This is a genomic window from Bartonella ancashensis (assembly GCF_001281405.1).
Classification (GTDB): domain Bacteria; phylum Pseudomonadota; class Alphaproteobacteria; order Rhizobiales; family Rhizobiaceae; genus Bartonella; species Bartonella ancashensis.
The window spans coordinates 1-57,671 of the sequence record NZ_CP010401.1; the positions used below are offsets into that span (position 1 = coordinate 1).

Annotated in this window: 50 protein-coding genes, 5 tRNA genes and 1 pseudogene (1 of these 56 running past the window's edge); 16 read left to right on the forward strand and 40 right to left on the reverse strand. The window is 39.5% G+C overall.

Features of this window, described 5'->3' with window-relative positions; translation table 11 throughout:
- Positions 1-174: 174 nt before the first annotated feature.
- Positions 175-540, forward strand: a pseudogene (locus PU02_RS00005) (tyrosine-type recombinase/integrase); the annotation flags it as partial.
- A 77-nt stretch (positions 541-617) separates the two neighbouring features.
- Here PU02_RS00005 and PU02_RS00010 read toward each other — a convergent pair.
- The 4 genes from PU02_RS00010 to rplU all read right to left on the reverse strand — a co-directional run bounded on the left by PU02_RS00010 (position 618) and on the right by rplU (position 5,610).
- Positions 618-707, reverse strand: a tRNA-Ser gene (locus PU02_RS00010).
- A 334-nt stretch (positions 708-1,041) separates the two neighbouring features.
- Positions 1,042-3,558, reverse strand: a complete 2,517-nt coding sequence (gene ptsP / locus PU02_RS00015) for a phosphoenolpyruvate--protein phosphotransferase (protein ID WP_236824004.1) — start codon at positions 3,556-3,558, stop codon at positions 1,042-1,044.
- 1,311 nt (positions 3,559-4,869) lie between these two features.
- Positions 4,870-5,124, reverse strand: a complete 255-nt coding sequence (gene rpmA / locus PU02_RS00020) for a 50S ribosomal protein L27 (protein WP_053943544.1) — start codon at positions 5,122-5,124, stop codon at positions 4,870-4,872.
- Between the two features lie 12 nt (positions 5,125-5,136).
- The gene (gene rplU / locus PU02_RS00025; RefSeq protein WP_053943545.1) at positions 5,137-5,610 is read right to left on the reverse strand and encodes a 50S ribosomal protein L21; all 474 of its coding nucleotides are present in this window, start codon (positions 5,608-5,610) and stop codon (positions 5,137-5,139) included.
- A gap of 283 nt (positions 5,611-5,893) precedes the next feature.
- Between rplU and PU02_RS00030 the strand changes: the two genes are divergently transcribed.
- Positions 5,894-5,983: transfer RNA gene (locus PU02_RS00030), tRNA-Ser, on the forward strand.
- A gap of 24 nt (positions 5,984-6,007) precedes the next feature.
- Here the strand turns inward: PU02_RS00030 and pgi are convergent.
- The 3 genes from pgi to PU02_RS00045 all read right to left on the reverse strand — a co-directional run bounded on the left by pgi (position 6,008) and on the right by PU02_RS00045 (position 12,078).
- Positions 6,008-7,666 (reverse strand): glucose-6-phosphate isomerase, encoded by a 1,659-nt coding sequence (gene pgi / locus PU02_RS00035; RefSeq protein WP_053943546.1) that lies wholly within the window; start codon positions 7,664-7,666, stop codon positions 6,008-6,010.
- Between the two features lie 138 nt (positions 7,667-7,804).
- On the reverse strand, positions 7,805-10,939 hold the full coding sequence (locus PU02_RS00040; protein WP_053943547.1) for an efflux RND transporter permease subunit: 3,135 nt from the start codon (positions 10,937-10,939) through the stop codon (positions 7,805-7,807).
- The gene (locus PU02_RS00045) at positions 10,936-12,078 is read right to left on the reverse strand and encodes an efflux RND transporter periplasmic adaptor subunit (RefSeq protein ID WP_053943548.1); all 1,143 of its coding nucleotides are present in this window, start codon (positions 12,076-12,078) and stop codon (positions 10,936-10,938) included. Before PU02_RS00045 ends, PU02_RS00040 begins: the two co-directional genes overlap by 4 nt.
- Positions 12,079-12,440: 362 nt before the next feature.
- Here PU02_RS00045 and PU02_RS00050 point away from each other — a divergent pair.
- Positions 12,441-12,517, forward strand: a tRNA-Arg gene (locus tag PU02_RS00050).
- A 403-nt stretch (positions 12,518-12,920) separates the two neighbouring features.
- Entirely contained in the window at positions 12,921-13,154 is a 234-nt protein-coding gene (gene rpsU / locus PU02_RS00055) for a 30S ribosomal protein S21 (RefSeq protein ID WP_053943549.1), read from the forward strand.
- A 473-nt stretch (positions 13,155-13,627) separates the two neighbouring features.
- Here rpsU and PU02_RS00060 read toward each other — a convergent pair whose 3' ends face one another.
- Together PU02_RS00060 and PU02_RS00065 are read right to left on the reverse strand one after the other, a co-directional pair.
- Positions 13,628-15,001 (reverse strand): glutamate--cysteine ligase, encoded by a 1,374-nt coding sequence (locus PU02_RS00060; protein WP_053943550.1) that lies wholly within the window; start codon positions 14,999-15,001, stop codon positions 13,628-13,630.
- A gap of 68 nt (positions 15,002-15,069) precedes the next feature.
- Positions 15,070-15,813, reverse strand: coding sequence for a 16S rRNA (uracil(1498)-N(3))-methyltransferase (locus tag PU02_RS00065; RefSeq protein WP_053944583.1), 744 nt, complete (start codon positions 15,811-15,813; stop codon positions 15,070-15,072).
- A 225-nt stretch (positions 15,814-16,038) separates the two neighbouring features.
- On the opposite strand from PU02_RS00065, the gene PU02_RS06870 reads away from it, so the two are divergent.
- On the forward strand, positions 16,039-16,182 hold the full coding sequence (locus tag PU02_RS06870; protein WP_200903952.1) for a hypothetical protein: 144 nt from the start codon (positions 16,039-16,041) through the stop codon (positions 16,180-16,182).
- A 96-nt stretch (positions 16,183-16,278) separates the two neighbouring features.
- On the opposite strand, the gene PU02_RS00070 is transcribed toward PU02_RS06870, so the two are convergent.
- On the reverse strand, positions 16,279-18,138 hold the full coding sequence (locus tag PU02_RS00070) for an AsmA family protein (RefSeq protein ID WP_335337475.1): 1,860 nt from the start codon (positions 18,136-18,138) through the stop codon (positions 16,279-16,281).
- A 327-nt stretch (positions 18,139-18,465) separates the two neighbouring features.
- On the opposite strand from PU02_RS00070, the gene folD reads away from it, so the two are divergent.
- Positions 18,466-19,365: a bifunctional methylenetetrahydrofolate dehydrogenase/methenyltetrahydrofolate cyclohydrolase FolD gene (gene folD, locus PU02_RS00075; protein WP_053943551.1), complete on the forward strand. Its 900-nt coding sequence runs from the start codon at positions 18,466-18,468 to the stop codon at positions 19,363-19,365.
- 228 nt (positions 19,366-19,593) lie between these two features.
- Here the strand turns inward: folD and PU02_RS00080 are convergent, their stop codons facing one another.
- From PU02_RS00080 to PU02_RS00095, 4 genes are all read right to left on the reverse strand, one after another.
- Positions 19,594-20,877, reverse strand: a complete 1,284-nt coding sequence (locus PU02_RS00080; RefSeq protein WP_053943552.1) for an NAD(P)/FAD-dependent oxidoreductase — start codon at positions 20,875-20,877, stop codon at positions 19,594-19,596.
- 11 nt (positions 20,878-20,888) lie between these two features.
- A complete protein-coding gene (locus PU02_RS00085) occupies positions 20,889-22,316 on the reverse strand; it encodes a glutamine synthetase family protein (RefSeq protein ID WP_053943553.1) in 1,428 nt (475 codons plus the stop codon).
- A 158-nt stretch (positions 22,317-22,474) separates the two neighbouring features.
- Positions 22,475-22,551: transfer RNA gene (locus tag PU02_RS00090), tRNA-His, on the reverse strand.
- A 106-nt stretch (positions 22,552-22,657) separates the two neighbouring features.
- Positions 22,658-23,746, reverse strand: coding sequence for a quinone-dependent dihydroorotate dehydrogenase (locus PU02_RS00095; RefSeq protein WP_053943554.1), 1,089 nt, complete (start codon positions 23,744-23,746; stop codon positions 22,658-22,660).
- 401 nt (positions 23,747-24,147) lie between these two features.
- Here PU02_RS00095 and mscL point away from each other — a divergent pair, with 401 nt between their 5' ends.
- The gene (gene mscL / locus PU02_RS00100) at positions 24,148-24,564 is read left to right on the forward strand and encodes a large conductance mechanosensitive channel protein MscL (RefSeq protein WP_053943555.1); all 417 of its coding nucleotides are present in this window, start codon (positions 24,148-24,150) and stop codon (positions 24,562-24,564) included.
- A gap of 284 nt (positions 24,565-24,848) precedes the next feature.
- On the opposite strand, the gene PU02_RS00105 is transcribed toward mscL, so the two are convergent.
- A complete protein-coding gene (locus PU02_RS00105) occupies positions 24,849-27,386 on the reverse strand; it encodes a DNA translocase FtsK (protein WP_053944584.1) in 2,538 nt (845 codons plus the stop codon).
- A 428-nt stretch (positions 27,387-27,814) separates the two neighbouring features.
- Here PU02_RS00105 and PU02_RS00110 point away from each other — a divergent pair, with 428 nt between their 5' ends.
- From PU02_RS00110 to rpoH, 3 genes are all read left to right on the forward strand, one after another.
- Complete coding sequence (locus PU02_RS00110) at positions 27,815-29,245, forward strand: aldehyde dehydrogenase family protein (protein WP_053943556.1); 1,431 nt, start codon at positions 27,815-27,817, stop codon at positions 29,243-29,245.
- A gap of 37 nt (positions 29,246-29,282) precedes the next feature.
- Positions 29,283-30,296: an RluA family pseudouridine synthase gene (locus PU02_RS00115; RefSeq protein WP_053943557.1), complete on the forward strand. Its 1,014-nt coding sequence runs from the start codon at positions 29,283-29,285 to the stop codon at positions 30,294-30,296.
- A gap of 129 nt (positions 30,297-30,425) precedes the next feature.
- Entirely contained in the window at positions 30,426-31,352 is a 927-nt protein-coding gene (rpoH, locus tag PU02_RS00120; RefSeq protein WP_053943558.1) for an RNA polymerase sigma factor RpoH, read from the forward strand.
- Between the two features lie 33 nt (positions 31,353-31,385).
- Here the strand turns inward: rpoH and PU02_RS00125 are convergent, their stop codons facing one another.
- From PU02_RS00125 to PU02_RS00135, 3 genes are all read right to left on the reverse strand, one after another.
- Positions 31,386-32,891, reverse strand: a complete 1,506-nt coding sequence (locus tag PU02_RS00125; protein WP_053943559.1) for a hypothetical protein — start codon at positions 32,889-32,891, stop codon at positions 31,386-31,388.
- Between the two features lie 240 nt (positions 32,892-33,131).
- Positions 33,132-34,421, reverse strand: a complete 1,290-nt coding sequence (locus tag PU02_RS00130) for an adenylosuccinate synthase (protein WP_053943560.1) — start codon at positions 34,419-34,421, stop codon at positions 33,132-33,134.
- Positions 34,422-34,585: 164 nt separating this feature from the next.
- Positions 34,586-35,746, reverse strand: coding sequence for a phosphoserine transaminase (locus PU02_RS00135; protein WP_414947455.1), 1,161 nt, complete (start codon positions 35,744-35,746; stop codon positions 34,586-34,588).
- A 403-nt stretch (positions 35,747-36,149) separates the two neighbouring features.
- On the opposite strand from PU02_RS00135, the gene PU02_RS00140 reads away from it, so the two are divergent.
- Positions 36,150-36,225 (forward strand) — tRNA-Phe (locus tag PU02_RS00140).
- 193 nt (positions 36,226-36,418) lie between these two features.
- Positions 36,419-38,344, forward strand: coding sequence for a DUF1561 family protein (locus PU02_RS00145; RefSeq protein ID WP_053943562.1), 1,926 nt, complete (start codon positions 36,419-36,421; stop codon positions 38,342-38,344).
- A gap of 61 nt (positions 38,345-38,405) precedes the next feature.
- Here PU02_RS00145 and PU02_RS06860 read toward each other — a convergent pair whose 3' ends face one another.
- The 3 genes from PU02_RS06860 to PU02_RS00160 form a co-directional block, all read right to left on the reverse strand.
- Complete coding sequence (locus PU02_RS06860) at positions 38,406-38,624, reverse strand: hypothetical protein (protein ID WP_071628343.1); 219 nt, start codon at positions 38,622-38,624, stop codon at positions 38,406-38,408.
- 128 nt (positions 38,625-38,752) lie between these two features.
- Positions 38,753-38,977: a hypothetical protein gene (locus PU02_RS00155; protein ID WP_053943564.1), complete on the reverse strand. Its 225-nt coding sequence runs from the start codon at positions 38,975-38,977 to the stop codon at positions 38,753-38,755.
- A complete protein-coding gene (locus PU02_RS00160; protein ID WP_053943565.1) occupies positions 38,974-39,636 on the reverse strand; it encodes a lysozyme in 663 nt (220 codons plus the stop codon). The genes PU02_RS00155 and PU02_RS00160 overlap by 4 nt, the downstream gene beginning before the upstream one ends.
- A 167-nt stretch (positions 39,637-39,803) precedes the next feature.
- On the opposite strand from PU02_RS00160, the gene PU02_RS00165 reads away from it, so the two are divergent.
- Positions 39,804-40,079: a type II toxin-antitoxin system RelE/ParE family toxin gene (locus PU02_RS00165; RefSeq protein ID WP_053944585.1), complete on the forward strand. Its 276-nt coding sequence runs from the start codon at positions 39,804-39,806 to the stop codon at positions 40,077-40,079.
- Positions 40,080-40,103: 24 nt separating this feature from the next.
- A complete protein-coding gene (locus PU02_RS00170) occupies positions 40,104-40,430 on the forward strand; it encodes a HigA family addiction module antitoxin (RefSeq protein WP_053943566.1) in 327 nt (108 codons plus the stop codon).
- A 95-nt stretch (positions 40,431-40,525) separates the two neighbouring features.
- Here the strand turns inward: PU02_RS00170 and PU02_RS00175 are convergent, their stop codons facing one another.
- From PU02_RS00175 to PU02_RS00190, 4 genes are all read right to left on the reverse strand, one after another.
- Positions 40,526-40,798 (reverse strand): hypothetical protein, encoded by a 273-nt coding sequence (locus PU02_RS00175; RefSeq protein WP_053943567.1) that lies wholly within the window; start codon positions 40,796-40,798, stop codon positions 40,526-40,528.
- Positions 40,795-41,535 (reverse strand): antA/AntB antirepressor family protein, encoded by a 741-nt coding sequence (locus tag PU02_RS00180; protein WP_053943568.1) that lies wholly within the window; start codon positions 41,533-41,535, stop codon positions 40,795-40,797. The genes PU02_RS00175 and PU02_RS00180 overlap by 4 nt, the downstream gene beginning before the upstream one ends.
- Before the next feature lie 536 nt (positions 41,536-42,071).
- Entirely contained in the window at positions 42,072-42,344 is a 273-nt protein-coding gene (locus PU02_RS00185) for a hypothetical protein (RefSeq protein WP_053943569.1), read from the reverse strand.
- A 278-nt stretch (positions 42,345-42,622) separates the two neighbouring features.
- The gene (locus PU02_RS00190) at positions 42,623-42,808 is read right to left on the reverse strand and encodes a Rha family transcriptional regulator (RefSeq protein WP_053943570.1); all 186 of its coding nucleotides are present in this window, start codon (positions 42,806-42,808) and stop codon (positions 42,623-42,625) included.
- 176 nt (positions 42,809-42,984) lie between these two features.
- Between PU02_RS00190 and PU02_RS00195 the strand changes: the two genes are divergently transcribed.
- Together PU02_RS00195 and PU02_RS00200 are read left to right on the forward strand one after the other, a co-directional pair.
- Positions 42,985-43,251 carry a type II toxin-antitoxin system RelE/ParE family toxin gene (locus PU02_RS00195; RefSeq protein WP_462677172.1) on the forward strand — a complete coding sequence of 89 codons (267 nt, stop codon included), beginning with the start codon at positions 42,985-42,987 and terminating at the stop codon, positions 43,249-43,251.
- A gap of 48 nt (positions 43,252-43,299) precedes the next feature.
- Entirely contained in the window at positions 43,300-43,635 is a 336-nt protein-coding gene (locus PU02_RS00200; RefSeq protein WP_053943572.1) for a helix-turn-helix domain-containing transcriptional regulator, read from the forward strand.
- Between the two features lie 49 nt (positions 43,636-43,684).
- Here the strand turns inward: PU02_RS00200 and PU02_RS00205 are convergent, their stop codons facing one another.
- The 15 genes from PU02_RS00205 to PU02_RS00270 all read right to left on the reverse strand — a co-directional run.
- A complete protein-coding gene (locus PU02_RS00205; RefSeq protein WP_082311380.1) occupies positions 43,685-44,914 on the reverse strand; it encodes a contractile injection system protein, VgrG/Pvc8 family in 1,230 nt (409 codons plus the stop codon).
- Positions 44,911-45,135: a tail protein X gene (locus tag PU02_RS00210; RefSeq protein WP_053943573.1), complete on the reverse strand. Its 225-nt coding sequence runs from the start codon at positions 45,133-45,135 to the stop codon at positions 44,911-44,913. Before PU02_RS00210 ends, PU02_RS00205 begins: the two co-directional genes overlap by 4 nt.
- The gene (locus tag PU02_RS00215) at positions 45,128-45,520 is read right to left on the reverse strand and encodes a phage tail protein (protein ID WP_053943574.1); all 393 of its coding nucleotides are present in this window, start codon (positions 45,518-45,520) and stop codon (positions 45,128-45,130) included. Before PU02_RS00215 ends, PU02_RS00210 begins: the two co-directional genes overlap by 8 nt.
- 5 nt (positions 45,521-45,525) lie before the next feature.
- A complete protein-coding gene (locus PU02_RS00220) occupies positions 45,526-47,325 on the reverse strand; it encodes a phage tail tape measure protein (protein ID WP_053943575.1) in 1,800 nt (599 codons plus the stop codon).
- A complete protein-coding gene (locus PU02_RS06975; RefSeq protein ID WP_335337476.1) occupies positions 47,322-47,486 on the reverse strand; it encodes a GpE family phage tail protein in 165 nt (54 codons plus the stop codon). The genes PU02_RS00220 and PU02_RS06975 overlap by 4 nt, the downstream gene beginning before the upstream one ends.
- A complete protein-coding gene (locus tag PU02_RS00225) occupies positions 47,459-47,719 on the reverse strand; it encodes a phage tail assembly protein (protein ID WP_053943576.1) in 261 nt (86 codons plus the stop codon). Before PU02_RS00225 ends, PU02_RS06975 begins: the two co-directional genes overlap by 28 nt.
- Before the next feature lie 2 nt (positions 47,720-47,721).
- Positions 47,722-48,222, reverse strand: coding sequence for a phage major tail tube protein (locus PU02_RS00230; RefSeq protein WP_053943577.1), 501 nt, complete (start codon positions 48,220-48,222; stop codon positions 47,722-47,724).
- Entirely contained in the window at positions 48,222-49,613 is a 1,392-nt protein-coding gene (locus PU02_RS00235; RefSeq protein WP_053943578.1) for a phage tail sheath subtilisin-like domain-containing protein, read from the reverse strand. Before PU02_RS00235 ends, PU02_RS00230 begins: the two co-directional genes overlap by 1 nt.
- A gap of 140 nt (positions 49,614-49,753) precedes the next feature.
- On the reverse strand, positions 49,754-51,196 hold the full coding sequence (locus PU02_RS00240; RefSeq protein ID WP_071628345.1) for a Bgr_08870 family protein: 1,443 nt from the start codon (positions 51,194-51,196) through the stop codon (positions 49,754-49,756).
- A 13-nt stretch (positions 51,197-51,209) separates the two neighbouring features.
- Positions 51,210-54,353 (reverse strand): DUF4815 domain-containing protein, encoded by a 3,144-nt coding sequence (locus PU02_RS00245; protein ID WP_053943579.1) that lies wholly within the window; start codon positions 54,351-54,353, stop codon positions 51,210-51,212.
- Between the two features lies 1 nt (position 54,354).
- Positions 54,355-55,461: a phage tail protein gene (locus PU02_RS00250; protein ID WP_053943580.1), complete on the reverse strand. Its 1,107-nt coding sequence runs from the start codon at positions 55,459-55,461 to the stop codon at positions 54,355-54,357.
- The gene (locus tag PU02_RS00255) at positions 55,461-56,288 is read right to left on the reverse strand and encodes a baseplate J/gp47 family protein (protein WP_053943581.1); all 828 of its coding nucleotides are present in this window, start codon (positions 56,286-56,288) and stop codon (positions 55,461-55,463) included. Before PU02_RS00255 ends, PU02_RS00250 begins: the two co-directional genes overlap by 1 nt.
- On the reverse strand, positions 56,285-56,614 hold the full coding sequence (locus PU02_RS00260; protein ID WP_053943582.1) for a GPW/gp25 family protein: 330 nt from the start codon (positions 56,612-56,614) through the stop codon (positions 56,285-56,287). The genes PU02_RS00255 and PU02_RS00260 overlap by 4 nt, the downstream gene beginning before the upstream one ends.
- A gap of 8 nt (positions 56,615-56,622) precedes the next feature.
- Entirely contained in the window at positions 56,623-57,264 is a 642-nt protein-coding gene (locus PU02_RS00265; RefSeq protein WP_053943583.1) for a phage baseplate assembly protein V, read from the reverse strand.
- Positions 57,257-57,671, reverse strand: the 3' portion of a protein-coding gene (locus PU02_RS00270) for a hypothetical protein (protein ID WP_053943584.1). It continues 116 nt past the right edge of the window; only the last 415 of its 531 coding nucleotides appear in the window; the start codon falls outside the window, past its right edge; the stop codon is at positions 57,257-57,259. The genes PU02_RS00265 and PU02_RS00270 overlap by 8 nt, the downstream gene beginning before the upstream one ends.

Below are 57,671 nucleotides of genomic sequence, written 5' to 3' on the forward strand. Positions count from 1 at the left end.
ACCCTTCTCACAACTGTTTCTAACTATGCGCCTTTCACGCCACAAGTGAGTTGCGCCCAAAAATTAAAAGGATATTCAACATGGCTCATAGACTACCGACCATAACACAGCCTGCTATTGCTCGTGCCTTACGAGAAGCTAAAAAACAAGGCTGTGAATTGATGGAAATTAAGCCAAACGGAAAAAAGTAAATTTCAAATGGATGTCTTTCTTCCCATTTTACCTGAATTAGCTAAAACATTTGAAATTGGCCCGATTGGTGATGAAACATTTATTTGTGGCAAAAACGGTGAGAAACTACCCAAAGAAAGTTTTGGTAACGTACTCAGAGAAGCTTGTAACGTAGCAAACGTTAAAAAAATCAGCTCATGGATTAAGAAATTAGCAGCAACAAGAGCAGCTAATGCAGGAGCAACAGTTCTACAAATGAAAGCACTTTTTGGGTGGACTGAAGACAAAATGGCATCTCCTTACACCAAGAGCGCAAATCACAAAAGACTGGCTCTAGAAGCCATAAAAAACTACAAAAATGCGGAATAAGCTCTAAAAAAAGTCAATAAAATCAAATGGCTTGAAATTTTCTAACCTTGATCTAAGCTATTGATATTATTGATAAATGGCGGAGAGAGAGGGATTCGAACCCTCGATACAGTTTCCCGTATACACGCGTTCCAGGCGTGCGCCTTCAACCACTCGGCCACCTCTCCAAAGGACTACATTTATACTGAGAAAAAAATAACACGCAAGCCTAAACTCTACACTTGAAAATTAAAAAACCTTTTTATACATTGAAATTGGTACGTACTCTTTCTTCATTGAACCTTTTTCATTATGCATAATTTGAAATGCTGCTTTCTTACAATAAAGTATCCAAAATAGTTGAATATATCCCTTTTTATACGAAAAAAGAGAAATGGCACTTGCTCTTAAGGCGGATAAAGACCACAAACTATACAAAACATATTTAAACGAAAGTTCTTGGCAAAGCTTCTTTCTCTTTCGCCCAATCAGCTCTCACCATAACTTCCTGCTAAAATCAAACTATTTTAGCGATTTGCGAAGAGCCCGTACCGCTTGCGCAGTCTCACACTGCAATGCTTGTCTTGCCAGTATTTTCATATCTTCAAAACGATGAGCCCGCAGATATTCCTTAACGATAGGAATATCGCATAATGCCATAGAAAGTTCACTAATTCCCAATCCAATCAAGATCATCGCTGCAAATGGATCAGCAGCAATATTCCCACATACGCTAACTCGACATGCATTTTTAAGTGCACCCTTAACAACCCCATGAACCATACGAAGAACTGCGGGGTCTAGATCATCATACTCTGAAGTGAGATGTGAACTTTTTCTATCAATAGCCATCGTATACTGAGTCAAATCATTTGTTCCAATCGAAAAAAAGTCAACGTAAGAGCTTAACACATCTGCCATTATCGCTGCTGCCGGAACTTCAATCATGATGCCAAGTTTCAATTTTGGTGCACCGATGTCATTACGAATTCCCTCCATAATTTTCTGCATAACCAAAATTTCTGAAACAGATATCACCATTGGAAACATAATGCATGGCTTTCCACCTTCTCTTGCTACCCTATACAAAGCACGCAACTGAGGAATTAAGAGATCACGCCTACGCAATAAAAATCGTATGCCTCGAACTCCTAAAAAAGAATTTTCTCCTTTAAGTAAATCCGAATTCTCAATCCGCTTATCTCCACCAACATCAAATGCACGAATAACCAATGGTTTGTCACCTACAGCAGCAACCAACGCACGATAAATATCAAATTGAACATCCTCATCGGGAATATCAGAACCTCCTAAAAATGAAAATTCTGTACGCATAAGTCCAACACCTTCAGCACCTGAATTTATTGCTAAAGAAACCTGATTTGCATCACTAATATTAGCCAAAATATGAATCCTATGCCCATCTGTCGTTTGCACAGGCAATTCACACGCAACTTTTTCATCATCGCGTTTTTTTGCCAAAAACTTTATATGCTTCTTAGCATGTTTGATATCCGAAGATGATAAATCAAGATAAACAAAACCATTCTCACCATCAATCACGGCTTGTACATCGTTCTTAAATTCTAAAATATCATTACCCACAGAAACAACCATCGGTATTCCCAATGTACGGATCAAAATAGCTGCATGAGATATAGGGCTTCCTAGTGCAGTTACTACTCCAGATACCTTTTTACAGTCGAGCTGAACTACGTCAGAAGGGGACAAATCATCTGTAAAAAGGATTATATCACGTGGAATATTATGTAAAAAAAATGACCTATAAAACGGATTAATCTCACCCAAAACACGACGCCCAACATCAATTAAATCAACAGAACGTGTAACCAGTAAAGGATCATTAGCCTTAGAAAGCGTACTAGCAAACTGCTGTACAGACTTATCCCAAGACCAAGAGACACCATGACCTTCTGCCATAAAATGGCAGGCCTGAGCAATCAATGCTTCATCTTCAAGAAAAACAGCCTGCGCAGCAAAAATTGCAGCAGAATCCAACCCCATACGATTTGTAGTATCATCAATGATTGAAGCCATTTTTTTCTTTGTTCTTTTCAGGGCGTTTTCAAGACATGCAACACCTGTTGTAAAATCAACCGGCTTATCCACTACCAAAACATCATCTCGTCTCATAACACAAGCTTTGCTAATCGCTAGCCCCGGACTTGCTTGAATACCAGAAATAGTTCTGTACTTTGAAGATGGACACCAATCACGAAAAATCTTAGTTTGAGCTTGCATTTTCTCACCATATGATTTTTCACTCATGCTCACTTTCTCAGCAACAGAAATTACATCTTTGAGGAGTGCCTCGCCTCCCGATGCATCTGTTGAAAAGACCAAAACACTGCCTTTTGTCACTCTTAATTGCAACAAACCAACAAAATCCTTCATTTCAACAACACACCCACCGTACCGAACTCTGATAGGACTCTGATTTTTTTTTGCAAAATTAACCCAAATAGAAGCCGGGCGAGCATGAAGACCATTCGGATAATCTAAAACCCACTTCTTCGCCACTGAAAGATCGCTAACTAAATCAACCTTTTCTCCTATAGATCTACCCAACAAAGCTGTAATAATTTTCTGTTTATCTTCAATCACTGAAAGCTCTTTCAGCTTCTGTTCATCAAACAGAATAGGCGCGATTTTCTTTAAAATTTTTATATGCAGATCTGCGCAAGTTATAACCGCAATAACCAAATAAACCCTACGCTCATCTTGCCATTCAACACCTGCAGGAATCTGCACAACAGAAACTGCATCTCTCATAACTAATTGATAACTTTCAGTTATTCCATAAATGACAGCCACACCGCTCCTAAACCAAATACTTGCCACATTGGTTATCAATTTGCTTCCTATTATACCCCCTAAATGATGCTGCTTAATTACATCGCTTCCCATCAATAACTTAACAGCTGCATAAATCGCATCATTTTTATGACTAAAAACAGCCGAAAGTTGTATAGACTTAAGAGACAAAATATCTGTTTCACTGCAATTTACTAAGCTCACTTCTTCTCCCTTCTTACGTCCCACAACGAATTATAAGGAATTTTCAAACACACTTTTTGAAACAATCTCTCGAAAACAAGAATTTTATAAAACTCTCGCTTAACTTAGACACATCCCAATACACTTAAGCGGATGATCGAACATAACTACGAGACTCACTACTCAAAATCCCCCCCCCTACAACAAAGAAAACTCCTCTTTGTTGTGGCCCTCTCACGGCTTTCCTCATAATTTTCAGAGCAAATACTCAAAAAACACAGATCCACTCGAATGCACAATTGCAATCAGACCCACATCAAAGACACAATGCCACGATCAACTGCACTAAATACCCGGCACTCTCCTGTAATCCCCTCAAAACTAATTTAATTCTCAGTTAAAACCAGCCCGATCATTCATTTTCATAAAAATCCAACGAAAAGGCCTACAGATCAAGATAGCAACAGCCATCTGAAAAAAACTTCCACTCACTTTTCTGCACCAACATCGACAACTACACCCCCCCAGGCTATATGCTCACCAAACCAGTGATATCACCTTTAAAAGCACCCCCTACATCCCCTACTTACTCCTCTACAATAATTCACTTGCTCCAACGCACGCACCCCAGTAACTAACAACACGACCACGAGCCACTTCAAATCTTTGAAAAGCTATGATGACAAAATTGCCAAACACAATACAAATCAACTTATTAGCTCACTTTTCACAAACACCCTACTAACACTACTTCTACTTAGTCTCTTCATGAAGAACTCCTACCCAAAATGCCATTTCCAATCACTGAAGCTCACCCCGCATTCTTCAGAAACCTTTGTACTGCATAACCCTAACAAACAAGATAAATGAGGCCATAGAATGAAGAAAATAAGACAACATTAAACTGCTTTGTCCTATCATGAGCACAATCCATAATTTAAAATTACAAATAAATTGTAGAATGGAATTCTTGCAAGAATCACACATTGTCGCTTCACATAGCCACTATGTGGACACTACCACAATTCGTAATTCTCTAATTTAATACGGAAAGAAATTGCACAGCATCGCTTCCTACATCAAAGGAAGCAAACTACCAAAAAGCCTTGCTCACTAAGCAACATCCCCCCAAAAGAAAGTAGAACAGCAAATCCCATTCAATAAGAAACAATCTAGAAATCATGCCCACATCGGCCCGCACACCTGCTAGATTACCCTAAAAAAAGAAGCACCACCCCTCCCCTCTGTACCCCGCAATAAAAAATCGACGCCCTACAACCCGATAAAATCACAAGATAATCTAAGGAAAAACCTGATTCAATTTTTCGAAATTTACTCAGGAACAACAGAAACATAGGAGCGGCTATTAGCCTTTGTACGAAAAGACACCCTACCATTTGAAAGCGCAAACAAAGTATGATCCTTCCCCATACCAACATTCTCACCTGGGTGCCAGCGCGTACCCCTCTGACGAATAATTATATTACCGGGACAAACAATCTGACCACCAAACTTCTTAACACCGAGTCTCTTCGACTCTGAATCGCGACCATTGCGTGAGGAACCACCAGCCTTTTTATGTGCCATGGATATTCTCCTTTAATCTTCTTTACTCTCCGAGATCACAGCTGTCACCTTCTGCGATACACTCTTCCCTTCAACGGTTTTTGCAGACTTCTTCTTAGAAGAAGACCCCATCTCTTCTGATTCAGCCTTCCCCTTATTAGCTGACTTCGTACTCCTCGTTTTGGGTTTAGCCCCCCCAGTCAAAATCTCTATCACACGAAGCGTCGTCACCTCCTGGCGATGGCCACGAGTACGCTTTGAATTCTGGCGGCGGCGTTTCTTAAACGAAATAACCTTGCGCGCACGCCCCTGCTCTATGATTTCAACCATAACCACGGCATCAGCAACGACAGGTGAACCAACAACAGCCCCATCCCCTTCGCCCACCATCAACACACTGCCTAACTGAACAATATCACCAGCATCGCCAACAACCTTTTCAACTTTTAGTATCTGATTGGCAACAACACGATACTGCTTACCACCCGTCTTAATGACTGCGAACATTATTTATCCTTTCGTTCGATCCAGATCTTACCTCTCACCTTTCCTTGATGAAAAGGCAGTCTGCTTTTTATCAGTCGCCATAAATCCAAAGGAATAAAAGACTTTTCCTAAAACACAAATGCGCGCGGACCACTCCATGCCTACTTACTATATATGATAGAATTTACATTCTCTGTCAAGAAAGCTTTAAAATAAAGGAAAGGGGGTTGTACTTCACATGATTGCAGATTATCTAGCAACCATATACACTTATAGCCGCGCAATAATTTTTTTCTTTTACAACGGAGAGATGGCTGAGTGGTTGAAAGCACCGCACTCGAAATGCGGCATAGGGGAAACTCTATCGGGGGTTCAAATCCCTCTCTCTCCGCCAAGACCCTCCTTTATAATGGTTGCTTCATACACACTTTTTGGTACGTCTTTTCTGAATATGCTCTAATAACCCTAATGTGGAACCGTCATGGCTACCATTTTTTTTCTCTCCTCGCACTTCTGGAAGTAATTTATCTGCAAATTCTTTGCCAAGCTCAACACCCCATTGATCAAACGAATTAATACCCATTAAAATACCTTCAACAAAAACACGATGTTCATAAAGAGCAATCAAACGTCCAAGAGAAAAAGGGGTTAACAAATCCTGGAGGATAATAATGTTAGGACGATTTCCTCGTAGGCTTTTATAAAACACTAAATTCTCTGCTTCACCATTATTCTCTTGTTTATTTACCAAACCATCGTCAGAATTTTTATAAGAACGACCTTTCATTAAAATCTCTGACTGCGCTAAACAATTAGCTACAAGCATATCATGCATATGGTGCAAATGAGTCTCATGTCCCGTTACAAACAAGATAAACTCCACAGGAACGATATCTGTTCCTTGGTGCAAAAATTGAAAAAAAGCATGTTGTGCATCTGTCCCGACCCCTCCCCAAATAACTGGACCGCTTGGAATAGTTATCGGTTTTTCATCTAAAGTAATATTTTTCCCATTTGATTCCATATCAAGCTGCTGCAAGTAAGCTGGGAAACGTGCCAAGCGTTGCGCATAAGGAATCACAGCACGAGATGGATAACCACAAATCACGCGATGCCAAAAACCTAACAACGCAAACCGTATAGGAATATTCTTATCTAGTGGGCTACGTTTAAAATTTTGGTCCATCTGCCGAGCCCCTTCCAAAAATTGGTGAAACCTTTGCTCCCCTATAGCCAGCATAATGATCAGACCAATCGCTGACCACACAGAATAACGTCCCCCTACCCAATCCCAAAACTTAAAAATATTTGCAGAATCTATACCAAATTTTATTACTTTCTTAGTTGCACACGAAACAGCAACAAAATGCGTTTTAATAGCTTCTGCCCCCAAGTGGGTACAGATCCACTGCTGTGTAATTTGAGCATTTTTAAGTGTTTCAACTGTAGTAAAAGTTTTAGATGCAATAATAAATAATGTTGTCCTAGGATTTAAATCAGCAAGAATATCTGTAATATGCGCACCATCTACGTTGGAAATAAAATGACAGCGAGGGCCATCATGATAAGGTTTTAAAGCACCAATAACCATTTCTGGTCCAAGGTTGGATCCTCCGATGCCAATATTTACAACATCAGTGATTTTCTCACCACTATATCCTTTATAGCAACCACTGCGAACTTCTCTGGAAAACTGTTCCATTTGAGAAAGGACAGCCTGAATATCCTGAGCAATATCACAACCATCCAAAATAAAACTTTCATGTGGTGATAAACGTAACGCAGTGTGAAGAACTGAACGTCCTTCTGTGGTATTGATTGCCTCTCCTGCAAACATTGCATCACGCCGATCCAGCACACCTGCTGCAACAGCGAAATTATCTAAAAGACGTAATGTATCCGTCGTTACACCACATTTTGAAAAATCAAAAAGAAGATCATCAAAAGAAAGAGAAAAATGAGCAAAACGCTGCTTATCCTCTAGAAAATGTTGACGAATATCACATACCTTGTTCTGCATGGCATGCTGCTTTAAAGCTACCAAATTTTGCTCAAGATCTCTCTCGTTAAGAAGCATACAGCATACCTCCTATAGCTATTCAACACTCAAGTACAAAATTCTCACAATCTACACGTAAAAGTAGCAAAACATGATAACGCATCTTTTAATTATATTAAAAAATTCTGCAAATAAGTCTTTTTCCTTTGACAAAAACTATTCAACTTGGCGCAACTCTCTTTCTAAGTGAGCAGTTTCTTCTGCTTTTGACACAATAAAATGCCCAAGAAGAAGATAAACAACGGGTGTTACATAAAGAGTAAAAATCGTTGCAAGCCCCAAACCGCCTACAATAACCCAACCTAAAGCTATACGAGCCTCTGCACCAGCACCTTTTGCTAAAATTAAAGGAATACCACCTAAAACAGCGCAAATCATCGTCATACATACTGGACGAAGACGAACATTGGAAGCTTCCTCTATAGCTTTGCGTAGTGTTTTTCCTTGATCCCTTAATTGATCTGCAAACTCTACAATCAAAATACCATTTTTAGCCATGATACCAATTAATAAAACTAAGCCAATTTGACTATAGATATTAAGACTGACACCACTTACAAGCATAGCAATTACGGCACAACCCAACCCTAATGGCACGGTGGCCATTATGATGATACCCGAGATGAAACTTTCAAATTGTGCTGCTAAAATTAATAAAATAATTAAAAAAGCAATTCCAAACACAATCGTTAAATTAGAAGATGTTTCATCAAGCATCGCGGCTTCTCCCAGAGGGATGATATAATTTCCTCCTGATAAAAAAGGTAAAGCTATTTTTTCTACAGCCTGATAAGCAGCACCCAAAGTAATACCTGAAGCAATATTAGTACTCAAAGTCACAGCACTCATACGTTGTTCACGTTTTAATTGAGGTACGATAGCATTTTCATGTAAATGTGCAACTGCTGACAGTGGTATATATCGACCATCTCTCGTTTTTAAAAGAATATTATCTAAATCAGACGGAGTGGTCACAGGCTTTTCGCGTGATGTTAATATGACATCATACGAATGATCATCCACGTAAACAGAACCTATTTTTTTTCCATCCAACATTGCTTGCAGCGTATCACCCAAATTGGTGATATCAATCCCTAAATCAGAAGCCCTTTTTCTATTGATCTCGACAAAAAATTGTGGCTGCGTTGCATCAAGGGTAAGTTGTGGACGTATAAAACGCGAATCATCCTGTAAAGCGCTTACGATCTCACCAGCAATTGATTGTAATTTCTCGCGATTATCACCAAGAATTGCAAATCGTAGTCCCTGACCGCTTCCTGAAACACCTAAGGAATTTCCCTGTGCAGCAAATGCGAATACTGAAGAGAATTTCCCAATTTTTGCATTAATGTCATTGACTATCTCTTGCTGACTACGTGAACGCTCATTCCAAGATGCAAGCAATAAAACAAGAAAAGCATTATTGGATGCACCCCGCGCTCCTGCAATAGAGTAACTATTTACAATCTCCCCGGCATCATACAACGATTGCAAGCTTGCTTCAATTTGTTTTACCTGCTCATCCAAATATTGTGTTGAAATACCCTGCGGCCCACGAATGACTAGAAAAACAGCGGCCCTATCTTCCATTGGTGTTAGTTCTTGTTGCAATTTTGTGTAGCCTCCAACACAAAGGACGAAAAAAATAACGGAAGCCAATATAACGGTCCAAGGACGTTCCAAACATTTATGCAAATAGTGGGCATAGTTTTTGCTAAAAAAAGTACCCAACCTATCCAAAATAATAAAATGGCGAGCCTCATTTTTATTATGTCCAATATTTTCTTTAAGAAACCGTGAAGCCAACATCGGGCATAGTGTTAAAGCAACTACTGAAGAAATGAGAACAGAAATTGCCAAAACAAAACCAAATTCTCTAAAAAGCCTCCCAACTTGCCCAGGAAGAAAAGAAATAGGAATAAAAACAGCTATCAATGTTAAAGTTGTTGCCAAAACAGCAAAAAAAACCTCACGTGTTCCCAATACTGCCGCAGATCGAGAACCTAATCCCATATTACGCCTTCGCACAATATTTTCAAGAACGACAATCGCATCATCGACAACAAGCCCTGTTGCCAATACGAGCCCTAATAATGTGAGAATATTTAGGGAAAAACCGACAAGGTAAATTGCAGCAATTGTTCCAATCAAAGCAACTGGTATCGACAAAGCAGGAATTAGTGTTACACGAAAATCTCTTAAAAAGAGAAAGATAATCATAATCACACTAAGTACAGCGATAATTAGTGCTATCACTACTTCGTGGAGAGCACCCCTAATAAAAATGGCGTCATCACTAATAACACTCATATGTACAGAAGGAGGAACAACAGTTTGAAGGCGATCAAGAGCAGCTCGAATATTTTCTGAAATAGTCAGAGTATTCGACTGTGCCTTGCGCACGATACCCAATCCAATTCCTGTCTTTCCATTAATACGAAGAATAGCTCTCTCTATATCAGGTGATAAAGAAACACGTGCAAAATCGCCAATCCGTACATGTGGCCTTAATTCAATTGCTTCAAATTCTTCCGGTGTTGTTAAACGAGTGGTAGCACGAACAATCAACTCCTGCTTAGAACTCCGAAGAGACCCTACAGGCACATCAACCACCGCATCAGAAAGAATACGAGAAACATCTGCTACAGTTAGCCCGTAACTTCCAAGCTTCATAGGATCAATATCAATCTGAAAAATCTTTGTCCGAGCACTATCAACTTGTACATCAGCAACACCATCAACAGAAGAAAGTGCGTTAACAATTTGATTATTTACAACCATAGTCAAATCATCAACATCCATCATTAGTGAGGTTACGACAATATACATCATCGTCGACGCATTTGAATCTGCTTTAATAATTGCTGGTGAACCAGCATCTTTTGGTAAAGAGCGTAAAATACGGGAAATTGCGTCGCGCATATCAGATGATGCAACATTCAAATCAATACCAACATCGAATTGAACTTCTACACGAGAGCGACCAAAAGAAGATGTTGAAGAAACTGTTTTAACCCCAGAAACGCGAGAAACTGCATCTTCCACAATTTTTGTAATCTCGCGATCAATTGTTTCTGCTGATGCACCAGAAAAATCTGTCATAATTGTTATCACTGGAATGTCTACATCCGGTAATTCACGAACATCAACACTTGTCCATGCAGCGAAGCCTGCAATTATGATCATTGCATTCAAAACAAAAGTAAAAACAGGCCTCCGAATAAAAAATGCCATAATGTCGTTTTGCTGCAATTTTCCCAAAGGCTGTTTTATGACAGAATCTTGACTCATTGCGCATCCTGTTCATTCGTTACCGATAACGGCTCTTCATAATCACTTAAATTTTGCACAAGAACACTTCTGTCTGGTTGGAGCATTTGTACCCCTTGAATAACGATTTTATCTCCTTTCTCCAAAGGCGCTTGCACAAATACCCTATCTGCCTGCCGTTGAATTATAGAGACTGGAACATACTCAGCCTTACCATCTGTAACACGCCAAACGAATGATCCTCTACCATCCCATTGAACAGCAAGAGGATTAATAACAGGCAGTGGCCCTCCATGAAACTGCAATGTGACAACAAAAGACATGCCAGACATAAAAGCTTCTTTCTCGTTCTGGATTTCAATTTGAGCATGAAATGTGCGATTATCTGCATTAACGACGTTATCAAGTGCATAAATACGGCCAGCAGATACCTGATCTAACTGAGACGTCGGAGCAATCATAACTTCATCACCTTCATGAAGGCGAGAGGAATAATGTTCAGGTACCCATATATCAACCAAAATACGTTTCTTATTTTCGACACGGCTTATCACAGTGTTTGTAGAAACAGCACTCCCTAAGCTAATAGGCATAATACCAACGGTTCCATTAATTGGCGTGCGTATCTCCCGCCTATCAAGAGCTAGTTGAGCATCCCGCAAAGTTAAATCTGCATTCTCTAACTCCAAGCGTGCTGTAATTTCTTGCATTTCTGTTGCTGTATTTGTGGAACGTAACGTCAAAATACGTGAAAACGTTAATTCACTATTATCACGCTGAACCTTTGCCCTTGCAACAGCTATTTCTTCTTTCTCAGAATCAAGCTTTGCAAGCACATCACCTATTTGAACCCTATCCCCAGCTGACGCAAAAATCTTATCAACGATTCCTGCCGACCAAGGAATTAACTCTACAGACTCAACCGCTCGCCCATTACCTATAAGATTTAAATTTTCAGAAAAATTTTGAATCTTTACAAGATCTACGACAACATTAGCCGCAGGCATCTGAACAGATGGTTTATTTGTTTTACGCGAAGTATCTTTCCTCTCAGTTACTGTAGAAACAACCTGTTCTGTACCACGATTTGACCACCAATAAGAAATAGCCACAACAACAACCAAAAGTACCAATGGAATGATTTTTTTCAACAATCCCATATATTTCATCCTTAATAAACTAATAGGAATTTTTCTTTGAAATAATTCGCAACAGCGACAATTAAGCCCCACAAAAGAACCTATAAATTGTACACACTATCCCCTCTAAAAAAGTATATTTCTCCTATGCGATCTTACTAATATGACTAGTCCTCATATATCAGATCGTCAAGTTAACTATCGTTCATATTAAATTATCATTAATTAACAAATAAACATGATCGCAGCCTATAAGGTAAAAATACTAATTAAAGTTTCTAAAAAGAATCCAAATTATGTTGGGGGTAAAAATTTTTCCTAACTTTTACTTGCAATTCGTCAACGAAACGATTAGGAACCCCATATCTTTGTACGTATACAGTGCACCCGTAGCTCAGCTGGATAGAGCACCAGACTACGAATCTGGGGGTCAGGAGTTCGAATCTCTTCGGGTGCGCCACTCTCGTGGATTTTTACTCTGTCTTACACGTTCGTATCACGGGTGTTTTTTTAAATTTCTTTGCAGTTTTTATATTCTGTGACTTTGGACTGCCTACTCTACAGCTGATTTTTTGCAAAGCACTATCCTCTCCCAATTGCGTTATAACTGTATCAATCTACACACCATCACGTCACCAATGACATCTTTTACGTAAATTGAAAATGATAATATAAATCAATATCCTTTAGCCTAATTCCTCAAACGTAAAATAAGCCTTTTACAACAAAAAATTAAGTTTTTTAAAAGCGATATAGACAAACATCTCATTTGTATGGTATGCGCTCCTTGTGATTGTCCTTTTTTAAAAGGTCTTGGGATTTTGCCCATTTGTTGATGTTCAAGATGAAAAGCAGGGTGGACTGTGCAAGTACTCGTTCGTGATAATAATGTCGATCAGGCGCTGCGTGCGTTAAAGAAGAAGATGCAGCGTGAAGGTATCTTTCGCGAAATGAAAATGCGTGGATACTATGAGAAGCCGTCTGAAAGGCGTGCCCGTGAAAAAGCTGAGGCTATTCGTCGTACGCGCAAACTTGCTCGTAAACGTGCACAGCGTGAAGGTGTTGTGAGCAGTGGTCGATCTTCTGCTATAAGGTAGTACATGCACCCGTTATTCGTGTTTCGTGCCTGTTAATTCACAATAAATGAGTTTATAGTGTGGTTGTTTCTTCCTATCCTGCTGAAGTATTCAGTGTGGGGTGGTTTGTTTTTGTAAGGGGAGGTAGTTTCCCTTCACCTTGTTTGCTCGGAACTTAGAAAATCTTGTAAACTTAATATATACGAGTCATATTCAGCTCGTCGCATATAACTTTTTGGATAAAAAACTTCTACTTGGTAGAATACAACATCATACACAACGCTGATTCAATATGTAGTTGAATAAAACAATGAATGTAAAAAATAATTTACTGGATGGATTCCCTTCACATTTGGTTTATACAACTATAAACAGCGGATCTACATGGTTTTTAGTGAAAATATCTTCGTTGAAATATTATCTATCAAAGACAAAAAAGCACGACCATCACCATTAATGAAAGCTTAAATCCCTCGGGTTATTGCTCCAAAATCCTAATAAGCATGCTCTAAAAATGCAGCATCTACGCTCTCATTCCAAATAGAGTAGTAATGGGATAAAAGCTTGTCAGCGCCCGTTTGACCAAGTGAAATTATTTCTTCAAGAGGATTGAGAAAACGTGTTTCATCAAGACCATAATCATCATACTGTTGACGATTTTTTAAACCCCTCCGTGCGATAGCAACGACCTGACGCGCTAATTCCAAAATTGTGGTATTGCGAAAAGATGTTTTAAGCCCCTCTTTTGAAACACGTTTGCGCATATCTAAAACTTCTTCAAAACACCAATCCTTTGTCAAAGCTTCCGCTTCATTAAGTGCTTCACTATCGTAAAGAAGCCCGACCCAAAAGGCTGATAACGCACAAATATTCTGCAAAGAGCCAGCATCAGCCCCTCTCATTTCCAAAAAGTGCTTTAACCGCACCTCCGGAAATAAGGTCGACAGGTGATTAATCCAATCTTCCACAGTGGGTACCGCATCTATAATTTGTCCCTGTAAGGCTCCATTCATAAATTGACGAAATGTTATATGTGTACAGTCATAATAACGCTTATCGCGTATAACGAAATACATTGGAACATCAAGTGCCCATTCAACATAATCTGCAAAACCAAAGCGTTCAGAAAATATGAAAGGAAGGATGCCTGTCCTTTTGTCGTCAGTGTCGCACCAAACAGCAGAACGCCAAGATAAGAAACCATTTGGACGTCCCTCAGTAAAGGGAGAATTTGCAAATAACACCGTTGCAATCGACTGCAATTTCATAGATACTTGCATTTTTCTCCGCATATCTGTTTCAGATGAAAAATCAAGATTAACCTGAACAGTTGATGTTCTATACATCATATCAAGACCATTACGGCCAACCTTTGGCATATAATTGGTCATAATTTGATAACGCGACTTGGGCATTTTGGGTATTTCATCCAAAGTCCACTTCGGACTAAAACCTATACCCAAAAAACCAATGCCTAGTGGGGCTGAAATCTTCTTGAGAAGAGCTACATGCTCCATAAGTTCACGATGGGTGTGATTCACTGTCTTTAACGGTGCACCAGACAATTCAAATTGCCCCCCAGGTTCTAAAGATATAGCTCCCTGTCCTTCTGGTCCGATAAGTCCGATGATTTTTCCTTTATCTAAGATAGCTTCCCACCCTAATATTCCTTGCATACCTTCCAAAAGTGCGCGAATACCCCTTACGCCCTCATACGGAACAGGACAAAAATTATCTATATAAAATGGGAATTTCTCGTGCTCTGTACCGATACGCCAATCACCCTCCACTTTACAACCATCTTGAAAATATCCAATTAAAGATTCCAAATTGTCGATTTTGTTTCCATTCGCTGTCTCAAACGCCATTAATTATCTCACCTTATCGTGAACTCTCCAACTGTAAATGAATCCTTTTTCATTATATTGCAAGCCCCTTAATCAATTCCCCAATCCCCGATTGTAGCATTAACAATAGCTAACGCAACAATAGCTGCAGTATCAGCACGTAAAATACGTGGACCTAATGATATCGGAATTGTAAAAGAGTGCTGTTTTAAGAAAAATCGTTCTTCTTCACTAAAACCACCTTCTGGCCCGACAAGAATACCTGCTGGTTTTGTTCCATGTTTTTTAAAAAAAGGTAAAGGATTACAAAGTTCATGAGATTCATCACAAAAAAACAGAGAGCGTTTATTATCCCAACAAGATAAAAGAGCTTTTAATGACACCGGTGCAGCACACTCTGGTAAATATAAAACACCACACTGCTCAGCTGCTTCAACAATATTAGCCTCTATACGAGCCACATTAATGCGAGTTACCTGTGTATGATGTGTTATAACAGGCTGTAAAACAGAAACCCCCATCTCTACAGCTTTCTGTACCATATAATCCAAACGAGCATGCTTAAGTGGAGCAAAGCAGTATACGAGATCCGAACGCGTTGTTTGCAATCTTTCCTGATTTATAATCTGAACCACCGCATTTTTTTTATTAATGGACGTAAGCTCAGCAAGCCATTCACCATCATGCCCATTAAATAATAAAATTTTAGCTCCTTTTTTCATACGCAAAACATATGCGAGATAGAAAAATTGCGCTCCTTCTATAACGAGTTCACCATTCAAAGAAAGTTCCTGACGAACGAATAATCTATGAAATTTATAACTTGTACACATAAAAAAATTTGTGACAGAGCTGACTGTCATCGTCAAGATGATTCAAGCTAAAAATACGACTCAGATAAGATATCTCTTCCCCTAAAATAGGATAAAGGCACAATTGGATTTTTTATCCTGTGCTAAATCACGATTAGACAAGGCAATATCAGGTAACTATTTTTTAAGGATGCTATAATAGTGTCTGCAACCGTATTCAGTGATTCGTTCTGCAAAGGAAAAAATATGTCTGCAAAAAAAGCCGCAGTTGTTGCTGTTGCTACGATCTTGTCTTTTATTCTAGTTGCCGTCGGAATTAGTTCAGTTGGAGCGGATGGAGAACATGCTATCCCAGAAGATGGTTATGGAATCTCCATTAAACCTCAATAAAACGCATCAATACCTTTTCAACAAAGTTATTCAAAAAGGCTATCTCTAATCATTCTTGGGGAATCTTCCTAAGAGAAGACCGATTTTAAGAAAAATTCAATGCATTTTTGTCTTTTTCTTTTCAATAAAAAAGTCTCCTAAAATAGACTCCGAAGGCTCTAGAAAAAAGACTGTTGATTGAACGGGATTGTTCACACTGCATTGGGTCCCTTCGCATGGAACGCTTAGAGAATCGTTGTACTGGAATCGTGCCTGTAACCTCCATTCTACCTGCTTATTTTTCATCGTAGATATAACAGGATTTCGTATATGCAAACTCCAATCCGTTGTATGCACTGATAACTCCGCTGCTGTTATACCTCCATTTGAAAATGCTACTTTAATATCGGAGTGATTAAAAATCGTCGATACTGCATCATTTTTCACTAAAGAAAATTGTTCATTATTCAGCAAATCTTTCTGTACATCATCTAAATTATATCCCAGCAATCGACCTGTTGACACATTTAATATCAAATCCCCTTGCATCTTTGCTAAAAGCTCTGGCAAATTATTACCAACCATTCGTGCTGTCATAATAAAATCAGTTTTAGCCTGCACAAATGAAGGAAGATTCAAAGCTACAGCAATATTTTGCATATCAATAGAAGTCCCAGAAATGCGTCCCTCAACATGCATTCTTCGACCTTTTGGCGTAATCTGAATATTGCTCTGGACAGCACCTCCAAAAACACTGGCGTTTCCAAGATCAAAAATACCGCGTCCATTTTTAATTTGCATCGCTGCCGCCAAATCGGCTAGCATAATACCCCCTACATTTGCTTGCGGTGCTGAAAATCTTACATCCAATCCAATACGATCAAAAATTGTTACATCAAAAAACTTATCCATCTCTCCAATTGATAAAGTCGATCCCAATATACTTAAATCTAAATTATCAAAAGCCAAAGACCCGATAATGTAAGGCTTATGCTTTTGAAAATCAAATTCCAGAGAACCACGAGAATTGATGGTCCCTATTGCAAATGTAATATTATTCATTTGAACAGATGTTGGCTGTGCTAAAAAACGAGACTCCCAAACCACAGGAACTCTGAATCGATACCCTTCAAGGATATGATTACTTCCAATCCAAGATAATGTTCGATTCAAGTCAGGAGAATATATTGATACATTCCCATCAAAAATATAATACTCAGATAGTTGCGCTTGTCCCCTAAATGTTACACTGCCATGTGGTGAATTGACACGAACCCTGAGCGAACTTCTTCCTCCTGCTAAAAGCAATAAAGCTTTGTCAGAGTCCATTGACAATTCTGTTAATTCTCCACGCCAAGAAGCACTTGCTCGAAAACGTGCTGCTCGCATCAAGTTTGGCCAATCTAATGTTGCATTTAATCCTGTTAATTTTTCTGTTACTTTAGAGACATTATCACGGTATGTCAGTGTACCACCTTCAATGACAATACGTCCAAAAGGTTGATCCAAAAGATGTGATATATCTTGTCTATCTGGATCTTTTCCAATCATTTCACGAACATTGCGTACTGTTAGCCCCAAAGTGCCCTGTGACTGTGCAAGTGTCTCAAAAAAATATGTTACTTTTTTAATGGGCTTTTCCATAACAAATTGTGGACGTACAATCCGTATTTCTGAAAGAGAAATGCGCCCCCTAAAAAGATTGACAAAGGAGAGATCGACTTCTATCGACTCAATATCCATTAAAGAAACAACACCATCCCCTTGTGAAGTTATCGTAATACCTGAAAGAAGTACTTTTGGATAAGGAAATAGACTCAACCGCAGAGGGTCTGATAGTTGCACATCATATCCTACCCATGCACTTAAATCTTTTGCTAAGCGGATCCGAATCGCATCTGTCGAAGCAATATAAGGAAAAATAACAGCAAAGGTTCCAACAAAAAAATAACTACGAAAAAAATCCCACTTACAAATTTTACTACTCCGGCACGCACAACTACCTCTATATTTCTTCTTCTATTCAAAGTAGATCAAACAGATATTAAAAAATTTTTATAACCGCACAACCGACTATATCTACTGAATGGCTTTATTGTTTTCATTTTTATCTAAACTTTTCTGGTATAATGATATTTTTGTCATTTTACAAAAAAGCCATTTTCAATGATTTCCTAAATCATCTCATAAAAACTACCTATCACATTCACCGTATTTATTTTAATATGATAATAAAGTTCTAATGCATTTCTCAAAGATGCCTTACAGAAAATTAAATAGCCTTAACTGAAAGGATCCTCCCTAATGGATAATATTATCGACGGGAAAAAAATTGCTGAAAATATTGTCGCCAAAATAAAAAACGAAACAAGAAGGCTTTACGAAAATCACCAAATCCAACCTGGTATTGCTGTTATAATTGTTGGAGACAACCCTGCAAGCCATGTTTATGTCGCATCAAAAAGTAAAAGAGCGGAAGAGTGTGGCTTTCTTTCAAAAAAATATATGCTTCCTGAAAAAACCCCTGAAAAAGATATCATTCAACTCATCACAACATTAAATTCTGATCCTAAAATTCATGGTATTTTGGTACAGCTTCCCTTGCCTGAGCACATCAATACAAATACAATAATGCAAGCTATCTCTGTACAAAAAGATGTTGACGGATTTCATTATAGCAATATAGGAAAACTGACAGCAAATGTACTTGAAGATGCTATTATCCCCTGCACACCGGCTGGTGCTATGATGATAATCGAACAACAATGCGGACAAGATTTGTCTGGTCTCAATGCGGTTGTCGTTGGACGCTCTAATATTGTTGGGAAACCCATGGCAACCCTACTTACAGCAGCTAACGCCACTGTAACACTCGCCCACAGCAAAACTCGTGACCTTGATAAAATATGCTATAATGCTGACATCTTAGTTGCAGCCGTCGGACGTCCGCTCATGATAAAAAAAGAATGGGTTAGGGATAACGCAGTTGTTATTGACGTTGGTATTAACAGAATTGCAGCACCAGAAAAAGGTATTAATGGAACTCGTCTTGTCGGTGATGTTGATTTTGAAAAAATTAAAGAAAAAGCTGCCGCAATTACTCCTGTTCCTGGAGGTATCGGTCCTATGACTATTGCGATGCTCATGGTCAATACATTGAAAGCTGCCGCTCGAATTCACCAAATATCAATATCGAAATTTTAAGCATCTTCTTCTTTTTAACCTCGTTGATATAATTCGTTCCCTCGTGGAATTTTTATAATGCTATTATGATAATTTCTCTCTAAACCCGTACTATTCATTAAAATAAAAAAGGAATAATTTCCCCAACCGTTAACCGTTAAATGACACATTTTATTGGACTAGAAACACACCATGCAAAAAATACATACCGAAAGGCCACCCCTCCTGGCTCAAATAATAAATAGTTTATTAGAAACGATCCATTAGAGCAAAAAAATTCATTACAAGAAACAAAAACGGATAACGTAATGCCCTGCCTCCTGGAAAAGAAGAAATTTTTAGATCTTGAAATAACTTAAAACGCTCATGATTGCCGGATAACCATTCAGCATATAATTTCCCCAAAAAAGGAGCTAACATAACTCCATGTCCTGAATACCCACCACAATACATAACACCTGGAAAAAGCTGGCGCACATAAGGCATGCGTTCAACAGTAATCGCTACAGTTGCACCCCAACGATGAGATAATGGAATTGCACGAAGTTGAGGATAAACTTCAGTAATCTGCTGACATATACGCTCATCTAAATGAACTGGATGCTGATTGCCATAGCTTTCTACTCCACCAAATAGCAAGCGATTATCAACACTCTTGCGAAAATAACGTACCATGAAACGAGAATCATCAACGGCTTCTCTGTTCAAAAGAATCGAACTATCCTTAGAAAGTGGTTCTGTTGCTCCAATGTAAGAGCGAATAGCAATAATCTTGTTGTTAACAAAATGCTGAAGTTCAAGATTATATGCATTGGTTGCTAGAAAAACATTTTCAGTTTTTGCACTCCCACGTTCCGTTTTCACGATACAATGGTCGCTTTTTCGTTCTATTGCAGTAACTTTTGTCTTCTCACAAAGTTTTGCACCGGCATTTTCTGCTTGTTTTGCCAACCAAACAACTAACTTTAGAGGATTAATGTGACCTGTTTTCTTATCATAAATACCACCATGATAAAAGGAGGAACCAAGTCGTGCAGCTGTATCAGCTTCATCTACAAAAGTAAGGTCATGATACCCGTAGCGTTGCATTGCTTCAACATGCCGTTTGTAAGCTGGAATATAGCGCTTTTTATGAATGACAGAGAGCTGCCCCGTCATAAAATCTATATCACAATGAGGCATGGAACTCCAAAACAGGATATCCTCCTTAGCTTCTTCAGCTAAATCAAAAAGTGCTTTACTTCGCGTAAAGCCATATTCTTTTTCTAATACTTCTACCCATTGTCTCTGACCCGTTCCTAACTGTCCTCCGTTGCGCCCTGAAGCACCATCACCAAAACGAGAAGCTTCAAATAAAGCAACATTAATACCTGCCACAGCCAAATGATAAGCTGCAGAAAGACCTGTAAAGCCACCTCCAATAATTACAACATCAAACTGTGCCTTTTCATCAAAAAATGGATAAGAAGGACGCTCATCTATGCTATCTTCATACCAAGAAATTCCTGGAGAAATAGGATTATCATTCATCATCGTTGTTATACTTAAACATTGAGAAGAAGATATTCACGTTCCCAAGCGCTAATTACTTCCATAAAAGTTTCGAATTCTTGCCGTTTAATAGCAGCATAGGTACTTACAAACGCATCCCCTAAAATAGAGCGCAGAGTTTCATCTTTCTCAAACAGATTAACAGCTTCAATCAACCCACGTGGCAGTTCAATATTATCGGCATTGACAGTTTTTTCCGTTGGCTCATCTGGTTCAAGATGCTGCCACAAACCAATAAGGCCACATGCTAAAGAGGCTGCAATGGCTAAATAAGGATTAGCATCTGATGAAGGAAGCCTATTCTCAACACGGCGCCCTTGTGGAGCAGAACGTGGCACACGAAACGCTGTCGTACGATTATCATATCCCCATCGCAAATTAACCGGTGCAGAAACATTGGGCATAAGACGTCTATAAGAATTAACATAAGGAGCGAGCATCACAAGTGCTCCCGCCATATGTCTTTGTAATCCGCCAATAAAATAATAAAAATACTCACTCTCCTGACCATCTTCCTTCGCAAAAATATTAGCGCCTGTTTTTTGATCAATAATGGATTGATGGATATGCATCGCAGACCCTGGCTGACCTTGAATAGGTTTTGCCATAAACGTCGCATACATATTATGTTTGAGCGCAACTTCACGGAGCGTCCGTTTAAACATAAAAACCTGATCAGCTAACTCAATCGGATCACCATGACGCAAATTAATTTCAAATTGGCCTGCCCCTTCTTCGTGAATAAGAGTATCAATTTCTAACCCTTGTATTTCTGAAAAATGGTAAATATCATCAATCAACCCGTCAAATTCGTTGACACCTGCAATTGAATACCCTTGCCCCCCACCAATTGAACGCCCAGAACGACCCACAGGAGGTTCTAAAGGATAATCGGGATCAGGATTTTTTTGCACTAAATAAAACTCAATCTCTGGTGCTACAATCGGCTTCAACCCCATTTGGGTGTAAGAATTAACTACTGTCCGTAGAACATTGCGTGGTGTATACTCAACAGCTTGCCCATCTTGATAAACAAGATCACAAATCACTTGTGCAGTGGGAGCACCTTCCCACGGCACGATACTTAATGTGGAAAGATCCGGTTCAAGACGCAAATCACCATCTGTTTTAGGATATTCAAAACCATTACCATCTTCTGGATAATCGCCTGAAATTGTTGTCATAAAAACAGCTGAAGGTAACGCTAAAGATGCATCTGACGTAAATTTCTTAGAAAGCATCATTTTGCCACGCGCAACTCCCGCTTGATCGGGTGTGATACATTCAATATCCTCTACCCCTCGAAACGCAAGCCACTGGGAAACTTGCTCCCAATTGTTAACACCGCGCAAGCTTTTCAGAAAATTAGAAACAGGCTTTGATTTTTCACGTCTTACTTTTTCGCTACGTTTGATAGCCATCAGATACCAACAAAATAATTTTAGATCCCCTGATTATGGCATCACTTCATGCATTGATGCTACAAAAAAATGCTTACCCACTTAATTTTAAGAGCACGGAGACCTTATACCAGGTAAAAAGCACCTACTATCTCTAAAAAATTCTCCCCCAAGAAAACTGGTACGGTTGGTAGGATTTGAACCTACGACCTCTGGTGCCACAAACCAGCGCTCTAACCAGCTGAGCTACAACCGCATAACAAATACCGAATTCCTACCTCGTGTGACATACGGAAGATCACAAAAGTTTGCAAGCCCCCTTTGAAAAATCCTACATTTTTTTTACAAAATAACAGATGCCTCTAAAAAGGAAGTGTGTATTTTGCCCATTTTTCAACAGATTGATCCCGATAATCCCGTATAGTATTGGCACCATCTCGCTGCATAATTTGCAAAACATCTTTCATGATGTCCGTAGCAAGGCCAGGCCCTTCATATACCATTGCAGTATACAATTGGATCAAATCGGCGCCAGCCTTAATTTTTTCCAAAGCTGTCTGCGCATCCCTTACACCACCAACACCAATGATCGCAATATCCTTACCCATTTTTTGACGCATTTTCGCAAGAACAATTGTAGAAAGTTCAAATAATGGACGTCCGGATAATCCCCCTACTTCATCCACTGATACACTTTTCTTGAGTCCTTTGCGAAGACAGGTTGTATTAGAAATAATTAAACCATCAAAATCGGACGAGCTTAACTCCTCTGCTACATCATCCAGTTCATTTTCTGCCAAATCAGGGGCAATCTTTAAAAAGATTGGAACAGAAAATCCGTACTTTTCTCTATTTACATTACGCTCTTGCGAAAGAGCTCTAATCAAAAGACGCAAACTATCCCGTGACTGTAAATCACGTAAACCCGGTGTATTAGGGGAAGAAATATTAACTGCAAAATAATCCGCAACATCGTAAAAATACGTGATACCCGCAGTATAATCACCAATCTTATTGACTGTATCTTTATTAGCACCAATATTGATTCCAACAACACCAAGCCTCTTACTTGCATGAATTCTACGGTAAACAGCCTCATGACCGTTATTATTGAAGCCCATTCTGTTAATAATAGCCTCATTTTCTACCAACCGAAAAAGACGCGGTTTTGGATTACCAGCCTGTGGTTTGGGTGTAACAGTACCCACTTCTGTGAAACCAAACCCTAAACCTAAAGCAGCATCAATCACCTCTGCATTCTTATCAAACCCAGCAGAAAGACCAATAAAATTCTCAAAATTAAGGTTCGTAACCACTACAGATAAGCGTTTATCAACAATCTTTTGAAAACGGCCTAATCCACTTTTTAACCCCAAAATAGCTAAACGGTGTGCACCTTCCGGATCTAACATAAATAAAGCAGAACGACCAATACGGTGAAAAAAACTCACAAATTTTCCTCTAAAAATGAAAAAGATCTCTTTTATCTCAATTCAGTTACCTATCACCGAAAGGCTGTGTTAAACAATCAGAAAAATTAAACGAAGACCCTCAGTATAGGCAACCTCCAAAGAATTTTAGATAAATAAATTTTTACCATACGAGCTAGAAATGAGTCAGGATACTCTTTTTACTCTTTCAAATTCCACAGGATTTTACCTCATAAATGGGATACAGTAAACATTGACATCAGGCCTATTATTATTAGAATCACATATATTCTAGCTAAGGAACATCGGCGTGCGTGCTGTATTCTCTTTTAAAATTTAGAATCGCCCTTTTCTTTTCCTTCAAAAACGATAGTTAAGGACTATCATGCAGTGTTCGCATACATATAAATTGGAAAAATACCATGCTTAAAGAATTTAAAGAATTTGCCTTAAAAGGAAATATGATTGATCTAGCGATTGGTGTTATTATAGGAAGTGCTTTCGGTAGCTTAGTTAATTCAATCGTCAATGATATTTTTATGCCAGTTATTGGGCTTATTACAGGAGGTATTGACTTTTCAAACATGTTTTTCCAACTCGCGGGTGAAAAGAAAATGACCCTGAATGCTGCAAAAGAAGCAGGAGCAACCATCAGCTATGGAAACTTTATAACTCTGCTCATTAATTTTCTGATAATATCCTGGATTCTCTTCTGCTTTGCTAAAGTCATAAACAAAATACACCAGAAGCAAGAAGCCACAAAAAAACAAAAAGAAATATCTCGTGAAGAACAACTTTTATCTGAAATCAGGGATCTTCTAGCTCAAAAAAACAAATAGAAAGTTTCTGCCAACTTCTTGTACAAACCGATAGCTCTGCACTAATTCTGATAATCGGTGTGCTGTGAGTTTTTTGATGTTTTCATATATCGCATTTGCAACGAAGAAGCTCTTCTGTATTGCGCCAAATTGTGGGAGTTTTTATAGATAGCCCCACTAACTAAACATAATATCTTACTCCATTCAATGTAACAAATTTGTTCCAAAATCATCAATGATGAGTAATTTTACCCAACACAAAACAGATATTCGTAGCAAAAAAAGATTTCTACTGCTCCTATTTATTAATTGCTATCATCACACAAAATTGTCCGCTTTCCCACATGATTAGCGGCTCCTACGATGCCTTCTTCTTCCATCCTCTCAACAAGAGAAGCAGCTTTATTATAGCCAATCGAAAGACGACGTTGTATATAAGACGTTGAGCATTTTTTATCACGCATTACAATTTGAATGGCCTGTGTATAAAGCCTTTCATTATCATCGCTAAGATTTCCTGTTTCAGAAGTTTCTACACTAAGCTGAGTATCTTCTACATCACTTCCATCATTGTCATCACTTGTTACTGTTGCTAAATAATCTGGCTTTCCTTGCATTTTAAGATGAGCGACAACAGCCTCAACTTCATTATCCGAAACAAATGGCCCATGAACACGCACAATTCTCCCTCCACCAGCCATGTAAAGCATATCCCCCTGTCCTAGAAGTGTTTCAGCACCTTGTTCTCCCAAAATTGTCCGGCTATCAATCTTTGATGTCACCTGAAAAGAAATACGTGTAGGAAAATTTGCCTTAATTGTACCTGTAATCACATCAACAGAGGGACGCTGTGTTGCCATAATCAGATGAATACCTGCAGCACGCGCCATCTGTGCTAAACGCTGAATGGCACCTTCAATTTCCTTACCAGCAACCATCATAAGATCAGCCATTTCATCAACAATAATCACAATATAAGGCAACTGCTCCAAATCTATCGCTTCTTCATGATAAAGCATTTTCCCACTTTCTTTATCAAATCCAGATTGCACAGTGCATGTGATTGTTTCACCCTTTTCTACAGCATGCGCAATCCGAGCATTAAAACCATCAATATTGCGTACACCTAATTTAGCCATTTTGTGATAACGCTCTTCCATCTCACGTACAGCCCATTTTAAAGCTGTGACAGCCTTTTTGGGATCGGTTACAACGGGTGTTAAAAGATGCGGAATTCCATCATAAACAGAAAGTTCTAACATCTTAGGGTCGATCATAATTAAACGACACTGCTCTGGAGTCATACGATATAAAATCGATAAAATCATCGTGTTAATAGCAACTGATTTACCTGATCCTGTTGTTCCTGCAACCAACAAATGAGGCATTTTTACCAATTCTGCAATGACAGCTTCACCATTAATTCCCTTTCCCAAGGCAAGAGCCAACTTAAACTGGCTATCGCAAAAGGTGCCTGATTGAATTAATTCCCGTAAATAAACAATCTCACGAATCTCATTCGGTAGCTCAATTCCAATGACATTACGTCCCGGAATCACAGCAACACGTGCAGAAATAGCAGACATAGAACGAGCAATATCATCAGAGAGACCTATAACTCGCGATGATTTCACTCCAGCCGCAGGTTCAAATTCATACATAGTTACTACTGGACCTGGATGAACATGAATAATCTCACCTTTAATGCCAAAATCTTCCAAAACAGTTTCTAAAAGTCCGGCACTCTGCTCTAATGCTTCTTCAGAAATTATTGTTTCATCTTGAAACATAGGTTCTCTTAGTAAATTTACTGAAGGAATCTCGTAAGAATTGTAACTTGCAGATTGTATGCCTAATGCAAAAGCAGAACCACTGCACTGAGATGAGGTATCAATAGCTTGTAATGCACCCTCTTCTTTCATCGTAGAAAGAGCGCCTGCACCTTTTTTTGCACTCTTTATCGCCTCACAAAAAACATTCATACCCTTATCAATAACAATACTCTCTATCTCATTAACTTCACCGATAACCGTATCGATAGTGGATGATTTTTGAGATAGTTCAAAATCCTCATCATCTCCAGAAATAGATTTTGTATTTTGCGTTTGAATTCCTCTAAAGAATTTATCTTTCATAAAATGTGCATCAAAAATATCTGACGTAACTGCATTACTAGAATGAGGAAAGCGGCATTTGAGTATCCTATATAAGGTAGTAATCGATGCATCATAAACAGAAAAATTATCTAATGAGACCTTATTCTCCGCAGAATTAACCGACATCTCTACCCTCTGCGTAACCAATATGTTCTCTTCCTCTTGTATAATAGATTCGTACTCGAAAAATGCATCATCTGAGAGATAACAAAAAAGTATAGTCTTTTGCTTTACATCTCTTTCTTGCACTATGGGTGCATATTTCTCCGAGTAACCATTAGTAACCTCGCTAACAGTCTGTTGTATAGATTGCCCAAGGGCCGCTGAATAATTAAATGATACGTTGTGATTAATTGATTGGATACTATCTTCCTCTTGTACCAAAGGAGACTGTGCTATTTCTTTGTCAGGAGGCACTTGTTTCTCAAATCTCTGTAATTTTTTCCGTGAAAAGGATTCGAATTGCTTTGAAAAAATTGGATCAGTTTGTATACGACGACGCAAAATTTCTACTTCTGGGGTACGAGTAAAGCGCACATTCTCTCCAAGAGCGAATGCCTTCCGCCAAACTGTTGGATAAGAGAACATCCCTAACGTACTGTCAGAAGAATTCTCTTCCAGTGCATATTCTGTATTCTTGTTAGCTTCAAGAGAAGTAGATACAGATTGTGTTTTTAAATGACGCATGGTACCTAACAAAATCACGATAATAACAACAAAGTCTTCTTAAAAAGAGAAGATTAAAGTCTTTACATCACGAAAGTTAACAACCCTTTTCCAACAATTTACCTTCAACAAAAATAGTACGTAATCTTCGTAAATTTTTTGTAGTGAAACCAGTAAACGAACTAAATGATAAAAATTCAATTTTAACTTCCTGGCGTATAAGCTCCGTAAAAAAATAATTTGTTGGCTGTATTTAATTACATATCTTCTAATCATAAATTTTCAGAAAATATCTTTGATAAAATTTTCCGCTTTACAGACTGTAATGATGCATACAATATTAGCTGTTTTAATATTTTTGTAGATATTAACCGGGAATTCAATTTTATTTACCATAAATAGCAACAGTCTTACTACAAACTAAAGATACCTGAAGTAGGAAGTAAACCATGCTTGATAAACGACAATTTTATATTAATGGTACCTGGGATAATCCAAGCATCGTACATGATCTACATGTCATAAATCCGTCAACGGAAGAAGCCTACGCGGTAATTAGTATTGCTAATACTGACGACATCAACAGGGCAATTACTGCTGCTAAAGAGGCATTTCAAAACTGGAAAATGACCTCCCCACAACAACGTCTTGCTTTCGTTGAAAAAATTTTAAAAATCTACGAAAAACGCTCCGAAGATATGGCCAAAACCATTTCAAAGGAAATGGGGGCACCCATTGATATGGCGCGTAATGCACAAACAGTAGCCGGTCGCAATAATATTCATGATTTTATTAACATTTTCAAAAACTTTTCTTTCCAAAAACCTTTAGTGCAAAACAATGAGAACGCTATCCTTCAATATAGTCCTATTGGTGTCGTAGGGTTAATTACACCATGGAACTGGCCCATTCACCAAATAACTCTTAAAGTTATTCCTGCATTATTAGCAGGATGCACCATGGTTTTAAAACCATCTGAATTGGCTCCCCTTTCTGCGATGCTCTTTTCTGAAATCTTAGATGAAGCAAATTTACCTGCTGGTGTTTTCAATCTGATTAATGGAGACGGAAGCAATGTAGGATCCTATCTGTCTTCTCACCCAGATCTAGAAATGATTAGCTTTACCGGCTCAACAAAAGCAGGAAAAGCTGTTTCCAAAAATGCAAGTAATACTCTAAAAAAGGTCTGTTTAGAATTAGGAGGTAAGGGTGCAAATATCATATTTGCTGATGCAGATACCGACGCAATCCAACACGGCACCCACCACTGCTTCAACAATAGCGGACAAAGTTGCAACGCACCAACACGCATGCTCGTGGAGAACTCGATCTACCACGAAGCTATAAAAATTGCAAAAAATATTGCTGAAAGAACAAATGTAGGACCAAATCACCAACCAGGAAACCATATCGGCCCTGTCATATCAAAACAGCAATATGACAAAATTCAGACTCTTATTCAATCCGGAATTGATGAAGGAGCAATGCTCATTACAGGTGGAACGGGATTACCTGCAAACATACAGCGCGGCTACTATGTTCGCCCAACAATTTTTGCTGATGTTAAGCCACATATGCGCATTTTTAGAGAAGAGATATTCGGTCCAGTCCTTTCAATTCTACCTTTTTATACAGAAGAGGAAGCCGTAACTCTAGCTAATGACACAGAATATGGCCTTACAAACTATATACAGTCACAAGATCGAAGAAAATGTCAGCGTGTTGCTGCACAACTACACTCTGGTATGATTGAAATTAACGGGCATGACCTGCCTATGGGTAGCTACTTTGGAGGCATCAAATCTTCTGGACGTGCACGTGAGGGAGGGACATGGGGAATTGAAGAATTCTTAGAAACCAAAGCCATTTCATATTGGTAAAATTTCACCAACAAAACCTTAACAATAGGATTGTGACGTGATACAAAAAATAACAGACGAAGATGCTCTCGGACAACGAGTTGATCAGTGGCTTACCCGGAATATTCAAAGTGAATTATCACGCTCACGCTTACAGAGCTTGATCCGAGAAGGTCATCTAAAAATTAATGGGCAGCCCACGAGAGAACCAAAAACAAAACTTAGACCAAGCCAACTTATTGAACTAACGATACCCGTACTCTGCAATCAACACCCAGAAGGCGAAAACATTGCCCTCGATATTTTATTTGAAGATCACCATATAATTGTTGTCAATAAACCTGCTGGGCTCGTTGTTCATCCAGGCCACGGCAATTGGACAGGAACGTTAGTTAATGCCCTTATTTACCATTGTGGCAATAGTTTATCTGGTATTGGTGGTGTTAAACGCCCCGGTATTGTCCATCGTTTAGATAAAAATACAAGTGGAGTTATGGTAGTTGCTAAAAACGATCTTGCTCATAGGAATCTCTGTACCCAATTTGCTGATCATGGTCGAACGAATGCATTAAATCGTTGCTATCATGCCTTAATCTGGGGCTCTCTAAATCGCAATACTGGAACTATCGACGCTCCTATCGGTCGTTCTTTCCATGACCGAATAAAACAGGCTGTCATTCACAACCATAATGCTTATGCTCGCCATGCTATAACACATTTTTCTGTCCTCGAGAAATACGGTATTGACACCGACACAAAATCCTTAGTTAGCCTTCTGGAATGTCGTTTGGAAACTGGACGGACACACCAAATTCGTGTTCATATGGCTCATATTGGACATCCACTTGTCGGCGACACCGTCTATGGAAATGCCTTTAAGACAAAATCAAACAAATTGAACCTTGCAGTAAAGCAAATTGTAGATAAATTCGACAGACACGCACTCCACGCCGCTAGTCTTACTTTTGAACATCCTGCTCAAGGTAATATCATGTCCTTTTCTGTTCCACTGCCCCAAGATATGGCAATACTTATTGAGAATCTAAAAAAACTTGACCAAAACTTTTTGTGATGCTCGTCACAGAATATTTTTTGAATAAAATTTTAAATTATGGTAGTGATAAGTAAGAAAAAGATACCTATATAACATCTAGGATTGAATTTGCCTTATGAGGGAATTCTTGAGAAAGGAAGGTGCTATATGGCCTATGTTAGTTTACCATCTATGACAGCTGGAGATGGGGGGATAAGCCGTTATTTAGAAGAAATTCGTCGTTTCCCAATGCTAAAGCCAAAAGAAGAATATATGCTAGCGAAACGCTATCAGAAGTATAATGATTTGAAAGCCGCACACAGATTGGTAACCAGTCACCTACGCCTTGTAGCTAAGATTGCAATAGGATATCGGGGGTACGGTCTGCCTATTGGGGAGGTTATTTCAGAAGGAAATATCGGGTTGATGCAAGCAGTGAAGCGTTTTGAGCCAGAACGTGGTTTTCGCCTTGCAACCTATGCAATGTGGTGGATAAAAGCTTCAATTCAGGAGTATGTTCTGAGATCTTGGAGTTTAGTAAAAGTAGGAACAACTTCTAATCAAAAGCGCTTGTTCTTTAATCTACGTAAATTAAAAAGCAAACTTCAAGCTTTTGATAATAGTGATCTTAATGCAGAACAAGTTAAGAAAATTGCAACCAAGTTGAATGTGACAGAAGATGAAGTCGTATCTATGAATCATCGACTCAGTGGTGATGTATCTCTCAATACACCATTGCGTACAGGTGATGATGAGCGTGGCGAATGGCAAAATTTGCTAATTGACGACGCAAACAGTCAAGAGCAGGTTTTAATTGAGCAAGATGAACACAACAAACGTCGCTCCGTGTTAATGAGTGCTATGAATATTTTGAACGAACGTGAACGGCGTATATTTCAAGCACGTCGATTAAGTGATCCCACGTTAACGCTAGAAGATCTTTCTGCTGAGTTTAACATAAGCCGTGAACGTGTAAGACAAATTGAAATGCGTGCATTTGAAAAAGTGCAAAATTTTATCAAAGCTTCTTTTTTATCTACCCCAAAATTGCGTCATGCCAAACTGCACCATGAAGGAGCAAATGCGCATATTTAATATATATCTAGAGCTTTCCCCTCCTCTATAAATTTAAGGACCAACAGGTGGGGAGACTGTTCCAGTGGGTGGGATGCTCTTTGTCTTGCCGATGTCAGCATCTTTCTTTATCGAATCGAGTTCCTTTGGTTGATTATCTTGTGTGAACCACTTCCCAATAACTTCATTAAAAATTTTCTTTCCGGTTCTCCCTTTCGAAAAAATGAGTTCGTTTGTACGACCGTTTTTATCATCCATAATCAAATGGATCCAATCTAATTGACGCATCAACTGTAAATTACGGTTAAGAAATGGATGATGGCCACTTAACGCAATAAGAAAAAAATTATCATCAACCTTAGCAATGGAAGTCTTGGTTAGAGCTTGACCAGCAGATTGTTCACTTACTTTAAAAGTTAAAGCCTTAATATTGCTTATAGCTTGACCTAAAAATTTATCAGACGTAATGAAAATGAGATCCATAATATATGCTGCAGGTAGAGAAGAATCTACATTGCGGTGTAGCACCAGTCGTAATGAAACCCCTTCATCAGGAATTTTCATATCACCTCGTATAGCCAATTCTTCTGACTTACCTTCAGTAGCATCCCCCCTTATGAGAGACCACTGCACTTCCCCTGTTACTACATTTTCTGTCTCATAATCTGTCCGCATTTGATACAACACAGCTTCACCTGCATACTCAACAGCTTCCATCTCAGAGGTAGTAATTGCCAAGACTTCTTCGTCATTCAGGATTTTTGTATCCTTAGCAAATCCTGCATCAATTTCACTTCCATCTTCTAATAAACGTTGAGTTAATTTTCGATCAACATAAGCTTCTGTTGCTGATACATCAGAAGTGTAAATATTAAATTCTTGCAATGAATGATCTTTCAGCACGAATATACGTTTACTAATCAGGAAAATACTAATTAAAAAAATGGTAAAACTAATAAAAGAAAAAATGCCCACTAAAATGCGTTTTTTTAGAGATGATCTATTGGCACGCCGCAAAGCTTGAGAAAAAATATGTGAAACAATATGAACATTATCCCCTGCTACAGAAGAAATTCTGGAATTCTTAACTATTCTCTCCTCAAGATCCCAATCCATCTCACATATGAGATTGCCCATATTAACAAATTCTGCATCTGGCACGGTGATCATTTCAGAAGATGTGTATGATTCTCCGTTTTTGTTTGCGTCAACGACAGATATTTTCCGTTCTCTCTCCGTTCCCAAAACTGAAATAGAATCGCTTTGTGAAGATACAAAATCTCGTTCAATCCTGTCACCCTCCCATTCATCCGTAAAACGCCATCCAATAGCTGAAGAGAGCAACTCTTTATCAAGAGCTAAATACCCCTCCTCTACTATAGTAATAGCATCGCGCAAGGACTTTCTTTGTCTCTCTATTACCGCTTTTGATACTTTTTCTTCTATAAATTTACGCTCCAGAGCATCAACAGCCCGTTCATATACCCGCTCACGCAACTGTGTGGTAGCATTACCTTGAGCATCAATTGTCTTCTTTAAGATTCTAACAAAATCTACCATAGCCTATACAGTCTTTCTTAAAATCTAAGAGAAAAATTTTCAGCCCACGGATCTCCAACATTTCAGCTTTTTTATCCTCATCTATTAACAATCATTTCCAAAATATAGATTATGTTAAACTGCTTAACACGAACATAAATGTAGTGGATGTACTATCTTTTCCTAATATCCCTAAGACTTTACCTAATTCAAAAATTGACAAACAGAAAGATAAAATCCAATATTCAACGTAGGAGATAACTAATCTGCAAAAGGATCAACAATTAAAACAGTATCATCACGTTCAGGACTTGTTGACAACAGTGCTACCGGTACACCAACAAGTTCCTCAATGCGACGTATGTACTTGATAGCTTGAGGTGGTAATTGCTCCAAACTCAATGTTCCTGCTGTTGTCTCCATCCACCCCTCCAACGTTTCATAAATCGGCTTTACACGGATCTGCGCTTCTGCACAAGAGGGCAGATAATCAATTTTCCTACCATCAATTTCGTAACCAATACAAATTTCAATTTTGTCTAAACCATCCAAAACATCAAGCTTCGTTAAAGCGATACCATGAACGCCACAAATACTAACCATCTGACGTACTAAGACAGAATCAAACCAACCACATCGTCGTTTTCTTCCCGTTACAACACCAAATTCATTTCCGTTCTTTCCAAGAAATTCACCAATAGCATTTACCTGTTCTGTCGGAAACGGTCCCTCTCCTACACGTGTTGTGTAAGCTTTTGTAATTCCCAAAACATAATGAACCGCACCAGGCCCCATACCTGAACCCGTCAAAGCTTGGCTAGCAACTGTATTGGAAGATGTTACATAAGGATAAGTCCCAAAATCATTATCCAATAATGCACCCTGTGCGCCTTCGAAAAGGATGCGTTTCCCCATTTGATTCTTTTCATTTAGAAGACGCCATGTACAATCCATAAAAGGTAAAATTTGATCAGCTGTCTGCATTAATTCATCATAAAGCGTTCCTGGATCCACTTCTGCAATTCCCATACCACGACGTAAAGCATTATGATGTTTTAAAAGACGCTCAACTTTGGTCACGAGTGCATTTTTTTCTAACAAATCTATTATACGGATAGAGCGGCGACCCACCTTATCTTCATAAGCAGGACCAATACCACGCTTTGTTGTTCCAATTGTTAAGCAAGAAACACTATCTTCCCAAACAGCATCAAGATCACGATGTACAGAAAGAATCAAAGAAGCATTTTCAGCAACACGTAAAATTTTTGGCGTAATTTCTACACCTTGATCACGCAATTTTTTTAACTCTGCGACAAAATGATGAGGATCTACAACAACACCGTTACCAATAACAGATAATTTTCCACGCACTAAACCAGATGGCAACAGTGATAATTTATAACTAACTCCTCCAACAACCAGTGTATGGCCCGCATTGTGTCCTCCTTGGTATCTCACCACAACATCTGCCTGCTCTGATAGCCAGTCCACAATTTTCCCCTTACCTTCATCTCCCCATTGTGTGCCGACGACTACTACATTGGCCATAATTTTCTCCATCACGTTGAGTACAACAATACCAAAACCTTAAAACACATGTTCCCTTATAACGAAACATCATGGTGAGTGCGATTCCCTGCTTCAATTTTTTTCAATCCCCGCATTACTTAACATTAAATTTCTCAGTAGTACACAAAACGCCAAGAATGATTCTAAAGACGAAGCTTTTCAACCTGAAATGCCCACTCAAGCCATTCTGTTAATCGCTCTAAATCGAAAGATTCAACCGTTGCGCCCGCCCAAATTCGAAATCCTGGAGGAGCATTTCGGTGGGAACCGATATCGTATGCAACACCAGCTTCATCAAGACGAGAAACAACCGCATTCACAAACGATCTTTGCCTCTCAATATCCAAAGAATCAATCATTGGATCCACGATAGCTAAACAAACAGATGTATTCGAACGTGTTTGTGGAACCTTTGCTAAATGCTCCAACCAAGCTGTTTTACGCACAAAAGCGTCAAGAATAGAAAAGTTTTTATTAGCTCGCTCTATTAATTCCTGTAATCCGCCTAATGATTTTGCCCACTTCAACGCATCAAGATAATCCTCAACACACAGTAAAGACGGTGTATTAATTGTTTCCCCATTAAAAATATTTTCATTAAGTTTTCCATTTGTTGTTATACGGAATATTTTGGGTAATGGCCAAGATGGAATATATTTCTCTAATCGTTCAACAGCACGAGGACTCAAAGTCAACATACCATGTGCTGCTTCACTTCCCAAAACTTTTTGCCATGAAAACGTAACAACATCTAATTTCAAAAATTCAACATTTTGAGCAAAAACCGCAGACGTTGCATCACAAATTGTTAATCCTAAACGCTTATCTGGAATAAAACCTGCATTAGGGACACGCACGCCCGAAGTCGTCCCGTTCCACGTAAACACAACATCCCTATTAAAATCAATTTTCTTTAAGTCAGGTAATTCACCATAAGGTGCTTCTAATCGTCGAACATCAGAAAGTTTGAGTTGCTGTACAACATCTGTAATCCAATCTAAGCCAAAACTTTCCCATGCTACCATATCAATGCCGCGTTCTCCCAGTAGGGACCATAAAGCGATTTCTATAGCTCCTGTATCTGAGGCAGGAACAATAGCAACACGATAATCAGAAGGAATCTCAAGAATATCACGCGTTAAACTAATTGCTTCTACAAGTTTTAATTGCCCTATTTTTGAGCGATGCGAACGTCCAACTGGTGCATTTTTCAGAACCTCGGTAGTCCATCCAGGCCTCTTTTTACAAGGACCTGAAGAAAAATTAGGGTTATTTGGACGGCAAACTGGTTCAGTCAATATCATCATTATCTACCATTTCAGGTAATGTGAATCCCGTTGAGGCCATGGTAGCCTACCTAAAAATACTATAACAATAGACCATTGATAAAATTATCAAAAAATAACTCTATCGACCACATAATTACTGAAAATCTCGAATCATACGCTCTGCCAAAACATCTTCATTAGTCACATTTCCTACATCTAAACCGTTGTGAAAATCTCTTACATACTTCCCTTAAAGACAAAGTACTATATTGTGTCTGAAAAAGAAACATAGTACCTGTCATCTTGGTTCCCTAAAAAATGATCATACCTAAAATACATGGGGTAAATTTATGAAAAATTGATTCTTTTTGTTTTTATAGCTAGACAGGAATAACTTTAATGCTATAACCGCACACGTTTCATACATTTATTGGAACTTGCCCAGATAGCTCAGTTGGTAGAGCAGCGGACTGAAAATCCGCGTGTCCGTGGTTCGAATCCGCGTCTGGGCACCATGTGGTCTTTTTCACTGTTTAACATATTGATTTAATTGATCTTTTTTTAAAGTGAGGGATAATATAATAAAAGTGAGGGAATAGGATTTTCCAACTTGCCTCTGCAAACCTCATCAAAATTGACCTTTACAAGCGGAATTATTCGACTAATTTATAAACAATCACAGAGGGGAGAAAGTCAAAAGGAAACAAAATGCAATTGAAGCTGTTGTTATTTTTCTTTAGCTTATTATTGACTCTTCATACTTCTTTTGCAGCTCCTATTCCTCTTCAAGTGATACAAACACTTCCTCAGACTCCTGGTGATAGGGCTATTCGCGTTAAAGTCCATACAGGGAAAGAGTATTGCTATACCCCAACATTTGTGGACGGTGAAGGTTACGTTTACATCGGGGATTGCACTTATGGTAAAGTGGCCAGATATGATCTCTTTCAAAGAATAGCCTGGAAGATCAATGGTGTTTGGCTATGTATGACAGCCCCTAGTTCAGTTACAGGTATTGGTGAAAAATCTACAGCTGAGTGGGGTTATATTTTATTAAGACCTTGTGTGATCAATGATCCCAACCAACAATGGATCATTAAACAAGATGCCTTTTATACAGCCAATGAAAATTTCCGTGTGAAAGATTATAAATGGTATGCTTATATTTCAAAAAACCCGAATGATTACTACGATCATACCTTAGTTCCTACAATGAATCGGTGGGAAAACATTGTGGCTACTCCTGTGAATATTAATCTCAAAATGTTCATAGGCTGGAATCTTGCAAGTGGCCCTAGCCTCTCTAGGTACTACATAGCAGATGATGGATCTAAATCAGACGTTTTTGATCTCTACTACAATCCTGAAAATGGCCACATTGCCAGATATTTTCCTTCCACGGGAGCAATGTCTTGTATGGTTTCTCAACAATCTTCTTCAGAAAATTGGAATTGGATCAAATGGATATTGTGCAAAGATACTGTCACTGCTAAACAAGACATTGCATCCTGGGACATTTCTTTGTTTACTAGACGTGAGGGAACACTTACGGATTATAAAGGTAATTTTTTAAGAGTGACCCAATATGGCCCCAATTGGGGTTCCCCTTATACAGCTAAGCCTGATTACCTTGAAAAAGACACAACAAACTCCCCAAAATCTAACTTTATTTTTTCTTATGACATGGAGCGATGGAATCGCTATGTCGATGGGAATTTAGGGAACACACTTGCTTATTGCCCTGCTCCTGGAACAAAGGAGAATGTCGCTAAGATACGAGTAAAACGGTCTTTACCTCATGATTTTCATTTTACCGATCAATGGAAAAGAAGACTATGGGAAATTGCTGTAAGCAGTACCCCTATGGGCTTAGAAACAATTGGCCTTTGTGGCCCCTGTATGGTGCAAACTATACAAATGCTTGCTGAATTACAAACACGTTATCAAAGAGAACCCTTTCAAGACAGAGAAGGTTATTTCTTTAATACGCAAGAACGTATAGATCCATTTATCTCACTTCGTACTAGATTTCCTGAGCTTACACGAAGACTTGAAAATATACGTATTAATCATGATAGGCCTTATCATGTAGGAGAAGATTTTATAACGCGAATGAATAGATTAGCTCGTGCAATGGCATTAACGATGCTACCTCAATATGAGTGGAGGCCCTTGACTCCTGCAAGAACTGAAGAAGAGATGATAAGAAGGATTAGAGATATATTACGTGCTCCTAGTGGAACACTTTGGTTTTCTGTAACTATTAGAGAAGATGAACGAGTCCGCTTCCTTGGTCATGCCCAACCTATTATAAGAACAGGAAACGGAGTCATAATATTACCTACCAACACATCTGGTACAACTTTGGAACAATTCAGAGAGTATTTTACCCCTATAACAGATCCACAGACAGCGCTTTTTGAACTTTCGCGAGGCAGTAGCACTAGAACTCAAATTCGGTCAATTGCATTTTTTCAAATGACTCAATTAGATGAAATTCCTCTGAGTCTGTACGTATCTCAAAGCAATTGTACTGGAGAAGGTGATGGTAGAAGAGGCAATAAAGAACTTCCAAGAGCTTCTCTCCTTAATCAGTGTGGCATTAGCAGCAATAGCAGATGTGCGATTCAATAAAATTAACAATTGTTAAAAAAATGAATGTTCCTAAACTCTTTTAATGGACAGTGGCATAGCCTTAATTCTTTGCAAGCCATTGCTTCAAATGTGTGAAGATCGTATCAAGTGCATTAATCAAACGCTCAAGATCAAGCACTAACAAAAATATGATAAGTACTATCCATCGCGTTAAACGAGACATCATTTTCACACCCTGGTAAGTACTTATCATCTCTTGCAAAAGCTCTTTCTCTGATTCTGTGAGTTCTACGTTTTTGTTACTTTGTCTTCTTGCCATGTTGCCAACCACACATATCTTCACCCTGCTTATTGTGCTTTAAGAGATCTCTTGCCAAATTCGGACTCATCATATCTAGGTCTTGGCGCTCTAAATAAATTGGTAACCAACCAATACAAGACGTTTGTTCATTTGTAGCGCAACCATTGAGAAAGATCAGCACGCACATCAGCATCACTTTTTCTGTTAATCTCATTTTCTACCCCAAGCCGTGTTTTTGCTATCTTTAATGCACGCTCTGTTTGCTGGTGCTGCTCAGCTTTCTTTCCAAGATCAAAGGCTTTTGCTAAAGCCATAAAAAAAGCAGCAAAAGCTGCTAGAGTAATCAGGAAATATTCTTTCAACCAGGTCATAAGCGTTTTTCTTGAAAACGTTTGGCAACAAAGACAATCCCTATACAGGCCGCTAAAACCATAATCGAAGCTAAAGCCCATTGCACAGGACCTTGCCCTGTCAAAATTCCTGTTAAACCTGATAAGGATCCAATGATGGGAGCTAGTATTTCTGCTTTCAAAGAATGAGTTGGCTCTTTTGTTTCTACTTTTTGATAATTTGAACAAACATAAGCCCCTTTAACCCAGAGCCCAGCTTCTGCTGCCCGACGATTGGCAAGCCCCTGTAAACGTTTGCCACCTGCCCTGATCCACTTTTGCAATTCAGCTGGGACGGATTCATAATCACCTTTGTTCAGCTTTTTCAAAAGTGTAGAGGTACAAAAAGCTTCTGCTCCTACATTATAGCAAAACGACACAAGTGTAGCGAATTGCTCATCAGTCAAAGGAACAGTAACAGCCTGCTCAACAGTGCTCTCAAATTGTTTTAAATCTTGTTTCAGAATGGTTTCGGCTTGGCTTTCAGTGATTTTCATACCCTCTTGTACAATGGGCTCTCCTGCTTGTGCTGTATGGCCATAACCTATTGTCCATATCCCAATGGCATCTTGATAGGCATGCAAGCGCAGTCCTTCCCATTGCTTAATGAGTGCAAGTCCTTCCTTGGACATTTTCCGCATATGTCTCTCCCCATAAAAAAAGCCTCTCCTTTACAGACAGGCCTCCGTTCGCTTCCATTTTTTAAAATAGATAATTTGTGATATTTTTATTCAAAAATGTAACTTATTTATTGACATTTGCAACTTATTATATTACATTATTTCGGAGTGAAATTGTCGAAATTACTGTGATCAAAACATTTAAAAATAAAGATTTACAATCTCTTTGGGAAACAGGAAAAAGTAAAATTGATCACAAACTTCAACAGCGTATTCTTCGTCGTCTTGATGTACTTGAAGCAGCTTCTCAATTAAACGACATCAATTTACCAGGATACAATTTTCACAAATTAAGAGGTTTTGTTCCAACTCGCTACACTATCCACGTTAATGGGCCGTGGTGTATCACATTCGAATTTGTTGGTGGTCACGTGATCCACCTTGATTTCGAGCAATATCACTAAAGCTTTTTAAAAGGAGCCTATACAATGATCATGCGACATCCTAATCGTTGTCCTTCCCATCCAGGAGAAATTTTGGCTGAAGCTTTGGAGCATTTGGATATAAACAAAACTGAAATTGCTTATATTCTTCAAATCTCTCGTCAACATCTATATGGCATCCTTAAAGGTCAGCGTCCCGTTACGGCAGTAACAGCAGCGCGCATTGGCAAATTATTAGGTAATGGGCCAGCACTATGGTTACAGCTTCAAGCAAATTATGATACATGGCACGCACTGCGTAATATCGATGTTTCTTCTATTCCAACGCTAACGACCAGAAACGTTAATGGACAAATGGAATACAGCCGTTAAGAAATTGACATCCTTCTCACCATGAAAGATGAAGATCCCAATAGCTCAAATATGAACAAAGGCTGGTGTTCAATTTCAACCTTTGTTCTTTCTCATTAATGGCAAAGTGCCTTATCTAAATCCTGGCTATAAGCCTTCAACCAAGGATCAAAACTTGGAGACAATTCTGAATCCCCAAAATTTGTCAAAACGGCCAAAATCTTAAAAGCATTCGGAACTTCATCCTGAAGTTTTAACATTAAAGCTATTTCTACCTCATCCATAAGATCAACCAAGGCTGTGCATTCTTCATCTTCAATGTCTTCACGATTAGAAAGCTGAGACAGCTTCATCCACAAATCGCATAAAAAATTGGTGTCTATCTTCATTGCACACCTCCATGGAATTGCTCTCTCAAGCTTGCCAATCCATCAGCAGTGATTTTAGCTGAGGAAACTATTTTTTCTGTCCCATCAGGTTTGTGAATAGTCAGAGTTGAACAATCCATCAGACCTTTCTTGATTTTATCCTGATAAGGCAATAGCGGAGCACCTGGAACACGTCTATAAACCCAATTATGACTCCACAAATAGTGAATGAAATCCTTTGGTCTCATCTCCAATACCTTTGCTGCTTCAATGATACCGAATAGACCATCACTCCGCTTTAAGCTTTCAAGGGCTTTTGCTTTTGGTTCTAATTTAGCAATGACATTGTCTTTGCGTTCATTCTCGCTTTTTAGATACGTCAAGACACCAAGCACAGCTTCTGGGCTGGAGTAGTCAACGCGAGGTGCTGCTATTTGTTTTGCATGCTGTTCACACTCGATAAAATATTGGCGTGCTTGTTTTCCTTTCTCGTTCCTTTCAACCATGGCAAGTTCTTTTGCCATATCTAAAGTGAGATAATATTCCATACTTGAACGACCACCTTTAGGTTTCGCTAAAATTTTAGCGAAACTCATAAAATCTTGATTTTCTTGGAAATTATACTCCTTAATACGGTTTTTAATCCAATCTCTAAAATGAGATGTCACTTCCAAAAACACATGCAATTCACGTGCATTTACAGTTTGAACAGTTTCCTGCCCAACAGTTTGTTCTGATATTTCTATAAGAGCGTTCATGATGAACTCCTATGCAGTTAGATGTTTTTCATTGACACCTAAAAGGTATCGGGCGCTGAAAAACACGGTGCATAGTCCGTCGTTACACTTTCCCTGTGAAGGTATTTTATGGCGTAACCACACCCGACAAAGTCATTGTATGCTACAAACACACAACGAGTCAAAGTCTTTGATACGCGGAAAAGAGATTGTTTCGGCAATCTATCCGCTATGCACTTAAGGTGTTTTTCAAGCACCTGACGCGAAAGTTTCATATTGAAACAACATTGTCAAGGGAAAAGTACGAAACAGAACGCAATTTGTGAAGTCGAGCAATTAATCGAAATACTAAGTATTATTCCTGAGTGTCGTAAAACCTCATACTTCAAGGGAGAAGAAGATGTGTAATGTAGTGCTACACTGTAAACACGATCTGATCTACCTGCGATAACAGAAGATAAATTTCGCTCATTCTATTTTTTCTAACCTAAACCGCTACAGACAACAGTGCCTCTTTTTCATAAAAGCGTGCGCTTTCACGAAATAATAAACTTCTCTTATTTAGAAAAATCTACACTGCCATTTTTGGAACACTTCATGTACATTGTGTATCCTCGAGATTCCGAGTAACGGCTAAAGCGTTGACACTTATGCTCCCTAATTTTTTCTTTAAAGATATCGAATTTCCTCAAACTCTTATACATTTCCAATTTCATCATAAAATCAGAACGAGGATTCATGCTTTCAGCATAAGCCTCGTACTTGTTAGCCTCTGCTACTGAACAAAAAGCGGTCGAACACAAAGTTAAAGCCAAAACAAAACGTTTCACCGAGATAAACTCCCCACCCAAAAAATAATTATATAAACAACAAAATTCACGAATGACCTTAAAAGGACCTTATGAAGGTCCATGTACACATTATGATCATAACTGTCAACCAAGTAACACCTGTTTTGTGTTTTTTGATATTTCTTATCCTCTAAAAATCTTCTGATTAAGCCTCTCTCCCCCATATATTCCTCAAAAACAAAAAACTGCAATGTGTGTATGGCCTTATCATTTTAGATAGCTACTATCTTAAAAGTTTTCGCGCAAATAGGCGAAAACTATTCGATATCCTGACCGCTAAAATTAGCCGGCTCAAATTTGAGCTCGCTAAATATCTGCCGAATATCGCGCATAACATCCTTATGTTCTTTGCTACACAATTCAGCAATCTCATAGCTGGACATAGTCTGAACCGTTGCACTATTATTAACAGTGCATTCTGTAGTTTCCATGAAAGTGTTCATAATGAACTCCTATGCAGTTAGGTGTTTTTCATTGACATTCTTTTCTCCTTGAACGGCAGAGCTTACCACGCAACAAGTCACCTAATTTTGAGAATTGTTACTTGACTTTTCGTTTATAAACGATAATCTACCTCATAATAGAGATAAAATACTATATCGACAAAGCTGGCCGCAATATTTTCGCCGATTGGCGTAGTAAAGTACGTGATATCAAAGCCAGAATCGCCATTGACCGTCGCATCATGCGTGTCGAGTTGGGAGATTTTGGCGACCATAAACCTCTACGCGAAGGCATTTGGGAATTGCGGATCGATGTAGGACCTAGATATCGAGTCTATGACGCAAAAGCAGGCCTTGCTGTTGTTTTGCTGCTTTGCTGCGCCGGCGATAAGCGAAAACAAGAGGCCTATATAGATCGAGCATGTAATTACTGGCGTGACTGACTTAGCTGAAATAGTTAATGAGGTAAGCTCCAACATAGGGGAAAAACAATGAAAGACAAACCATATGATGAGGTAATGGCTGAAGCATTTCGCAACGATCCAGCTTATGCAGTTGAGTTGTTAAACAACATCCTCGAAGATGGTGAACCGACCGAATTACTGATCGCCCTTCGCCAAATGGCTAAAGCGTTTGGTGGTATACGAAATGTCGCTAAGTCGGCTGCATTGAACCCTAATCAGCTCTACCGCACTCTTTCGGAGAAAGGTAATCCAGAAATCAAGAGCCTATCTGCAATTTTGCGGGTTATGGGTCTGCGTCTTGCTGTGCAACCTCTTGCTGCTCACTCTGAACCCACATTTAACATCCTCTCCCCTAAAGGATAGGATTTTATGGAGCTAGGTTGACATCTTCTTTGCCTTGAAGAGTAAAGCTTTACACATCGCTTTGGGTGATGTCTGTCATACTTTTTACGGTGTCTTCTTGCTCTTCCTCAAACAGTTCACAATCAATGCTTGTTGTATAACCACCGCTGCACGAAAAATTATGCTTCACACTTTTGATACGCCATATAGCTGGAATGTAAGCCCGAAAAGGTGGTTCTTGAATAAGCTGAGCTTCTGACTGAATAAACGGATCTCCTCCCATATCACACGTAAAAAATGACTGACCACGTATGGATTGATTCCGATACGCAGCAATCGCAGCAGCAGCTTCTAAGTGATTATGATAAGTATACTTCAAAGCATGAAAAGGTGAGCGACCAACTTTGACCTCTTTTTTATCACCACTACGTAAATCATGATAGATCGCTATAACACCCCCTTTTCTTTCCTTGATTATTTTTTCAGGATCCTCCTTCACAGAGCTGTTTTCTGCTTTCTTGGGTGCAAGCATAACACTTTGATCCATATGGATAAAATCATGGCCTTCATCATTCACTGTTGATGCTTGTACTTCTGCAGCAGCTTTTTGATCTTCACCAACCTCTGTTTTTAAACCGTTCGCTGCACCAACTTCATTTCGTGCACTATACTCAAAACACCAAGAGGTGCACATCTTTTCATGAATAACCACTCCCGGTAAGGAATCACCGGTTATGGCTTTCCCAGATCCCCGTTTGGCGAGAACAAGGTAACCATCCATAGGTTTTGCTACAGCGTCATAATCTCCAGCAAGACGAACAGCAAACGCCATATCGCTTTCAGCAATCTGATCAATATGCTGCACTATAATTTGCGCAAGAGTGGGATCAAATTGTGGTGTATAGCCATTACGTTCTGCTATCTCTTGAAGAATCTCCCCTAATGTTTGCTGATGGTAAGATTGGCTTTGAGGTGTTCTGTAGGAGCTATTCATAAACGCTGCACGACCTGTGATACTTAAGCTTTGTGGCGGACTGCTTACACGTATCTCATCAATTAAATACATTCCCATATCACGCACTTTGCTATCCTCATAGCCAAGGGTGACAGAAAGAACTGTTCCAATTAAAGGAATATCAAGGAAACCATTGTCACTTTCACGGGCACGATCATCAAGTTCTATAGTGATACGATCGCTTTTGTCTTCTGCTTCATCAGTGATTTCAATTGACATCACATAATCCATTAAAGGATAAGTGATATCTTCACCTTCTGAGAAAATTCTGCAAAAAGGCTTCACTTTTTACTTCCCCAAAGTCTAATGACTGGTGTGGCTTTAGGATAAGGCAAAGCAGGAAAGAAAATAGTGATCCCCGCTTTTAAAATCACCCCATAGTCTGCAAGACCATAATTTGCTGCATAAACACGCTCAACGGCAAGGGCTTGCTGGCCCTTTGGATAATATTTCCAGCAAAGTGCATCAACCATGTCACCATCTTTTGTGACATAAACATCACCCATAGCTTGCTCCATCTTCACCATATTCCCTTAATTGCAGGGTAAATTCCTGCTTTCGCGGAAGGCCGTCATGATAAAAAAAGCTTTGCTTTTCATCAATGGAAAGAATGATAAACCTACCTAAAACCTGTCCTTGACCCGTCACGAGTGTGTGTGCACCTTCGTGGGCCATTTGCCGTAACTGTTCTAGCTGCCCGTAGCCACCTTTAAAATCTGGATAAATCACACCTGTCAGAGAAAACTCCGCATTCGCAACCGCAGGTAATTGAAGGGCTGCTTTCCTTCCAAGCCGTCCTTGCTCAACCCATGGAACATTAAAGGATAAGCTCAGTGTTTGATAAGCTGCCGTTTCAATAGAAAAGATGAAGTCCCCTAAAGCTAACATCATAACGTTTAGTCCGAAAGACTTGAAGCAATCGCTATACGTTGCTGCCGAGCATAACGTTCAAGAGCTTTATTAACAGCGGCCATAATCTCTTGAGGTGACCCATTCCCCCCTGAAATGCTTAAATTGGTGATTTTTACTGAGGCATCAATTTCAGAAGGCTTGTTTATCACAATCGGTTCAGGAACCTTAAAAGCTTCTACCTTTATATTTGCAGCCTCCATGTACTGCGTTTTTACTGTGCCTGTCTGAACACCCCCTACTTGTTGTTCAGGAGGAATATTGGAAACAACAGTTGCGTTCACAAGTCTTTTTGCCCGTGCATTTGTCTCATCTGTAAGATTTTTAATAACCTCTGTAGAGGTTTTGTTTATATTGACATTAAAACCTAGCTTTTCTTTAACAAAATCAGGCATCCAATCTGTGAGTTTCCGAACCATGCTATGAAGCCATTCTGTCATAGCTGACCATTTGCTTCTTATGCCATCCCAAAAGCTTTCAATGAAATGAGCTCCCACTTTGACTAAACTGATCCCATACAACCATTCGACCGAACTATCGATTTTCTGCGCAACACCCTCCCACAATCCACTTATAGAAACTGTGATTTTGTTCCAATGTTTGTGAAGCATATATCCAGCAGCAATCAGTGCCGCCATACCAGCTAAAATCCAGCCTATAGGGGTTGTCATGATTGTATAGCCAAGTGTGACAAATGCCGCTCCAACCATGGTCAATGATGCAATCAAAGGACCAAAGATAAAGGCTCCAAGAGCCATAAGGCCAACCTTGAAGAGACTGATTTCACCAATAAGAGGCTCCATCCACTGAAACCAACCTTTCAATTGTTCAGTGATGTCTGTAAGACTCTGTCTCAAATCAGAAGACGGATTTTGCAGATCTTTCATGATTTGTCTTAATTTTTGCATCCATTCCGTAATGGTTATTTGAATCAGCTCGCGGTTTTCATCAATCAATAAGGAAAAAGCGTCAATCATATCATTAAGAACCGGCATAAAACGCGCACCAATAAAATGGATAATCCCTCCTATTTTTTTCTTAAAAGCCCCCAGCTTATCACTTAAATCAGCTGCGTATTGGGAAACATCAGCACCGATCAACCATCCGCCTTTTTGTGCCTTTTCAAATAGTTCTTTGATCGGCTCCATACCCTGTGACAACATGGCAGCCATTTCTTTACCATCACCCCCAAACAGCAAAGCAGCAATGTGCTGCCTTTGTGCTTGATTGTCTATCTTGCTCATTTTACCGGTGATTTCTTCTAATAACATTGAGTTGGATTTGAGCTGTCCAGAAGCATTTTTCACAGAAATGCCAAGCGCCTGAAAACCCATAATTCCCTTTTTTTGACCTGCAAAAGCTTGTGCAGAACGTCTATTTAAAACAGCCAAGGATTGTTGAAACTGTTCTGCAGAATATCCTGAATGATCCGCTGCATCGCCCCATAATTGAAGCTCAGCTGTTGCCATGTTTAAATGACGTGAGGCATGGTAAAGACTGTCTCCCATATGTATGGTCTTCATAGTAACAGCAGCAAGACTTGCAACCAAACCTCCACCTGCAAGGCCTAAAACACCTGAAAAAACAGCAATACGACTTGTCGCTATCCCAAAGGCGCTTTGCACCTCTTTCAACCTAGATGTCATTTTTCTTGTGGCAGCTGAAAATCGAGGAATGTTCAAGCTATGAGATAATCTCTTAAATTGTCCTTGAAGGCGTTTGATGGGCGCTGTTATCTTATCTTCAAGCGATACTCTTACTTGTGCATCGGCAACTTTTTTGCTCACTTCGCTTTATGCCTTTCTGCCGCTTTGTGCCGCCAAAAAATTAAGTCTTGTAGTTCCATTTCCATCATATCTGAAAGAGGCCAGTGAAAAATAAGAGCTATATCTGCTATGAGATCTGAGGCGGTTTCCCAATTCAGGTATCCCGCCGTTTCATAAAAGATTCAAGAATATCTCCAATACTCGATAAATCAGTCACATCAAGCTCGCCAACAGCTTCATGAGGCCAACCAGACAGGCGTGCAATCATTTCTATCGTTTGGGTGATACCTTCCTTTTTATCAATCGCTTGCACATCTTTTGTTTTAGGGCGACGCAAAATGATTGAAGTGTGCTCTTTTCCTTCAAATGTGACAGGGACAAATAATGGGTGAGTAACAGTGGATTGCGTGCTCATGTTTAAAATCCTAAATGTTTTCTATGCTGTTCTAGTTGATCAACACCATTAATCCTTCTCACCATATTGAAGGCATCAATCTCAACAACTTCAACGTCTTTCTGGATATATTTGAAATAATGTAACGTGTAATTAAGCGTGCAAGTTACGGCACTCCCCGATTGCCATTGGTTGATCTCAGAACTTTTGCAAAGACCATTCATCGTGATCTCGACACTCTCTGCTGGCTCGCCTTGTGCTTGAACAGAACCACGCAATGTAATTCTCACATCCGTTTTTCCTAAAGCACCTATAAGTTCCGGAGAATATCCTGAAACTACCATATTGAGAGTAAGAGGCTCCATGCCCATATCAATTTCAATAGGAATATCCATGCCACATGCACGGTGACTTTCAACGACTAAATTCAACGTTGGCAAGGTGACACTTTCACACTTTCCTTGGTAAGGAATGCCGTCAACATAAATATTCAAATATTTTAAATGTTTTGGTAAAATAATCACTAAAAGATCTCCTCTAAATAATCATTCACAATCCGCGAACGGAAAGTGATATGTTCAGCTGGTGTTGTCGGTGTAAATTCAACGTTGAAATAGATTTTACCGCTTTCAATGGCACTTTGTGTGTTGAGTTCAGGGTCGGGATAGCAGCGTCCACCAAGAATGGCGCCTTGTGCTTTTAAATCACGCAAATAAGCATTGACGCTTTCACTGACATCGCTCACATAATTCTTGGTAATATTGCGATCAACCGCCCACATATGCCCACGCAAAATGGCGTCATTAATCATATCTGCAGTGCGAACCACTGATAAAAAAGCAAATCTTGCATCACTTGAAAGCGTGCGATTGCCCCATAAACGATAACCATTTTCGCGAATGATTGTTGCTATCTTCTGTTCGTTGAGAAGATTTGCTCGGCTAGAACGCTCACCAAGGGAAAAATCAATCGGCCGTGCTGTACCAACAATGCCATTGATGACTTTGTTTGAAGGTGAATACCAAAAACCTTGCGTATAATCGATCTTCGCAAGAATTCCTGCAACCGCTGCACTTGCTGGCTCTTCTAAAACCTTTCCATTACGGAAAGCTTTTACAAATGGATCAACCATATAAGCACGCTTTGAATCAAAATCTTTTGCTGCTTTAATAGCCGCTTCATCGGTAATGTTTGGGGCATCGATCACAACAATAGCACGCAAACGCTCAGCAATACCAATCAGCTCTGCGGCTACAGGATTAAACATAGTGCTGATTTCAGCCTGTGCTGTAGCCCCTACACCATCTCCTTTAATCATTACATTTGGCACGGTTTTATAATCACCGCCATTCTCTTCCATTAAAATAGACGTGATTTTGCCTTCTGAAATAATTGCTTGCGCCTTGGCATTACCATCAATCTTTACAGTTGCTTGCGTATAACCACTGCCTTGGTTTGTGACGTTAATCTTGCTAACATTGACAAGGCATTGGTGAGTAAAACCTGGGACACAAAGAATACGCGGTGTTTGTCCAAGAATGGATTGAGCCCCTATTAAAGCGTGAACACCTTCATAAGCGCCATTCGCGTTAACACCTCCAAGAATATTGGTAAGAGTTGCACTCTCATCGTCGCCTTCTTGTACTCGGACAACGACAATAATGGCTCCAATCTGTTTAAAAATTAGATCAAGAGCGTGAGGCAAAGTGCCTCTACCCTCACCTTTGGTATCAAGTTTTGCGGTTTGAGACAAAGATCCTGTCACCAACATAGGTGTGTTAAGCGGAAATGCTTGCTCATCAGCATCTGGAGCAGTACCAACAATTCCTATAACCGCAGATTGCACTGCGCGAATAGGGCGTGTACCATCGTCTAACTCGACAACTTCAACACCGTGTAAAAATCCTGTTGCCATTATTACATGCTCCTTAAATAGATAAATTGAATGAATTGGAAAAAAGAATGTGAGAATAGTCGCACTTAAGAACAATCTAAGCATCTCAAAAGGCTGAATTTGATGTCTTCTTTACCCTAAAGAACAAGATTTTACGGCGCTCAGGATAAGGAATCTTCTTTTGTAGGATCTACAGATTCACTCATTTGTACAGGTGGAATGAATACACCTTTCTCATATGTCCAGCCAATGCCTACTTCTTCTGTAGCAATTGCTTTACCTTCAAAAGGATGGATATAATTTTCCAGCGCTACAATGATGTTCGTAACTACACCGTTTTCAACGATCGCATAATTCATAGAAAACTCCTTACAAAAAAACTTCAACAACACTGCTCCGTTGCCGCCATTACCACCTTTGTTAGCGACACCATCTTCCCCCGGAAAATAGCCACCGCCTCCACCGCCGCCACCGCTATTTCCTTTGTAGCCACGACCACCTTTGCCACCTTTATCACTTTCGCCGTACCAACCACCTGGACCGTTATTCGCGCTAGCACCGCCGCCACCACCACCACTGTAAATAGAACTCCCACCAGAACCACTCCCACCATTGCCTCCACCCCCACCAGAAACAATATAACTTATACCATGGGTGCCACTAGAACTAGCAGAGCCACCATAGCCAGATTTTCCACTTTCGTTACTACTTTCAACACCTCCATTTCCACCCGCACCACTACCACCACCACTGCCACCTAAAGCAGTCATAATCCCCTCAATGCGTGTTGAACCACCAGCTCCCCCACCTTTGTTGCTACTGACACCACCAATACCACCACAACCAATTTCGACTATTGTTAACTGTCTACGCTGAAATCCCTTGATTTTAGTGCGTACGCATTGACCTCCTCCTCCTCCACCGCCGCCGTAATTGTGGCCGTTACTTCTGATGCCGAGTCCACCACCTCCACCAGCACCCCATGCCCATATTTCGATGTCTGTGTCATCAGTTACGCCATTAGGCCATGGAAGAGAACCGCTTTCTGTCATGAGAACTTCAAGAGGCATGATAGCCTTTATCATTTGTGCAATCTCATCACGTATTTCCTGAAGCGCAACAATAGCTTCATCTTTTGTATAAATAGCCTTACCATCAACAGTAACAGGCCCTTGAAAATCATTCGCCTCTTGCCATCTGTTTTTCTTTGTCAAACAACCGTAAGCCTCAAGGCCACGAATGTCTTCAATTTTATGTTCATGAGTCCCTAAAAGTGATTTAGAACTACCAAAAGTAAAATGATCATTGCTCGCTTTATACAACACATAATTTTCAGCAGCATCCTTGCAACCTTCTACATCTTTTAAGTCTGCTAATAAAAAGGTTTTGTTAGCTGCCATCTTGCTCTTGAGAGTCGTTTCAAGCCCCTCAACATCGCTCATTGTGTGCCTATGCTGTAAAGATGCTTTCCTATCTGATTTTTCATCACAATCGGCAATTGCCTGATCAATTTTTTGCAAGTTTTCCCGCAAAATTGGAAACTCAGAGCTGATAAAACGACCTTCTTTAGGTAATTCCATCTCTAATTTTTTTGTTTTTGCCATTTCTTCACTCCAATTACATAATGCCAGCACCAAAATCACTTGCCATGGAACGTGCTGCAGGACCGCCCATTAATGTAATTTTCAAACGCGCTTGTTTAGCTGCCTGATCAGGACTCATGAATTTACGTTCTGTCCAAAGAGGCTCAGCAAGCTGTTCTATCTCCTCTAATTTTAATTCTGTGAAAGCTCCATCATCCAATTGCATTTCCATTTTGAATGTCGATCCGCCTGGCAAAAAAGTTTTGATGTAGCTTGTCAGCCTTGACTTTTCTCCAAAGGGAAAGGCACGTGTAATGTAGGTGGCCTCTTTGTGGATCTTTCCCGCAATTAACTCAACCGGAGCAAAGAGAACCGGTGAGAGCTTTTCAGTGCCTTTTAAAATTGCGCGTAACTGCACTTTTTCACTGATATATTCCGTTAAACTAAGTAATTGAAAAGGTAAGAGTTGATAGATCGTGCCATTATTGCGCTCAATTTCAAAAAGCACAGAACAATCACTTGAAGGCAACTCTATTGCCGCACGCACTTGTAAATCAGAACACTCAACCAAATCAAACTCACCTAAATGCACAGTCTTTTCTGTCTGGTTATAGCGTGCTGCCAATACACGAAAAGCTAGTGCTTCATCTTGATGAGCTGTCCATGTTTGCGCATTAACAGATGAAAAACGAGGACCTGTTACATAAGGGTGGCTCGCAACATATCTTTGGTTTTGTTCATCAAAATGTCCAAGCTTTGCTAATGAAACAGAATGCTCTCCATCATCTGTCTTGATGACAAAAGCTGTTAAACGGTCATCCGATACTGTTAAAGGTACTTCGTAGCGTGCTTTTGCCCATCCTTTTTCAGCTTCCTTCATAGAATAGAAAGTTTGTGCTTGAATCTCCGCCGTTGGATAACCGTTTTCCGTCGTAACCAAATCAATCATCAAGTCATTGGCAGGATTACCAACTTTGCAAATGTGAAAATCAATCCCTGTTATTTGTCTTGTTTCATCAGGTATAAAAACCTGTGCTTGTGGATCATATTTTGTCCATACACGCACTGTTGTTGTCCGTCGCATAACTTTTACATCAATTACACCTTGGCCTGTAAAAAGCCCCGTAGCTATCGTTCCTCCCTTTCCTATAGCGATGATATTTTTTGTGCCTGCGGTAATTTTTTCTGGAATTTTAAATGTGCCTTCAATAATCCCTTGATCATCTGCAATACAAGGTGTCTTTGGCAAAACACTTACACTATCAAAGGTCAAATTCTCTAAAATCTCACCTTTTGCAAAACCTTCAATTTTAAAATCAAGTGTAATTTGCCTCAAAAAATCAATTTGTTCTTCATGCGCACCTACAAGTTCATCATTCACTTGCGTTTTTCGCGCACTACGACCACGCAATTGGCCCATAAACAAGTGATTGGTTGTCGCTGAAAGCCACTTTGTGCGCTGTTCGTGCCAAAAATCAGTTGCTGGAATGAGTGTTACAGTACCAGGTAAAGGTGCAAAATTTTGATAAGGATTGATCTTTTCACAGGCCGTTATCAGTTCTTGTGCAATAATAACTTCATTATCCCAATCAAGCGTTACAGGATGTTTTAAATCAGCGTGATAAAAGGTTGGCTCAATAGCAAGTTGCAAAATACCACTACCAACTGCACCACTTTGGTTTTCTCCTACATCTCTAAAATCATCGTTAAGAAACGGATCTACAAACATTCCCTTTTTAGACACAGGCTCTCTCGAACCGACATTGTTTTTAATGCGCTCAAGCTGCATATTTCGCTCAAGGGATAAAATATGATTAAAATAGCGCCACATTTCATCATAAGACGCAACACGCGTACCATCATTGACAACAAGCGGAAAATCGATCCAATTATTAGTGATAGTTGCAAGTGACAAGACGTTATCAGGAACGCTTGGTGCCATCGGATGATCCACTGAAACGCCTTTTATATAAACAATATCGCCCTGAATATTCAGACCTATTCGATCAATACGGGGCAATTTATAAGAATAGCTGACAATAACATCTCCCCCTTCAGCTCCCCCTGATACAGTGATTTCCTCTGCTGTCACCCCATCAGCCACTCCATGGGCACGATAACGGTAGGTTACTGTATAAGTGCTACCAGGATCCGGCTCATCGCCAACTGGTGCCCAATCGATCGTATCCCCTGTTTTTTTAAAATCAGCACCCTCTTTAAATTCCTTTTTTCCTTGAACAATTTTGATGAAAGCTGTGATACTTTTATCAGGAAGACCATCACGTCCTGAAATCATTGCGCCGCGTGTCACATTGACTGTTTTTTCTTTCGTCAATAAAAGAGAATGAATAGCTGCAATGGGAGAAGAGTAAGCTTTAAATGTAAAGCTTGTCTCGCCTTCCTTTGTCGAAAAAATATGAGTCTCGCTTGGAACAATTCCTTCAGAAAACTCTTCTTGTTCTTCATGCCTTAAAGCAGCAAAGCGCTTGCGCTTAAAACCATTAATATTGGCTTCGCCTTCTTGAATGCTAAACACTTGCTTACCATCATTCGAACCTAACGCCGTCACACGGCAACCGTTGACAATATAATGGCCATGAGCACGATCATAAGTCGCAATTGCTTGCATTGTAGGCTCAAGCAAAGAAGGAGCTTTTTGATCAATAAGAATACCATCATGCAAAATATAAACTGGAAAAAAAACACCTTGCTGTTGATCGTCTTTCAGTGCCCATACAAGTCCTGCTGTCTCACGAGCTGCACCTGGTTCACCTTCTGCTAGTGTTCCTGGAATTTGCCCCAATAATTGAGAATCATCATCAGAAGTGATCCATTGTTTTTGAAGACGAACACCAATTTCAACGCGTCCAATCATAGAAATATTGTCTAAAATAGCTTCTGAAACTGGAAAAATATCCCCTGCAATGTAAATCTTACCATCCGTCAAAGTAACTTTCTTGCCGTCTTTATCAACGAAAGCATCCGCGCGCTCAATACGATCACCTTCTTTAGCAACAAGCCGACCTAAGCGGTCATGACGGCCTCTTATAATGGTTTGTAGTTCATTTAACTCACCACTTTGAAGAAACGATCGTTCTCCATAAAAAACAACGCTTTGCTGCTCATCTTTGCCTACAGATCTATCAATTGCAAATGGCAAACCACTTTCGTGCTTCATCTTAAAACCTCAACAAAATTTTGAATTGTTCACGAACATCCGCACGTAAAGGAATGTTGATGGGTGTTTGAATGATCTCAACACCCCCGATAATCTCATCAGGCTGAAGCCACAGCTTTCCTGGTTGCACATCTTTTTCAAGGCTGGCATGAATAAGAAGAGAGACAAAAGCAGCTTTCTTTCTATCCACATCATGAAAATCAGTTCTTGCTGCCAAAAAAAGCATAGACCCTGTTTCTGAAGGGCTAAATCTATTGCTTAAATGGCTATACACACCGTTCAAATCTTGTTTGACAGGCTGCACAATATTGCATCGTCTATAACCAAGAATAACCCCTTCCGCATCTTTGAGTACAAGGTATAAACAATGGTTCTTAAACCACAAAGCCATCAATATAATGCGCTCATGCTCTTTAACTGAGCGCCAAGGGAAATTTGCCATCTCCCATAGAGAATCCAGATCTTCCCAGCTTAACTCACCACTAACCTCATCAATCCAATTACCAATAAGTTCACCTTCTTCTTGGCTCAAAGTGTGGCTGATTTCTGTTGTCCTTCCGAAAGAAAACAGAGTACCATCTGCTGTCATACACGTACCGCTCTCAGCATCAAGCATAGCCTCATCAAGTTTCGCCATATTATTTGCAAAGGCTTCAACACTATAGCCATGAACAGCACGACGAAAATCAGAACGTAAACTCTTAGAAAGATTTATGATCGCTTCTATAGCTTCAAGACTTCTCTGTTCAGGCAATTGGTCAAAATGAAGCTGAAATGAATTCCACCATTTATGTCCTGCCCATGCCCCCTGAAAACGTGCTGAAAGCTTTAACCATTCAAGACCCCTATCGATGGCTGCTAAAGATCCGCGTACTCGCTGCCATTGAAGACCATTATCAAGTAAATCATAAAGATTTGGAACATAGAGAGTAAGTTCTCCAAGTCCATATTCTTCAATCAGCCATGGTAAAAAGCTTGGTGGTCTTATAACAAGCTTAGCGTTTGCAATCGCTGAAGCGGAACTATCAATATTTTTGTGAAAATCACAGGCATCTGCTAAGTGTTTCTCAAACTCTGTCGCATTAGTCGGCAGTAAATAACCAACCATTAACGCGCATGTCCTTTGAAGTTTAATGTGACTTTGCCAATGGATAAAACTTCTTCATCTAATACAGAAATATCTTGTATTGGATTAGCAGCAATAACTTTCTGTACACCAGGCACCATTAATTTTGATGTCCACCACGACAAACTCAATTCACGACCAAGAGCTTGTTCTTTTCTCCATGCTGCTCGTAAATTCTCTTTCAATTGTGTTAAAATTTCTAAGGATATTGCGGGTAAGAGCCAAATATCTGCTTCAAAATCAATAATTTTCGTTACAGCAGCATGAACAATAATCGTATCATTCGCCATAATCACGTTTTTATCGTGAAGTGCTTCTGAAACTTTTTTTAACAAATCCTCAGAGGCCGTACCTTCTTCATCATGACCAAAAACAGCAACATGGATTGTTGGATCTTTTCCTCTGCGGTAAATGATGGCATCCTTTACGCGGTTATCCGCCGACATCGCTACAAATTTGTAATAGGGCTCTGTTCCTCCTCCTTTACCACCGCGTGCATGAAGGCGAATACGTTCGCGGTACCTTTCATCACTCTCAGTATCCATCCTTTGAACACCATGCCAATCCCCCAAAGCATTTAGATAATCTCCTGATGCAAAATCAAGGATAGTGTTTCGTGCAGCCTCGTTAATACGCTGCCGTAAAAGCAATTCTCTATAGCTAAAAGCTTCAATAACTTTTGCTGCTGGATCACTTTCTAAGAAAGTATAACCAGGCAAAAGACTTTTTAAATGCTCAAACGCCGCTGCTCTAATTTCTTCAAAAGAAGCTTCTGAAATGATTTCTGGTTTTGTAAAATCTGTATTCATCCAACAAGTAATCTTTCTAGCTTGATAGGTGTGCCATTAGGCAAAAATATTCCTTCAACGGATAAAGAAATCTTTCCAAGCTCAATCAATTGATAATCAATTCGTTCAAGCTTAAAGCGTGGCTCCCACTTATCCAAAGCCTCAGCAATAGCCGCATAAAGTGAAACAGAAAATTTATCATTGATGGGAACATCGACAAGATTAGGAACATTAGATCCATAATCACGGCGCATAACACGCGTACCTATCCGCGTTGACAAAATATCGATAATCGATTGCCGCAAGTGATCAAGACCAGTCAATGTCTTTCCTGTTGTTCGGTCCATTCCTATTATCAATTAGGACCTCCCGTTGCAGAACCACCCGGTGCAACGCCACCATGAATATGGCTGCTGCCAACATTCATGCCATTATGTTTCAAACAACCAGAATTAATCACAACATCACTGCCAGCTTGTAAAGCAATACGGCCATCAGCACTCAAAGTAAGATCACTTTTTGAAATAATTTTGAGGCCATCAGGCGCTGTAAGCTCTAATGCACCACCATTGCCTTTAATTGATACGCCATCAGAAATGGTAAGAGAAAATATCCCTTCTGATTGAAGATGAATGCCATAGGTACTTGTTTCATCATCATATTCAATCACCGTTCCATCAGGATAAATGGTTTTGTGAACGCTGCCTTTATCAGCCACTTGAGTTGCGTCTGTATGAATAGAACCAACAATAATTCCCTGTGATAAATCGCCTGATGACGACACAACAACGACTTGCTCACCAATATCGCGTCCCTCATAGACACGTGTCTTTCCGGCTCTTACTTGGCAATCAGCAAGCCAATCACTGATTACAGAACCACTTTGGATACGATAGCGTGCGTTTTTATGGTCGACATGGCTAATCTTGCCAACAATAACCATATTGGCCACACGCCGTTTGAGATCCGTAATGTCTTTATCGCGCCGTTCAAGCATGAATATTCCCGATTTTTTGGTACTTGTCTTCGTTTCCTCTGCCTGTCTCGGGATCGAGACCAACGAAAAGTGTCTTCAATGTTTCTGCTGCTTCTTCTGGATGCGGAATATGCGTCACATAGGTGACCTCGAATGTTAAAATAGAGCCATGAAGCGCTACTGAGCCATTGTCACCAAATGCCATCGCAATATTTTGCAAACGGCATGTCTCAACTGTGTTTTTTAAATTTGGGTGGACATGGAAAATATCTTCAACGGTCGATGCCAATTCATCGACAAAGCGTGCACCATCATCACCTGTTGCATAGCATTCAACATCAACTGTCAAAACACGCCGCCGCATGCCATAATCATGCTGATAGGTCTCATCAATGCTTTCGCTTTGAGTCGACACATTAATGGCAGGC

What these genes read in the sequence shown, in the direction of transcription:
- PU02_RS00175 (WP_053943567.1), bottom strand. Translation starts at nt 40,798, where the DNA reads ATGAAGATAGACACCAATTTTTTATGCGATTTGTGGATGAAGCTGTCT.
- PU02_RS06860 (WP_071628343.1), bottom strand. Translation starts at nt 38,624, where the DNA reads ATGGCAAGAAGACAAAGTAACAAAAACGTAGAACTCACAGAATCAGAG.
- PU02_RS00060 (WP_053943550.1), bottom strand. Translation starts at nt 15,001, where the DNA reads ATGGCGTTTGAGACAGCGAATGGAAACAAAATCGACAATTTGGAATCT.
- PU02_RS00245 (WP_053943579.1), bottom strand. Translation starts at nt 54,353, where the DNA reads ATGAAGCACGAAAGTGGTTTGCCATTTGCAATTGATAGATCTGTAGGC.
- PU02_RS00235 (WP_053943578.1), bottom strand. Translation starts at nt 49,613, where the DNA reads ATGGCAACAGGATTTTTACACGGTGTTGAAGTTGTCGAGTTAGACGAT.
- pgi (WP_053943546.1), bottom strand. Translation starts at nt 7,666, where the DNA reads ATGCTTCTTAACGAGAGAGATCTTGAGCAAAATTTGGTAGCTTTAAAG.
- PU02_RS00130 (WP_053943560.1), bottom strand. Translation starts at nt 34,421, where the DNA reads ATGGCCAATGTAGTAGTCGTCGGCACACAATGGGGAGATGAAGGTAAG.
- PU02_RS00215 (WP_053943574.1), bottom strand. Translation starts at nt 45,520, where the DNA reads ATGATGTTAGCTTTAGGGGACTTCATCTTTTCTATTGAAACGGCAGCT.
- PU02_RS00250 (WP_053943580.1), bottom strand. Translation starts at nt 55,461, where the DNA reads ATGGTTGGTTATTTACTGCCGACTAATGCGACAGAGTTTGAGAAACAC.
- PU02_RS00265 (WP_053943583.1), bottom strand. Translation starts at nt 57,264, where the DNA reads ATGCTTGAACGGCGCGATAAAGACATTACGGATCTCAAACGGCGTGTG.
- PU02_RS00110 (WP_053943556.1), top strand. Translation starts at nt 27,815, where the DNA reads ATGCTTGATAAACGACAATTTTATATTAATGGTACCTGGGATAATCCA.
- PU02_RS06870 (WP_200903952.1), top strand. Translation starts at nt 16,039, where the DNA reads ATGTCTGCAAAAAAAGCCGCAGTTGTTGCTGTTGCTACGATCTTGTCT.
- PU02_RS00240 (WP_071628345.1), bottom strand. Translation starts at nt 51,196, where the DNA reads ATGGCAAAAACAAAAAAATTAGAGATGGAATTACCTAAAGAAGGTCGT.
- PU02_RS00255 (WP_053943581.1), bottom strand. Translation starts at nt 56,288, where the DNA reads ATGAATACAGATTTTACAAAACCAGAAATCATTTCAGAAGCTTCTTTT.
- mscL (WP_053943555.1), top strand. Translation starts at nt 24,148, where the DNA reads ATGCTTAAAGAATTTAAAGAATTTGCCTTAAAAGGAAATATGATTGAT.
- PU02_RS00190 (WP_053943570.1), bottom strand. Translation starts at nt 42,808, where the DNA reads ATGAACACTTTCATGGAAACTACAGAATGCACTGTTAATAATAGTGCA.
- rpmA (WP_053943544.1), bottom strand. Translation starts at nt 5,124, where the DNA reads ATGGCACATAAAAAGGCTGGTGGTTCCTCACGCAATGGTCGCGATTCA.
- PU02_RS00210 (WP_053943573.1), bottom strand. Translation starts at nt 45,135, where the DNA reads ATGGGTGATGTTTATGTCACAAAAGATGGTGACATGGTTGATGCACTT.
- PU02_RS00260 (WP_053943582.1), bottom strand. Translation starts at nt 56,614, where the DNA reads ATGGACCGAACAACAGGAAAGACATTGACTGGTCTTGATCACTTGCGG.
- PU02_RS00105 (WP_053944584.1), bottom strand. Translation starts at nt 27,386, where the DNA reads ATGCGTCATTTAAAAACACAATCTGTATCTACTTCTCTTGAAGCTAAC.
- PU02_RS00045 (WP_053943548.1), bottom strand. Translation starts at nt 12,078, where the DNA reads ATGGGATTGTTGAAAAAAATCATTCCATTGGTACTTTTGGTTGTTGTT.
- folD (WP_053943551.1), top strand. Translation starts at nt 18,466, where the DNA reads ATGGATAATATTATCGACGGGAAAAAAATTGCTGAAAATATTGTCGCC.
- PU02_RS00170 (WP_053943566.1), top strand. Translation starts at nt 40,104, where the DNA reads ATGATCATGCGACATCCTAATCGTTGTCCTTCCCATCCAGGAGAAATT.
- PU02_RS00085 (WP_053943553.1), bottom strand. Translation starts at nt 22,316, where the DNA reads ATGGCTATCAAACGTAGCGAAAAAGTAAGACGTGAAAAATCAAAGCCT.
- PU02_RS00145 (WP_053943562.1), top strand. Translation starts at nt 36,419, where the DNA reads ATGCAATTGAAGCTGTTGTTATTTTTCTTTAGCTTATTATTGACTCTT.
- PU02_RS00180 (WP_053943568.1), bottom strand. Translation starts at nt 41,535, where the DNA reads ATGAACGCTCTTATAGAAATATCAGAACAAACTGTTGGGCAGGAAACT.
- PU02_RS00200 (WP_053943572.1), top strand. Translation starts at nt 43,300, where the DNA reads ATGAAAGACAAACCATATGATGAGGTAATGGCTGAAGCATTTCGCAAC.
- rpoH (WP_053943558.1), top strand. Translation starts at nt 30,426, where the DNA reads ATGGCCTATGTTAGTTTACCATCTATGACAGCTGGAGATGGGGGGATA.
- PU02_RS00155 (WP_053943564.1), bottom strand. Translation starts at nt 38,977, where the DNA reads ATGACCTGGTTGAAAGAATATTTCCTGATTACTCTAGCAGCTTTTGCT.
- PU02_RS00080 (WP_053943552.1), bottom strand. Translation starts at nt 20,877, where the DNA reads ATGATGAATGATAATCCTATTTCTCCAGGAATTTCTTGGTATGAAGAT.
- PU02_RS00125 (WP_053943559.1), bottom strand. Translation starts at nt 32,891, where the DNA reads ATGGTAGATTTTGTTAGAATCTTAAAGAAGACAATTGATGCTCAAGGT.
- PU02_RS00135 (WP_414947455.1), bottom strand. Translation starts at nt 35,746, where the DNA reads ATGATATTGACTGAACCAGTTTGCCGTCCAAATAACCCTAATTTTTCT.
- rplU (WP_053943545.1), bottom strand. Translation starts at nt 5,610, where the DNA reads ATGTTCGCAGTCATTAAGACGGGTGGTAAGCAGTATCGTGTTGTTGCC.
- PU02_RS00160 (WP_053943565.1), bottom strand. Translation starts at nt 39,636, where the DNA reads ATGCGGAAAATGTCCAAGGAAGGACTTGCACTCATTAAGCAATGGGAA.
- PU02_RS00225 (WP_053943576.1), bottom strand. Translation starts at nt 47,719, where the DNA reads ATGAGCACGCAATCCACTGTTACTCACCCATTATTTGTCCCTGTCACA.
- PU02_RS00065 (WP_053944583.1), bottom strand. Translation starts at nt 15,813, where the DNA reads ATGTGTACAAGTTATAAATTTCATAGATTATTCGTTCGTCAGGAACTT.
- PU02_RS00040 (WP_053943547.1), bottom strand. Translation starts at nt 10,939, where the DNA reads ATGAGTCAAGATTCTGTCATAAAACAGCCTTTGGGAAAATTGCAGCAA.